Consider the following 57,175-nt stretch of genomic DNA (forward strand, 5'->3'; position numbering starts at 1 on the left):
GTGATGCGATATGGATGTCGCTAAGGATGTCGCTGTTCAAGGCGCACTTGTGAGCTACGACGCGGCCGACGCCGCCGGCTCCAACTACGAGAACATTTTTTCTCATTTTGTGTTGCACACTCCTGTCTTAGACCCTCAGGACAAGGATCTTTCATAATCATTATAGTCGAAGGCGCGGACGACCCGGTCGGAACCATCAAGTTCGCGCACGACGATCGCCGGCATGTGGACGCCGTTGAACCAGTTCTTCTTGACCATCGTGTAGCCGCCCGCGTCTTGGATCGAGACGCGATCGCCGACCGACAGCTCCTTCTCGAACTTGAACTCGCCGAAGATGTCGCCGGCCAGGCAGGACTTGCCGCAGATCACGTAGGTTTCGCCCTGCTCGGGCTCGGCAACCTTTGCAGTCTCGCGGTAGATCAACAGGTCGAGCATGTGCGCCTCGATAGAGCTGTCAACGATTGCCAGCCGTTTTCCGTTCTCCAGGACGTCGAGCACGGAGGTTTCCAGGGACGTGCTGCGCGTCACGCATGCTTCGCCCGGCTCGAGATAAACCTGGACGCCATGTTTGTCAGAAAACACCTTGAGACGGTCGGACAGGCGCTCGAGCGGATACCCCTCTCCCGTAAAGTGAATGCCTCCGCCAAGGCTTACCCAGTTCACCTTCGCAAACAGCGAACCGTACTTCTCTTCGATCGACGTCAGAAGAGCATCGAACCTGTCGAAGTCGCTGTTTTCGCAGTTGTTGTGGATCATGAAGCCATCGAGCAGATGCAGGTGGCTTTCGATCTTCTCCAGTTCGTTTTCGCCGAGCCGGCTGAACGGTCGCGCAGGATCTGCGAGGTCGAACGAGGACGAGCTAACGCCGGGATTGAGACGCAGGCCGCGCGGCTTAGCGGTACGCTCGGCGAAACGGTTGAGCTGCGACGCCGAGTTGAAGATGACCTTGTCAGCGCGTTCGGCGACTTCATCGAACTCACGCTCTGAATACGCGACGCTATAGGCATGCGTCTCGCCACCAAAGCGCGTCTGCCCCAACCGCACTTCATTCAAGGATGAAGAGGTCGTTCCATCGAGATACTCCCGCATCAGGTCGAAGACAGACCATGTTGCGAAACACTTGAGCGCCAGCAGCGCCTTTGCACCCGACTTCTCGCGCAGTTTGGCAACGATCTCGAGATTGCGGCGGAGCTTTGTTTTGTCGATCAGGTAATATGGCGTCTGCACGGGAAACCCCTGTCTACGGAATACGACTTGAAAATCAGTTGTTCTTGGAGTGGTAAGCTCTGGCTCATGGCCAGAAAGGCGCTCGATGGCGGACCGGCAACAGGAATCCTGCGGCCGGTTACGAATGCGGTTTCAGACGCGTAAGCCCTGAACGGTTCGTTGTTTTACCCATGGCCGGGGGAGATAGCCGATGGGTCCGGCATCGGTCAAGGATTAGCCGCAACAAAAGCGCCGCGGCTATGGGGTAGAATCAGGCAGAGCGTTCCGATCGCTGTCAATGTACACTGACTTTCTCGAGCTACTGACTGAACCCATATGCCCGGCAAATGACGCGTTGATGTCCTAAGCCCGTCGAATGGCTTGGAAAGGCAGTGCTGCTGGGTGTAGGTGCGAGGCTTTGGAAGAAAGGTTCAACTGATGAAGCATCAGATCATCGAAGTTCCCATCGTTTCGGAAGCGATCCGCCGGCTTGGCGCTCCCACATCTGCCCTCACCCGTATCGGCAATACGCTTTACACCTGCGGCATGCCGCCAATCGATCTGAAGACCGCAGAGATCGTGAAGGGTGACATCACGGCTCAAACGCGTGCCTGCCTTGAGGCACTGTCCTTCACGCTGAACCACGCTGGCTCGTCGCTTGACCACGTCTTCAAGTCGCTGGTGTTTCTGACCGACAACGCATTGGCGGCGGATATGAACAAGGTCTACCGCGATTTCTTCACTACCGGTTTTCCGGCTCGCAGTTGCGTCGCAGTGAAGCCCTGGGCGCTCTTCGACATCGAAATCGAATGCATCGCGACGGTCGCAGAGGGATAAAGTTGAGGGTCTATAGGCCGTCCCTATAGCAGCTATTCGCAGCAGCTATTTGATGCGGAGCCACCGGCAGTGATTTATGGCTGCCAATAATTCATGCAACAAAAGAGGGTGACACCAAAATGAGCGTACCAGCATTTTCCCGCCGTATTGCCGCCGGCCTCCTGGCCGGCATGATCGGCCTTTCCTCTGCAACAAGCGTTCTTGCGGATACAACCATCCGCCTCGGTCACGTGCTTGCAGATTCCCATAGCTGGCACAAGGCAGCAACGTCCTTTGCCAAGGAAGTGGCCGAGAAGACAGACGGACGCGTCAAGATCGAAATTTATCCGTCCGGTCAGTTAGGCACGGAAAAGGAAGTCATCGAAGGCATGCAGATCGGCACGATGGATGCCGGCGTGATCGGCAGCGGGTCCTTCCAGTTCGTCGAGCCGAAGCTCGGCATCATCGAAATGCCGTATGCCTGGACAAGCCGCGAGCAGGCCTTTGCCGCGCTTGACGGCAAGCTCGGTGAACAGCTCGCCGGCCTCTTGAAGCCAAAGGGCATTGAGGTTCTGGCCTGGTGGGAAAACGGCTTCCGCAACATCACCAACAACGTGCGTCCGGTCGAAAAGCCGGAAGATCTGAAGGGTCTGAAAATCCGGGTCACGCCAGACAAGGTACGGCTCGCGACCTTCGAGGCGCTCGGCGCCCAGCCGGCACCACTCGCCTTCGGTGAACTCTATTCTGCCCTTCAGCAGGGTGTGTTCGACGCTCAGGAAAACCCGCTGTCGATCATCGAATCCTCGTCCTTCTATGAAGTGCAGAAGTACCTCTCGATGACGGGCCACATCTGGGGCGCAGCCTGCCTGACTGTATCGACCATCGCATGGTCTCAGGTTTCGCCGGAAGACCAGGCAATCGTCAGGGAAGCTGCCGTCCGTTGGGGCAACGAGCAACGGAAGATGGTGGCTGAAAGCGAACTCGAACTCCTCGAGAAGCTGAAGGCCAAGGGCATGCAGGTCAACGAAGTTGACAAGGCCGCCTTCGTCAAGGCGCTCGAGCCGATCTGGGAAAGCCAGAAGGAAACTTTCGGCGCGGATCTGCTCGCCACCATGGATACATATCGCAAGTAAAGAAAAGCGGCCCGCCCGGCGAACCCGGGCGGGCAACTACACGCGCCGCCAACCCCGATTGCAGCCATTCCCGGTTCCGGAGCCTCCAATGCAAGATGCCTCGACGCGTTCTTCACGCATCGCCCGAACAATTGATGTCGCTGTAACATCGGCCGGCGCCCTCGGCGTTGCCTGTTTCACCGCGTTGATCGTCTACGTCGTCGTGTGCCGTTATGCGTTTTCCTTCACACCGCGCTGGTCGGAGGAAGTTCCTCGTCTGCTTCTGGTTTGGGTTACCTTCATCGGTGGAATTTCCGCCTTCATCCGCCGCACGCATCTGTCGGCCGGGCTGACGGACCTGCTTGTGAAACCCGGCAGGTTCCGCACCGCGCTCGCGATGCTCGCCGCCGTGTGCTCCGCCCTCTTCCTTATCGTCCTTCTCTGGACCGGCTGGAAACTCACAGTTCTCACGTGGAGCCATGAGACGACCGCGTTGAGTTGGCCGGTCGGGCTTACCTACCTGGCACTGCCGGTCAGCGCCGCCTTGTCCCTTATTGCAATCCTCCTTGTGGAATGGCGCAAATGAGCATCGCCCTCATCGTACTCCTGAGCGTCTTTGTCCTGCTGATCCTGATCGACGCACCGATCATGATCGCGCTTGCGCTCTCCTCGATCGCCTATCTGCTTGTCGCCGATGCCATCCCGGTCATCGTTGTGGCCCAAAGGATGGTTGCCGGCATTGACAGCTTCACGCTGTTGGCGATCCCACTCTTCCTGCTCGCGGGCGTATTGATGGTGCATGGCGGGCTCGCACCACGCATTGTCAATCTCTGCGCCGCTGTCGTCGGGCGGCGTACCGGCGGGCTTGCGATCGTCATGATCGCGGCCTGCATGATGTTCGGTTCGCTCTCCGGGTCTGGTGTCGCCGACGTCATCGCCATCGGCACGATGATGCTGCCGGCCATGCGCGAGCGCGGATATCATCCCGGGTTCTCCGCGGCCGCACTCGGTTGTGCCGGTTCGCTCGGCACCGTTATCCCGCCCTCTATCGTCCTCATCGTCTACGGAACGGCCACCGGCACCTCGATCGGCAAGCTCTTCGTCAACTCGATCGGCCCGGGCGTTCTTTTGGGTCTCGGCCTGATGGTCGTGGCCTGGTGGATCTCCCGCAAGAACGGCTGGAAGGGCGGCGAAGCCTTCTCCTGGGCACGGCTTGGTACGGCGCTGCGGGAATCAATTCTCGCGCTTCTTGCGCCCGTCATCATCGTCGGTGGCATTCGCTTCGGCATCTTCACCCCAACAGAAGCAGCCGGCGTCGGTGTCGCCTATGCGCTCCTCATCGGCGCCTTCGTGTATCGCCAGTTGAGCCTTTTCAAGGTCTTCAGCCTGCTCCGTGACACCACCGAAATGACCGGCGGTATTTTGATGGTCATCGCTGCGGCATCCGTCTTCGGCTGGATCCTGACGGTCGAGCAGGTTCCGCAGATGGTGGTCAATGCGATCACCGGAACGACGGAAAGCGCCACCCTGGCACTGATCATGATGATGGTCGCTGTGCTCATCCTCGGCACGTTCATGGAGTCGATCGCGATCATCCTGATCCTTGCCCCGGTCTTCCTGCCAGTGCTGCGCGCCTTTGAGATAGACCCCGTCTACTTCGGGGTCCTGCTGACCATCAATCTCGCGATCGGTGCAAATACGCCACCGCTTGGCATCGACCTCATGGCCGCGTGCCGCACCGGTGGCATCCCGATGTCCGCCTCGTTCCGCTACCTCCTGCCCTTCCTTGGCGTGATGACGCTTGTCTTGCTCGCTCTGGTGCTCTTCCCGGGCCTGATGACGCTGATGTCTTTCGGCTCCTGATGCGGGCTCACCTTCCAATGAGAGAATGACCATGACTTTTTCTGCCGACCAACGCGCCAACATCGATCGCTATTGGTCAACCATCGAAAGCTCGGCCGAGATCGGCAAGGGCCGCACCGGAGGCTTGTCGCGGCTGACTCTGACTGATGACGACCGGCGGATGCGGGACCTCTTTGTCAACTGGTGCCGGGAAGCTGGACTTTCCGTCGAGATCGACGAGCTTGGCAACATCTTCGGGCGCCGCGAGGGCACCGATCCGACGCTTGCACCGGTCATGATCGGCAGCCATCTCGACACGCAGATCAACGGCGGCCGCTTTGACGGCATTGCCGGCGTCCTGGCCGGCCTGGAAGTGGTCCGCAGCCTCAATGATTGTGGCCACGTCACCAAGCGGCCGATCGTCATCGTCGACTGGACCAACGAGGAAGGCGCACGCTTCTCGCCCCCAATGGTCGCCTCTGGCTGTTTCGTCGGCGCCTACGAGGTGGATTGGGTCAAGCAGTTGGTGTCTGATGACGGTGCCCGCTTCGGCGACGAACTGCATCGGATCGGCTACGACGGCCACAAGCCGTGCAAGGCAGGCGACATTGACGCCTATTTCGAGCTTCACATCGAGCAGGGCCCGATCCTCGACCTTGAAAAGCGTGACGTTGGTGTCGTGACCGGCGGCTATCCCAGCTATGGCATGCGCGTGCGGTTCAATGGCAGGACTGCGCATACTGGCCCAACTCCGATGGATCTTCGCCATAATGCCCTAATTGCCGGGGCACGGTGGCTGACGGCCGTCGACGATATCGGCTGGGATTTCGCGGTTGGCGACGGGAAAGCGACCGGCGCACGGCTAGCGGCATGGCCGAACAAGCCAGGCATTCTCTCCGACACAGCGCAGGCGATCTGCGACGTGCGTCATCCCGACCCTGCAACCGCCCGCGTCATGGCGGAAAAGATGCGCCGCGCCGTTTTCGAAAGCGCTGCCCGTGCCGGATGCGAGGCGGAGATTGAGGACGAGTGGTTCTGGGGTGGCGATATTTTCGACGGCGAGATGGTCGGCCAGATCCGCGCGGAAGCAAAGCGGATGAACTACAACTGGCGGGACATTCAGTCCCAGGCCGGGCACGATGCTTATTTCCTCGCTCGTCATTGCCCTACGGCGATGATCTTCACGCCCTGCAAGGGCGGCATCACCCACAACAACGAAGAGTCGTGCGATCCCGGTGATCTGGCCCCTGGCCTGAACGTGCTGCTGCACTCGGTTGTCGCTCGGGCGGATCGATAAGCGCGTTGATGTATTTTCTCAAGGAGGCCATCCAGCGGCCTCCTTCGAGAAGCCCAGCGGCAGCACAAACCTGACGCGTCGTGTCAGGTCATGTCGGGGTAGAGCGACTTCAACTCGTCGAGGAGTTCCAGGAACCGGTGCTCCGCACTTGTGAACGCACAACCTGGATACGAGACCAGGAAGACATCAGCCCCGAGTGGGAAGTCCAGGATCTCCAGCGGCCATAGCTGACCGTTGTCGACATAGGTTCGCACGGCCGTCGGCGGTAGTATCCCGATGCCGAGGCCGGCGATGATCATGCGCCGCACCTCTTCCAGGTTGGCGCTTCGGCCGCTGATCCGTTCTCCAAGACCAATGCTTTCGCTGAGAACGGCCATGGGTTCCAGCCCCAAGCCCTCGCCCGCACAGGTGAAGGAGATGAAGGATTCCTGGCGCAGCTCGCGTTTCTCAACCTGTGCCCGTCCATAAAATGGGTGCTCGGCACCGCAGAAGACGCTGAACTCCTCCCGGAAGAGCAGCTTGCAGTCCAGATTGAAGACCGGACGGGGCAAGAGGCAAATGCCGATACCGCTCTTTTCTGCCAATATGCGCCGCACCGTTTCCTGGCTGTTCTGGACTTCGATCATCCACCGCACAGACGGATGACGCTGGTGATAAACCCTCAGCGCCTCGTTGATCAGCGGAGACTCCAGATTGCTGATGATCTGGAGCTTGATCTCGCCAGATTCCTCCGTAGATGCATCCTTCGTCAGCACCCCGATCCGCTCGACCGACCGGAAGATCTCGGCGCACTCCTCGTAGATCTTCTGGCCAGGCACCGTGAGTTCGAACCTCCGGCTGTCGCGAAAGACGAGTTGGCAACCGAGTTGCTCCTCCAGCCTCTGCAGCGCCTGGCTTACGGAGGGCTGCGTCATGTTAAGCCGTGATGCCGCGCGCGTAAGACTTCGCTCTTCGGCGATGATGTAGAATGAGCGCAGGAGGTTCAGATTGAGATCGCTCAGCATGACGGCGGCACTGCGTTTGGAACGGGTCTCCCCATAACTTGCTTGTCGACATCAAGGCAATCTTGTTTCGAGGCCACCTGCCTTGCGCGTTCGTCGCGGATGACGTCTCTGCCATGCGATGTAAGCATCAACATCTTGATCCCCCGTTTCCGCTTTCCTAGATCAAGGCCGCTTCCGCATCCGGCAAGCTTCATGGCAACTTGGTCCTGCTGAACAGGTGAAGGCGAAAATGTCTTTGTCTCCTTGGCGCGACTTCTTTGTGCGTCTTCCTCTTCACCGCCCTGTCAACCGGTGGGCGTTCAACAGCGACCTGTGCTCGAAACAGAGCCGGTGCGGAGGATAGCTGCAGGTCTACCTTTTTCGTTGAAGGAGGTTGTTCATCATGAAGATCGCCCAGATCGCTCCACTCGCTGAACGCGTTCCGCCCAAGCTCTACGGGGGAACGGAGCGGATCGTGTCTTACCTGACGGAGGAACTCGTTCGGCAGGGCCATGAAGTAACGCTTTTTGCCAGTGGTGACTCGATCACCGACGCAAAGCTTGTTTCCGCCTGTCCCACGGCACTCAGACTCGATCCGGCCGTGAAGGATCCACTACCCCATCACATGATCCTTCTGGAGGAGGTCCGCAGACGGGCGTCCGATTTTGATGTCTTGCACTTCCACATCGACCTCCTGCATTACCCGATGCTGGCTCATCTCAATGTGCCTGCGCTAACGACGCTGCACGGGCGGCTTGATCTCCCTGATCTGCAGCCGTTCTACAGGTTCTTTCCCAACCAACCGCTGGTCTCGATTTCTGACGACCAGCGCAAGCCGATGCCACCGGTAAACTGGGCGGGCACCGTCTACCACGGGCTGCCACGCAACGTCCTGCCGTTCACGGCGAAGCCCGAGGAAGACTACGTTGCCTTCCTTGGCAGGATCTCTCCGGAGAAACGACCTGATCGGGCGATCGAGATTGCCGGGCGCGCTGGCGTGAAGCTGAAAATTGCAGCCAAGATCGATAACGCCGACCGCGAATACTGGGAGACCGTCATCGAACCGATGGTGCGCGAAAGCCCCAATGTGGAGTTCGTCGGCGAGATCAGCGAGCAGCAGAAGGCGAGCTTCCTGGGTAATGCGCGCGCCCTGCTCTTCCCGATCGATTGGCCCGAACCATTCGGCTTGGTCATGATCGAGGCCATGGCCTGCGGCACACCGGTCATCGCCTTCCGAAATGGCTCGGTCCCGGAAATCATCGACCACGGCATCTCCGGCATGATTGTTGAAGACATCTCATCCGCCGTGTCGGTTCTCAAACGCCTCGATGAGCTTCCGAGGCAGAATGTTCGGGAGACCTTCGAGCGACGCTTCACGGTCGAGCGCATGGCCGAAGATTATCTCTCGATCTACCAGCACCTGATTTCTGGCTCCGGCTCGACACACCAAGCCGCGAACAATGACAACCTCGACCTGCAGGGGGTCGCCTGAGCAAGGAGATGGTTTCATGGACGCTGCAGACATTCAGCCTCAAGCTCCCAATCTCCCCGGGCTCCAGCTGAGCTCGGTCGGGCAGTTCTTCATTCCTGCCTCGGCATCCTTGCAGGAACGACGACCCCGCACCCTCAAACACGGCGATACATTTGCCGTGTTTGACCACAATGGCGACGTGATATCGGGCCCGGGGAGCCCGGAGGGAATCTTCCACCGCGACACCCGCTATCTCTCGCATTTTTACATGACCATCGGTGGCGTGCGACCGATGCTTCTCAGTTCCACTCTGAGGGACGACAACGCAACGCTGACCTGCGACCTGACCAACCCCGACTTGTATGATGCCAGCGGCAAGTTGGTGCTCGAACACGATCTCCTTCATCTCCGGCGGACGCGTTTCCTCTGGCAAGGGCGATGCCTCGAGCGTCTGCTGGTGAAGAACTTCGACGATCAGCCGCACGAGATTTCGATCGATTTTGCCATCAGCGCCGATTTCGCGGATCTGTTCGAGGTGCGGGGAACGGAGCGCCGGAAGCGCGGAACTCAAGGCGCCGCGGTTTCCAAGCAAGACGGCTTGGAGCTTTCCTACACCGGCCTTGACGGCTGCCGGCGAAGCACGACGCTTCGGTTCGAGCCCGCACCAAAGCGGATTACCGCCGAGCAGATAACCTACCGCATCCAGCTGGAACCCGGGCAGTCCCGCTCGATCTTCATCGAGATCGCCTGCAACTCGGCGGCGGAAGCTTCGCCGACAGTGGCTTTTTTCAAGGGCTTCCGGGATGCGCGACGCGCTCTTCGCCAAGCCTCCTCAAGGGCGGCAGCCGTTCAGACATCGAACGACATCTTCAACGAAGCGCTGCGCAGAAGCGTATCTGACATCTACATGCTGATGACGGATACGCCGGAAGGGCCGTATCCATACGCCGGCATCCCCTGGTTCAGCACGGTCTTCGGCCGGGATGCCATCATCACTGCGCTCCAGACGTTGTGGCTCGATCCGACGATTGCAAAAGGCGTGCTCCGCCACCTCGCAGCTAACCAGGCAAAAGACGTTGACCCTGCGGCGGATGCCGAACCGGGCAAGATCCTCCACGAGGTGCGTTATGGCGAGATGGCAGAGATGGGTGAGGTTCCCTTCCGTCGCTACTACGGTAGCGTCGACTCGACGCCTCTCTTCGTGATGCTTGCAGGCGCCTACCTAGAACGCACAGGCGACCTGGAGACGCTTCGAGGACTTTTGCCGAATATCGAAGCCGCCCTCGCTTGGCTGGAGGACTATGGCGACCGCGACGGAGACGGCTTCGTGGAATACGGGCGGATGACAGAAGATGGTCTGGTCAACCAAGGCTGGAAGGACAGCTACGACTCCGTCTTCCACGCCGACGGTACCCTCGCCAAGGGTCCGATCGCGCTTGCTGAAGTACAGGCCTACACCTATGGTGCCTTCAGTGTCGCAGCGTTGATCTGCCGTCGACTGGGCCGTCGGGAGCAAGCATCGCAATACTCGGCCAGGGCGGCAGCCCTTCAAAGCGCGTTCGATGCGGCCTTCTTCGATGAATCTCTGGGGACATTCGTCCTCGCCCTTGATGGCGACAAGCGGGCGTGCCGTGTCAGGGCATCGAATGCCGGCCATGCGCTGCTCACAGGAATAGCTTATCCGGAACGGGCGGAAGCGGTCGTGAAGACGCTGATGGAACCATCGTCCTTCTGCGGCTGGGGTATTCGAACCGTCCCATCCACCGAAGCGCGGTACAACCCGATGAGCTACCACAACGGGTCAGTCTGGCCGCACGACAACTCGCTCATTGCTTCGGGTCTTGGCCGTTATGGCTTCCGGAAAGAAGCCTCAAAAGTGTTCGAAGGACTGTTTGCAGCCTCGACATACATTGATCTGCGACGCCTGCCGGAACTGTTCTGCGGCTTCAGGCGTCAGCGGGCACAGGGCCCAACCTTCTATCCTGTCGCCTGCACCCCTCAGGCGTGGGCGGCAGCTGCACCCCTCTCCCTGCTCCAATCAAGTCTCGGGTTGAGCTTCGACCCGCAGAACACGCAGGTCATTTTCGAACGACCAGTCCTGCCCGCTTTCTTGGACGAGGTCGTGATCCGCAACCTCACTGTCGGTAGCGGCGCAGCCGATGTGGCCCTGCATCGTGCAGGAAACCAGGTGACGGTTGAGGTGCTGGACCGGCGAGGTGCGGTGAAGGTCGTGTCGGTGACCTAAGCAAGTCACCTGCCGCGTGGCCGCTCACGTGGAGCAGGCGGCCACGATCTGCATAGACCTTTCAGTCAACAACGACTTCAGGCTTCAGGCCATCGCCGTCGTCTGGTCATCCGTGGTTGCGCCGGGTGCGTTCTTCTTGATCGATTCGATCGCGGCAACAGCGGAAGCCTTGGCCGAATATCCTTCGGATGCGAACAATGTCTGACCGTTGGATGCCCTGAACCGGAAACGGAATTCGCCAGCCTTGTCCTTGTAGATTTCGAACCTGTACATGTCTGTGCCCCTCCTTCTAACGGGACGATGATAGATCGAATGTTCCCAAACACAAGTGGCTCAGTTTCTCAGCCTGTGGCTCTCGCATCCATCTCCAAAGGAAGCCTCATGCAGAAACAGGCTCCCTCTGCGGCGCCGGGCACGAGTTCAAGCGTGCCTCGCATGCGGGCGAGAATTTCCCGACTGATCGGCAACCCGAGTCCCGCTCCGGCATAGGCGGCGGCCCGCCCCCGTTGTCCGCGATAGAACTTGTCGAAGATGCGCGGCTGCTCCGCTTCCGGAATACCAGCGCCATTGTCCGAGATCTCCACACAGTAGTGTGGGCCGTCGATAAAGGACCTGATCCATACCGTCGGCGACGGAGCATTGTTGTATTTGATGGCGTTCGAGATCAAGTTAATCAACACTTGGCTGAGACGGTCCGCATCGCCGGACACATGAGCCGAGTCCACGCGTTGGGTGACTTGCAGCGTGGTGCCATTGTGCAAGGCAAGCGCGTCGCAAACCCGCAGCGCCTGATCCAGTGATCGCTCCGGATCAAAGAGGTTTGCCTCCCAAACCCGATCGCCTTTTTCGAGCGCGGAAACATCAAGGATCTCGTCCAGGAGGGAGGTCAATCGCAAGCTTTCCTTGTGGATCGTGTCCACGAAGCTGCGGACTGAGGACTCATCAAGATCGCGCTCCGACAGCAGGATCTCGGAGAAGGCGCGGATTGCCGTCATCGGGGTGCGGACCTCGTGGCTTACCTGGCTGAGGAACTCGTCCTTCTGCCGGTCCACTTCCCGTAACTGAAGGTTTGCGGCCTCCAATTTTTCAGCTGTAGCGCGCAACTGAGCCGAGGTGCGTTCCAAAGCTTGCGAGTGTTCGATGACTTGCTGGGTCTCGTCCGCCATGCGCATGACTTCCTCAAGCGAGACCTCGCCACCTGAGACGACTTTCGACAGCATGATATGCGCAGAGGCCGCACCGATCGAGCCGGCAAGTTCTCGCTCCAAGCGGTTGATGAAGGCCGGTGTCGGTTCAAGGCTTGTCCAGGCTGTGCCAGTCTGCCGTGCCTCCTCCGAAAAGAGATCAAAGGCCCGCTGTTGGCCGAGCACGCGGCGTGCGACCAGAAGCAGGTCGTCGGTCGTGGCGGAGCCGTGGAGCGAACCAGGTTCGGATGGGCTGCGTCCCGACATATCGATGAACAACGCGGCCTGCACGTGCTCCAGTGCGGACTGGCGCGTGACAAGCGAGCCCAGGATCAAGACCGTGGTGTTGGCAAAGAGGCTCCAGAAAACACCGTGGGCAAGCGGGTCCAGCATATCCAGCCCGAACAAGGCCTGCGGCCGAAGCCAGGAAATGCCATGGGGGCCTTCCGCCATGATTGCAGCCACGCTCGGCGACGAAGTGGCGAAGGATGGCAGGAAGCTCGCCCAGAGCCAGACAAGGAAGCCAGTTGATATGGCCGCAATCGCGGCCTTGGCAGATGCGTCGCGCCAAAAAAGCGCGGCGAGGATCGCTGGCAGGAACTGCGCCACACCTGTGAACGAGATGAGCCCAATCGGCGCCAGCGCATCTGACGAGCGCGTCAGGTAAAAGTAACCGAAGCCGAGGAACAGGATCAGCACGATGGAAACGCGCCGCGCCCGCAGGAGCAGGCGTCGTACGCCATGGTCGCTGCCGACATGTCCCTCCGCACCAAAACGCAACATCAGCGGCACTACGATATGGTTCGACACCATGATCGACAGCGCGATCGACTCCAGGATGATCATCGATGTGGCGGAAGAGAAACCGCCAATGAAGGCGAAGAGTGCGAGCCCGCCCTGCCCCGCGGCTAGAGGCAGGGTCAGGGTGAACATGTCGGGGTTGGAGCCGGCGGGCATGATCGTCAGCCCGTAAAGTGCGATCGGCAGGATGAAGAGGCTCATCGCCAGCATGTAGGCGGGGAACGCCCAGCTTGCTGTGCGGAGGTGGCTTTCGTCCGAGTTTTCCACCACCGTCACCTGGAACTGACGCGGCAGGCAGATGATGGCCGCCGCGGCGAGCAGCATAGAGGCGATCCAGCGGTCGCCGAAGGTATCAGTGTCGTAGATGTCGATGCCGGCCGCCGCCGCGCCGGTAAAAACGCCTTCTAGCGCGCCGCCCGCATAGATGACGAAGACGCCGACGGCGATCAGAGCGGTCAGCTTCACCACCGCTTCGAGCGCAATGGCGGCGACCACGCCATGATGCTGTTCGTTCGCGTCAACGTTACGCGTGCCGAAAAGAATTGTGAAAGCTGCCATGCCCGCCGCGACGCCAAAAGCGAGGCCACCTTCGTCCCACCCCTCCAGGCTGCCGCGCCCGAACTCGGAAGCGCCGGCAATCGCCTCGATCGATGAGGTCACCGCCTTCAGTTGCAGCGCGATGTAGGGGGCAATCGCGATAACGGCGAGCAGCGTTACGAGCACGCCAAGGACGCCAGACTTGCCGAAGCGAGAGGAGAGCAGGTCTGCGATGGAGGTAATGCGCTGGCTATGGCTGATATGCACCAGACGTCGGAGAATGAACCACCAACCAATGAAAACAAGCGTAGGGCCGAGGTAGATGGTGACGAATTCAAGCCCGGTGCGCGCCGCCGAGCCTACGGCACCATAAAAGGTCCAGCTCGTGCAATAGACCGAGATGGAGAGTGTGTAGACGAACGGTGAGCGCAGGAAGCCACCAGCGCGCCGGCGCGTGTGCCGATCGGCGAGAAACGCGACGAGAAAAAGCAAGCCGACATAGGCAACCGAGGTGGCGATGACCAGATCGGCGGTCAGCGTCATGACGAACGATCCTGCTGCGCATCTGCAGGGGCCGCGTTATCGTCAGGCAGCACGCGGCTGAACCACCGTGCACCCAGGATCAGCAGGATCCACACAACAAATATATACGCGGCCTCAAGCGGGACACCCAGAACGCGGGTATTGGTGCGAAACAGCAGCGCGAAGGGTGGCATGAACGCAATCGCGCCGAACAGCGTGAAGAACAGTGCCGCCGCAACAAGCTTGCGACGAATCATGGCACAGTACGACTGTTCATGGGCTGCTCTCCGCCGTGTTTGCTTCAAGCAATTCGCGCACCGTGTCGATCACGTCCACGTTGGAATACGGCTTGGTGATAAACCTGTCCGCCCCCAGTTCCTCCGCCACACGTTTATCCTGCTGCTGCCCCTTCGCCGTCAACACAAGCACCGGCAACGCGCGCAGCGAGGCGTCAGCACGGATCTGCTTGAGCACTTCAAAGCCGGATTTCTTCGGCATCATGACATCGAGCACGAGAACACGCGGACGCATTCGACGCACAGCCTGCATGACCGCCTCTCCATCGGTCACCGATTGCACTGTCCACCCCGCCCGCTGCAACACGAAACTCAACGCTTCGAGGATGCTCGGTTCGTCCTCGGCGATGAGAATGTCGGTTGGCAACTTTGATCCTCCCTCTTCCTCCGGTGCCACCTTACCATTGAACCGCGCAGCCACAAACGGATGATGCAGTGACTCGTCAGACCGCTACTAAAGTAGGAGGAATGTTCTCCCCGCCGGGTGACCACGGCTCTTCCTGGCGACTGGCGCAATCGGTTCGCGTACACAGACGGCAGGTCGGACCAACGGGGACGTCGAGCCGTGAGTCCGACAGGTTCAGCCCGTCGCCGTAGACTGTTGCGTCGGCGTGCAGGATATCCGTGATCAGCAACACGGAATGCGGTAGCGCAACGTCGGTGAAGCCTGAAGTCGCGCGCGATACGGCCTTCGCCACAAACAGAAATCGTGAACCGTCGAAAAATCGTGCGACCTGACGCACGATCTGTCCCGGAGTGCGGAAAGCCGTGTAGATTGCCCAGAGCGGACAGGCATGCCCGCTCGTCGGAAGCAGAAGACCTGGCAGAGGGAAGTGCTTCGACAGGCGGCCCGCCGGATCGGCGCGCAGGAAACCAAACGGCAGTCCGGCCTCGCCGCTGCGGCGGAGCGTGACGAGACGGTGGGCGATCTGCTCGAAGCTCGCGTTGTAACGTTCACTTAGCGCATCGACGTCATAGCGCAGTGCCACTGCGTCAGCGAGAAAGCTCTCATAGGGAAAAAGGATCGCCCCGGCGATGTAGGTCGCGAGATAACGCCGAGCGCCTTGCCGCGCCATCGGGGATGCAAGCCGGCGCACTCCTGGCACGTCGTCCAGCACGTCCGCACAATTCAACTCCGCGATCAGGCGTGCCATCTGGAACTGGCGCGTTGACTGAGGAACTGTGTTGCGGAACCAGAGCGTTCGAGTCGAAGGCTCATAACCGAAAGCTTTGCCGCCACGCGGCTCCGCGGAGCGCTGGATCGTAACCGCATGATGGCGAGAAAGCAGGTGGACCATCGTTGCCTCGTCAAATGCTCCATCCGCGTCGATTCGCCGGCGCTGCGTGGCAGCGGCATCCTCGAGTTCCGGGAAATGGTTCTGGGCGGCGAAGATCATGTCGTCCACCTCTTGGCGGGCGGAGGCGAAACGGCTGCGGCTTGAGGTCTGGTCGAACTGACCGATCAGGTTGCGGGCAACCGCAGTCAATCCGAACGCCTCGCGGCTGATCGAACCTAAAAAGCGTGTCTGCTCTTCGCTGCTGAGGTCCGGCACCGAATCAAGAATTTCTGCACCAGAGCGAATTGCGGTGATACCGGAAAGCACCTGGTGGAGAAGTTGCGAAAGCAGCGGATCAGCGCGAAGTCGATCGGCATAGGCGTCACTGCTCGACATGGCGGTGGTATAGGCGCGGTAGAGCTGGGCAATGACTGCAGCGATACCGGGGCTGGTGGCGACGAGATGGCGAGCGTCTTCTGGCCGCATGCCTCTGTCCGCGAGCACGGGATCAGCGAAGGCCTCAATCAGTTCGTGCATGAGGCGGTGCTCCGCCTCGCCGGTCAGTTCGTCCCGCTCGATGCCGAGTTCGGCGGCGATGCGTTGGAGCAAGGTGCCGCCCACCTGCCTTTTGTTGCCCTCGATCAGGTTAAGGTAGCTCGGTGATACGCCCACGGCCCGCGCGAGGGCCGCCTGCGAGATGGAGAGGGCTTTGCGCCTCGTGCTGATCCTCAAGCCTATCGGTGCGCGCACTGCCAACCTCCCCTGTCAACACGTTGACAGTTTTCACTCTCTCCATGTGCAAAGATTTACAGATTTTTCGTTGTCTTACAATGACCTATTGCGAGTCTATTACTTGAGACCGATAGTAAAACGCTAAGCTCGTTGCGGGACGGGCTTCCGTGAACAAGGGAGGAATTCAATGAGCACAATCAAGGGCGGCTTCACACGCCGCAATGTCATCAAGACGGGCCTCACTGGTATTCTCGCCACTGGTGTCGCACCGCTCGTATTTTCGCGCGGCGCCTGGGCGCAGGACTTCTGCAACAATCCGACCGGAAGTACCGTGACCTTCGGCCTGAACCTGCCGCTCACCGGCGCTTACGCCGAAGAAGGCGCAGACGAGCAGAAAGCCTATGAGCTTGCCATCAAGCACTTGAACGGCGAAGGCGACGGCGGGCTGCTGAACGTGCTGAAGCCTTCGGCACTCAAGGGCAACGGCATTCTCGGCAAGAAGGTCCAGTATGTCAGCTCGGACAGCCAGACCAAGTCCGACGTGGCCCGCGCAGGCGCGACCCGCATGATCGAGCGCGACGGCGCGATCATGATCACCGGCGGCTCCTCCTCCGGCGAGGCAATTGCGGTGCAGAGCCTTTGCCAGGAACTGGGCGTGATCTTCATGGCCGGCCTGACACACTCCAACGACACGACCGGCAAGGACAAGCGTCGCTACGGCTTCCGCCACTTCTTCAACGCGTACCAGTCGGGCATCGCGATTGCGCCGGTTCTCGGCGAGGAATACGGCAAGGAGCGTCGGGCATACCACCTGACGGCCGACTATACCTGGGGCTGGACGCAGGAAGAATCGATCAAGGCGGCAACTGAAGCGCTCGGTTGGCAGACGGTCCAGACCGTGCGCACGCCGCTCGGGGCCGCGGACTTCTCGCAGTACCTCACGCCGGTCCTCAACTCCGGCGCCGACGTGCTGATCCTCAACCACTACGGCAACGACATGGTCAACTCGCTGACCCAGGCCGTGCAGTTCGGCATGCGCGACCGTCAGGCGAACGGGAAGCAGTTCGAGGTCGTGGTGCCGCTGTTCTCCGAGCTAATGGCGAAAGGCGCCGGCGAAAACATCAAGGGCATCTTCGGCACGTCCAACTGGCACTGGAATCTCCCCGACGAAGGCTCGAAGGCTTTCACCAAGTCGTTCGGCGCGGCTTACGGCTCACCGCCGTCGCAGGCCGCTCACACGGCCTACGTCCAGGCACTTCTTTATGCGGATGCCTGCGAGCGCGCCGGAACCTTCTACCCGCCGGAAGTCATCAAGGCGCTGGAAGGATTCGAGTTCGACGGCATGGGCAATGGCAAGACGCTTTATCGCGCCGAAGACCACCAGTGCATGAAGTCCGTGCTGGTCGTTCGCGGCAACGAGAAGCCGACAAGCCAGTTCGACGTATTGAACATCGTCAAGGAAATCGACCGCGAGACGGCAAACTACGACCCGGCGATCTTCGGCGGCGAGCTTGGCGCGGCCGAGCCGGTTCCTCAGTGCCGCTAAGCTGAACGTGCCCCCGCCCCGCCAAACACACGGCGGGGCGGGTTCCGCATGAATGACTGCAGGTCGGGGAGGCCGCATTGTTTGAAGTCTTGTTTCTTCAGTTCCTGAACGGGCTTGATAAAGGCAGCGCCTACGCGCTTATCGCCCTTGGACTGACGCTCGTTTTCGGCACGCTTGGCGTGGTGAACTTTGCACACGGGGCGCTGTTCATGATCGGCGCCTTCTGCGCCGTCACCTTTCGCCAGTTGCTGACGCTTGAAACCGTCACGGTTGACCCGAACAACCTGTCTCCATGGGGAACACCCGTTGAGATCCGTGCGCCGCTGGTGCAGGCCTGGTTCGGCGACTTCGGAGCCATCCTCGTCAACTATTCCGTCCCCCTCTCGCTGCTTCTGGCGATCCCGGTGATGCTGTTGATCGGCATCGGCATGGAACGCGGGCTCATCAAGTATTTCTACAAGCGCCCGCACGCAGAACAGATCCTCGTCACCTTCGGTCTTGCGATCGTGCTCGGTGAAATCATCAAGGCGATCTTTGGGCCGAACCCGATCCCGCAGCCGATGCCGACGGACCTGCGCGGCGCCGCCGACATCGGAGCTTGGCTCGGCATGGCGCCCGGAGTCATCACCTATCCGCTGTGGCGACTGGTCTACTTCCTGTTCTCCGCCGGCATCATCGCCGCGGTGTTTGCCTTCCTGCAGTTCACCACCTTTGGCATGGTCGTGCGTGCCGGCATGGCAGACCGCGAGACAGTCGGGATTCTCGGCATCAATATCGATCGGCGCTTCACGATCATGTTCGGCATCGCCGCGGTCGTGGCGGGCATGGCAGGCGTGATGTACACGCCGCTACTTCCGCCCAACTACACGATCGGCATGGACTTCCTGGTCATCTCCTTCGTGGTTGTCGTGGTTGGCGGCATGGGTTCGCTTCCCGGAGCGATCGCGTCCGGCTTCCTTCTCGGCATCCTCCAATCCTTCGCGTCGATGACCCAGGTGAAGGCGATCTTCCCTGGCATCGACCAGATCATCATCTACCTCGTAGCCGTCATCATCCTGCTCGTCCGTCCTCGCGGACTGCTGGGCCGTCGCGGCGTGATGGAGACCTAGAATGTCGAACTTCATGTCACGCAAGGACCTCACGCTGTTCCTCGGTTTTGCCGCAGTGGTTTTGCTGCTGCCGATCCTCGCCACGCCATTCGGCGCGGCCTATCCGGACCTGCTGCAGCGGTTCATGATCTTCGGGATCTTCGCCGTCGGCTTCAACATCCTGTTCGGACTGACCGGTTACCTGTCGTTTGGCCACGCCGCTTTCTTCGGCGTCGGCTCCTACGCGGCAATGTGGTCATTCAAGCTTCTCAGCCTGAACGCCATTCCCGCCATTCTCTTTGCAGTTGTGATGTCGGGCCTTTTTGCCGTCGCGGTCGGCTACGTATCGCTGCGCCGGTCGGGCATCTACTTCTCGATCCTGACGCTTGCCTTTGCGCAGATGAGCTACAACCTCGCCTATTCGGTGCTGACGCCGATCACCAACGGCGAGACTGGTCTGCGCATGACGCTCAGCGACCCGCGGGTCATCGATGGGCTCTTCACGAGTGCGTCCGGTGCGCCGGTGCCGAGCCTCTTCGGCATGTCGCTTTCGGGCTGGAACGGCTTTTATTTCACCGCCATCTTCCTGCTGGCGACCTTCTTCCTCTCGATGCGCATCAGCAATTCGCCGTTCGGCATGATGCTGAAGGGCATCAAGTCGAACCAGAACCGGATGAACTATACCGGCTTCAACACACGGCCCTACACACTGACGGCCTTCATCATCTCCGGCATGCTCGCCGGTCTTGCAGGTTCGCTACTCGTCGTCACCGACCCGCTGGCCGGCGCTGAGCGCATGCAGTGGACGGCATCGGGCGAAGTGGTGTTGATGACCATCCTCGGTGGCGTCGGCACTTTGGTTGGCCCCGTGATTGGCGCTTGGCTGATCAAGTACTTCGAGAACATCTTCTCGTCGTTCAATGATAACGTGCTCAACAACTTCTACAGCTTCCTGCCCGATGGGCTGCGCGAGGTGGTGGTCGCCGTGAGCGGCAAGTTTGTCGGCGAAGGCTGGCACCTGTCGCTCGGCCTGCTTTTCGTGCTCATCGTCGTCTTCCTGCCCGGCGGCATCATGGAAGGTGTGCGGCGCATCGGCGCCCGCTTCGGGCACATGCGCAAGGGATCCAAGAGCAGTGCTCGCGTCGGCGCGACGGCAGCGGTGGGATAAGGGGACAAACCTATGCAGACCAACAAGAACGTCGTTCTTCACGTTGCCGACGTCCACAAGCATTTCGGCGGGCTCCATGCCCTGTCGGACATCGATCTCCAGGTGAAGGAGGGCGAGACACATGCCATCATCGGCCCCAATGGTGCCGGCAAGTCGACGCTGCTCAACGTCATCATCGGACGCCTGGCACCCTCCAGCGGTGCCGTCGTCTTCGACGGAAATGTGCTGACGGGCAGGAAACCGCACGAGATCAACCAGCTTGGTGTCGCCCGCGTGTTCCAGACGCCGGAGATTTTTGCCGACCTCTCGGTTATCCAGAATGTCATGACGCCTGCCTTTGCCAAAAGGGACGGAGCGTTCAAGATCAACATGTTCAGCGCAGTCGAGAACGAGCGGGCGATACGGGAAGAGGCCGAGCACATGCTCGAGGACGTCGGCCTCATTGATCGTCGGGAAACGCATGCCGGCGCCCTCTCTCGTGGCGACAAACGCCGGCTGGAGCTCGCCATGTGCCTGATTCAGAAGCCACGGCTTCTGCTGCTCGACGAGCCGACGGCGGGCATGAGCCGCCACGACACCAACACCACCATCGAGCTTCTGAAGAAGATCAAGAGCCGAGGCATGACGAAGGTCATCATCGAGCATGACATGCATGTCGTGTTCTCGCTTGCTGACAAGATCACGGTGCTGGCGGGGGGCCGCATCATTGCGGAAGGCGCACCGGACGAAGTACGCGGCGACCAGCGCGTCCAGGAAGCTTATCTCGGGGGAGCACACTGATGAACGCCGTTGCACTCGACACAAAGCCGGTCGCTCGCGTCTCGGACCAGCCATTCTTTTCAGTGAGGGATATCCACGCCTATTACGGCGAAAGCTATATCGTCCAAGGCGTAACCTTCGACATCAGGCACGGCGAGATCCTAGCCCTGCTCGGCCGCAACGGCGCTGGCAAGACATCAACGCTTCGCGCGATTGCAAGGCTCGACGATCCGGAACTGCATCGCGGCGAAATCTGGCTCGACGGCCAGCCGATCCACAGCATGAAGTCTTTCCAGGCAGCACGCGCGGGGATCCAACTCGTGCCGGAAGACCGGCGCATCATCCAGGGCCTGACGGTCGAGGAGAACCTGACGCTTGCCCAGGTGGCACCTGGCCGAGGCTGGGAGATCGACCGCATCTACCAGCATTTCCCGCGGCTTGCGGAGCGACGGCGGCAGGAAGGAACGACGCTTTCGGGTGGCGAGCAGCAGATGCTGGCAATTGCCCGCGCGCTTGCCCGTGACCTGAAGCTTTTGCTGCTCGATGAGCCGTTCGAAGGCCTGGCGCCAGTCATCGTACACGAGATCGAGAGGATCCTGCAGGAGATCAAGGCGCTCGGGATCACCTCGATCATCGTCGAGCAGAACGCAGTTGCCGCCCTGAAGCTCGCGGATCGCGCTGTGATCCTTGATACGGGCGAAGTCGCCTTCACCGGCACGGCGCAGGAGGTGCTCGATAACGCCCAACTGCGCAACGAGTATCTGGCGATCTAGAGGCGGCGGCCCTGGGGGAGGGGCGGAGGGGACGGCAACGCCGTCTCCTCCGTACGCCGCAGAAAGCAAGCGCAGTCCCTATCTCTTGCCGGCAGCGAGTTCCGTCCTGACGGCCGGATCTTCGTCCAGAAATTCCGGCTCCACGGTAGCACCCACGGCGTCGAAATACCGGCTCATGAAATTTCGATATGAAGCAGCCAGCGCAACGTCTGCAATGTTCACATCGCTCAGCCCCACATCCCGAAGCCGCTGTATGTGATCGCGCGTGATCTGCGACGCGTCACGACTGATCTGCTTTGCGTAAGCAAGCATCTCGACCTGTTGCTCGCTTAATCCCGCTGTCTTGTAGTCCTTCATCACTGCCAGAGCCTGTTCCCTGCCGAGCAATTGAGCAAGGCTGCGGAAATAAACATGCGAGCAGTATGCCGACGGGACAGAACGTGCGGCAACGAAAGTGATCAGGCGGAAGTTCACCAATCCGAGTGAGAAACCGTCTCTCAGTTGGTTCAGCAACTTCTCCACTGGGACGATAATATCGGGACGCGCTGACCAGCACTGCGTCGCCTGCATCACACGGCCGAGTGACCTCTTCTCCGCCTCATAAAGCGCTGCTATTTCACCTGTGGCCTCCTCGGGGCTGATCGTCTTGATGAACATGACCTCCTCCATGGCAGAAGGTCATATTAGCACTTCTTCAAGCATGATAGTTACCGTTAAAGCGGCCAAGCGCGGACAATCAAACCATGACGACAATCTTGCGTGGAGTGGGCCGCACTAAATGATCCGGCACTTTGGGATTGGCTTCTCCAACAGCGTCTTCAGTCCGCACAGTAGTCAGCCTCAGAGCTATGGGATCCTGTTCCATCAAAAGGATCTTAGGCATGCACGAGTGCGATCTTTCCAAAGTGCGACCCGCTTTCGAGGTAGCGCATGGCTTGGGCAGCCGCGGTCCAAGGGAAGGTGCGATCAATGACCGGCTTCAGGTCGTTGACCTCGATCGCCCGGTTCATGGCTTCGAAGGACTCCCGTGACCCGACCGGGATGCCACGGACCTGGACCTGCCTCTTGAAGATATCGAGAGGATTGATCGCCCCTTCCTTGCCGCCGAGATAGCCAATGATATTGATCTGGCCCCGGCGGGCGGCGGCTTTCAGCGATTGCTCGAAACTCTGCGGACCGCCGACCTCGATAATATGGTCGACGCCTTGGCCGTCCGTGAGATCAAGCACGGCATCCGACCATTCCGGAACTTGCCGGTAGTTGATGCCTGCATGTGCGCCGAGCGCCTTGGCACGTTCCAGCTTCCTATCGCTGCTGGAGGTGACGATAACCCTTGCGCCGCTGGTGCGGGCGAACTGCAGGGCAAAGAGCGATACCCCTCCCGTTCCCTGCACCAGCACCGTTTCGCCGGCCTTGATCGCCCCTTCGGTGACGAGCGCGTGCCAGGCGGTGACGGCGGCACAAGGCAAGGTGGCGGCTTCAACATCAGCAAGGTTTCTCGGAGCCAGTACCGCCGCCTGTTCATCGAGCAGGGCATATTCCGCAAGCATGCCGTCGATCGGCCCGCCGCGCTGGTATGCGGCCTGCGCCATGTGGAAGGAACCCCCAACCCAGCGCTGCCAGAAGGTGCTGCAGACACGGTCGCCAATCTTGAAACGCGTCACCTCCTCACCTATGGCGACCACCTCTCCGACGCCGTCGGACAGCGGCACGAGCGGCAGATCGAATGCGGTGTGATAGGTCCCGTTGACGATCTCGACGTCGCGATAGTTCAAGGCCGTTGCCTTAACCTGAACCAGGATCTCCTGGCGGCGCGGCTTGGGCATTGGCCGTTCGACGATCCGCAGATTGTCGAGGCCGGGAGTGTCCTGCAGAATCATGGCTTTCATCACAAGCATCTCCTTTTCGATGGCAATCGGGAGGATGCCCTTGCCCGATACGATAATCAAATTCATAGTCAGGAAGAAGATTATGCAGGTGAAGCATGATAGAGGAACTGCGCACATTTGTCCTTTTCGCCGAGGAAGGCTCAGTCCAGAAAGTGGCGCAGCGGCTGCCGCTAACGCAACCGGCGGTCAGCCGCCAGATCCAGAGGCTTGAGCAGGCGCTTGGGGTGCAACTTCTCGACCGACGGCAGAAGCCACCCAAGCTCACGCCGATGGGACATGAGGTACTTACCCGCAGCCGTGACATTCTGGACGCCGTAAAGGACCTGAAAGCCATTGCCACGGTTGCCGAACCGGAAGGCGTGTTTCGGCTCGGGCTCGTTAACGGCCTTGCACATGACCGGTTGGCCGGGAATATCGCGGCCGTCATCGCTCGGTTTCCCCGCCTGTCACTTCGCCTCGCCTCAGGTTGGAGCAGCGAACTGGCAGAACAGCACAGGCTGGGGAGGCTAGAGGCCGCGATCATCCTGTCCGACGGCTCCCGTTTCTATGGTGCTGCAGAGCGTATCGGTCGGGAAGAACTCGTAGTGGTCGGCTCACACGATTCTGCGGCGTCATCGGCAAGGCAGGCACTGACCGGCTGGGTGCTGAGCCCAGAACCCTGCGATGCCCGCCGATCCCTCGCGGCAAGGCTGGCGCAGCAGAACCGGCCATTGGTTGTCGCTGCCGAGATTGAACATGCCGGCCTGCAGATGGCGCTTGTACGCGAAGGTCTCGGTCTGGGATTGATGCCGAAGCGGTTCATCGACCGACACCGCCGGGACGGTATCGTCGAGATCGATGCCATTGGTGGCAGCCTGAACCTCGACGTCCTGATGCTGCGATCACCTCATCTCGGCCCGATGACGAAGGTCGCTGACACCATCGCAGCCGAGATCCGGAACTTTGTCGCTGGCCAGGACGCTACCGAACAGCGAGGCGGTTGAAGAACTTGCGGATATCTTCGACCAGAAGATCGGGCGCGTCTTGGGCGGCGAAGTGCCCGCCGCGCGGCATTTCCGTCCAATGGACGATGTTGTTGGAACGCTCGGCAAAACTGCGGACGGATCGAAAGTCGTCAGGGAAAACGGCAACACCGGTGGGGGTGGGATTAGGTATCTCGCCGTATCCCGCCCCGGTCTGCGCATCCTCGAAATAGACATTGGCGGCCGTTCCGCTGGTGGCGGTGAACCAGAATATCGAGTTGATGGTGAGGTAAAGCTCCCGATCCACATGCTCTACGCCGTTCCCTTCGAACCCGAACCACAGTTCTGCGTTCCAAGCCAGTTGGCCTGCAGGCGAGTCGTTCAGAGAGAACGCCAGCGTTCCAGGCCGTTTCGACTGGATAGCTTGGTATCCGCCGTATTTCTCGAACTTGGCCAGGTTTCCCATTCCCTCCATTTCGAATGAAGACAGCTTGTCCATCTCACCTGGTTGCCCTGTTGGAAACGCAAAGATCTGCAGGAGATGCGTCCCGACGAGTCCTTCCGGCGCCAGAATACCAAGCTCGCGTCCCACAAGAGCACCTGCGTCTCCGCCATGGGCGCCATAACGCTCATAGCCGAGAGCCTTCATCAGCGTGTCCCAAGCTTTGGCCGTCCTCGCGCTGTCCCATCCAGGCACCGACATTGGACTTGAGAAACCGAAACCCGGCAGCGACGGAATGACCAGGTCGAAAGCGATTGACTCATCCAGTCCATGTGCCTTCGGGTCGGTGAGCGGTCCGATGAGGCCGAGGAACTCCACGAAACTGCCCGGCCAGCCGTGGCTGAGGATCAGTGGCAGCGCGTTGGGAACCGATGACTTGACGTGGACAAAATGGATTGGTTGGCCATCAATTTCCGTCATGAAGTGCGGCAGGCGATTGAGTGCCCGTTCGTGTTCGCGCCAGTCGTATTCGTCCCGCCACTGGTCGACCAGTTCCTTGATGAGCTTGATGGGCTGGCCTCTTGACCAGTCGTCGGTAACTGCCCGGGGAAAGCGTGTCCTGGCGAGGCGGTCTTTCAGATCGGCGATCGCTTCGTCACTGATCTCGATCCGATAAGGCGTGATCTTGAGCATTCATTTGTCCTCCAAAGTGTGGATGTAAGCGATTTCGCGTTCTTGCCGGCTCGCTGTTGTTCGATGGCGGATTACCTCCCGTTCAGATGGAAAGGCTGCCCCGCATCACGACGACACCGGCACCGGAAATTTCGGGCTCCGGGGTCAGGTTGACGTGGAGAATGCTGCGCCGCCCCATCTTTGTGCCCTGCTCCACCTCGATGGAGCCGGCGATCAGCCGTTCATGCGCAAGGTAGGCGGCAAGCGGACCGGCCGCCGTGCCAGTTGCCGCATCTTCCCACAAACCGACCGTCGGATTGAAGAACCGCGCATAGGCTCGATGTGGCGCATTCCCCTCCAGGGCATAGACGTAGCAGCCCTCTGCCGACACTGTGCCAAGGAGCTTGAGGAGACCCTTGCTGGCCGGTTCGGCTCGGTCGACCGCCGCGACATCCGCCAGCCGAACAAGCAAATGCGCCACGCCCGTATCGGCGACCCGCGGGGCCGGCTCAGTGAGAATGTCTTCAGGTGCCAGCCCCAGCGCTGCCGCCAAAGGCGCCACCTCGGCAATCTTTGTCCCGAGCGTTAGCGCCGACTGCTTCATATGGCCAAAGATCCGTCCGTCGACGGGACGGAGTTCGACAGGCAGGATCTCGGTGCCAATTTCCTGGCGGAAGACGCGCGAAACGTCGATAGCTCCCAGTTTTCCCTCTTGAGCCAGCCAAAGCCATGCCCCGAGGGAATTATGGCCGGCACCGCCAACTTCCGCGCCCGCCGCCGTAAACGAGCGGAGCTTCAGGTCAGCCTGGTGGCTGCGCATGATGAAAGTTGTTTCCGCTTGGTTGAACTCACCGGCGATCCGACGCATTTGCGCCTCGGACAGTTCGTCGGCGTCTTCGACGACAGCAAGGGGATTGCCGCTAAGGGAGGTATCGGCGAAAACGTCGATCAGCCCCGCTCTCAGGGTTGCGGTGCTCGATTGCAGCGACATAGCAGACCTCCTATTCTCGTGACAAGAGGGACTTTGCACCATGGGGCCGCGGCGGCAAAACGCGCATTTCTTGGCGATGTAACAAGGAAAACTAATCATTCGACCATCTGTTGAGTCGCTTCGGATTTTGGAGATGTGCGTGGCCGTCGGCAGCTTTGCCGGCGCTGCCGATCGCCTTGCGCTCACACCCGCCGCCGTCAGCCTGCGCATTCGCAGCCTTGAAGCAGAACTCGGCCAGCCGCTGTTTACTCGCGTCGGCCGCAGGGTTGTTCCGACACCAGCCGCCGTGGCGCTGGCCGGGTCAGTCCGCAAGGCATTAAGCGACATCAACAACGCCCTCGACAGGTTCCAGGCTCGGACAACGCCGCTGCGGGTCACCGTGCCGCCAACCTTCGCGTCCCGCTGGCTTGCTCCCCGCCTCCCCGGCTATCGCGACGCGGGTGGCGCTGCAATCGAACTCGACATTTCCTCCGACGAGCGTGACCCGACCGCCTTCGACATAGCCATCCGGACGGGTCGCGGCGGATGGGATAGGCTTGACGAATGCCCTCTGATGCCTGTCGACGTGACGCCAATGATCGCGCCCAGCCTGCTCGGGTCTCGAATCATTGCTACGCCCGAAGATCTGGCCGACTTCGACCTCCTGCCGCATCCTGACTGGGCGAAATGGTTTACGCGCGCCGAGCGCCCGATGCCGAGCGGCCTACGCTTCACGCCTGTTGACTATTCGATCTTCGAGTTGACCGCCAATGCGGCGGTGCGAGGCCTCGGCGTCGCCTTGCTGTCGCCCACACTCTTTCAACCACTCCTCGATGAGGGTCTGCTCGTTGCGCCGCTCGCCACGGTGTTGAAAGGGCCGGACTGGTACTTCGCGCTAATCCACGAAGGCGACCAGCGTCGGGTGGTACATGGCTTTTGTGAATGGCTGCGCGAAGAGGTTCAGCGCTCGCCATGCTGATGGCATCGACTTTCAACAACGGTGTGATAACCGACGGTGCGACGCTAATCTTAGCAAAAGATTTTATCTTGCGATGAAGAACGGCACCTATGCCAAGATCCTTGCCCGCTGGCAGCTTTCGGAAGAGGCTCTTCCGGAATCACGAACCAATCCACCGGGCCTACCGAGAAGCTGACCGCGCGTTCCGGTGCCAGCGGCACCGGGTCAACGCCCGACCGCGACAGAAATTCCTCAGGCTGCCGAAACTTCGGTTCGGCATGCCTTTGGTTCAACGCCGCGGTAGATCATATTGCTCTTCATTGTTGTGCTTCGGGAGATCGTTGATGGCATTTAAACTGGTTGGACTTGCTGGGAGCTTTAACCGGCCGTCCAAGACATATGCGCTTGTGGATGAGGTTCTGTCTGAGGCGTCACGCGCCTATGGAGTCGCGTCCACCATCTTCGACTTGCATGATGTCGGACCATCGCTTGGGCGCGCGCAGTGGCGAAAGGACCTGGACGAAGAGGCCCACGAGGTGCTCGAGCAGATCGTGTCTGCCGATGCACTCGTTGTCGGCTCGCCGACCTTCAAAGGCTCTTATCCCGGGATTTTCAAACACCTGATCGACCTGATCGAGCCGCACGAACTGCGCGGCAAGCCGGTGATCATCGTTGGCACGGGCGGTGGGGATCGGCATGCCCTTATGGTCGAGCATCAGCTACGCCCGCTGTTCGGGTTCTTCATGTCGCACGTCATGCCGACCGCCATCTATGCGTCGGACCGTGACTTCTCAGACTACAAGGTTTCCTCTGAAGCACTGTCGCAGCGCATAGATTTCGCCGTGCAGGAGTTGAGGCCATTCATCCCTGTGAACGAGAGACCGCTGGCAGCGGCGGAGTAGCGTTCTGGCTCTCCCCAAATTGTGTTATTCACCGCGAGGAGGCACCTGGTCTTGCCCAGGTTGTGTGACGACGGCCGCGGGTGTTTCGGCGACACTCTTGCAAGCCAGCAAGCAGCGGGGACAGGTCACCGAGAAGAGCTCGAAGGCGGCACGAAACAGCTTGTTCTCACCGCGCGAATGATAACGCTGCGACGTTACGTCATTGCTCCATCCGTCAAGGCCACAGACTGTCAGAACGTCGCACCCGTCGCGCGATACCTCACGCACGAAATGCGTTTCCTCAGGATCGCTCCTGACCCCTTGAACCGCGAGGGCGAAGCCCTTTTTATTTCCAATTTTGATGCGCGACATTCAGGCCTCCGCAAGGTATCCTGTTACCTTGCACTTCGGCCGGCTGTTTTCTTCCCCCGTTTGGGTAACGTCCCGCTTTGTTCTTCTTCCCAGATAGAACGTCAGGCTAAAGCTGACGATCTATTTCGCTTCTAAGATCTGCTGGTTGAGAACAGCCCGAACACACGCATCCTGGGGGTCACTCCAGTCGCTCAGGGTTGGAAGCACGTGATGGTCGGGCTCAACTTGGTGCTCTCCAGGCAGGAATTGGTAATGCTGCGTTGATACGCTGACTTTCAACCCGGAATGTCGGAGATAGGTTCGGCGCACTTCCTGCCAATTGTTTGGCGCCGCGCCGGCGGGCTCGCACATCAAAATCGCGTTGGTTGTCGTCTTGAAGTCGACAGCGTTGGTCATGGCCGCCGAGAAGGTCTTGCGGCCGATAAGCACATAAAGCGCGCCTTTACGGTTGAGCCAGGATCGATCTCTGATCTGCTCCAGGAATTTCCGCCCCAACTGGAAGTCGCCACCGCTGTTGTCCCTCAGGTCAATCATCAGCTTGCGTGGCCGCTTTTCATCCAGTTCCTGCATCAACTGGGTGACGCTTGCCGACAATCCGTCATAGGAGCGCCAGTTCACATAGATTGCATCATCCCCGATCCATTCACTCCAGAAGCCCTGCTGCTTCTCCCTCAACCAAAGCGGCAAGTTGCCCGAGAAGGGGAGCAGTTCGGCGTCCTTGGCTTCCGGAGTGAGGTGAGCTTCAACCTGAGCGCCATCCACTGTTTCGAAGGTGAAAGGGAGAGGCTCACTGAAATCGATTCCTTCCGAGCTCAGGACATCAGGATCGCGCAGCAGACCCGGTAGCTTCTCGCGATAAAACCAGGGCGTCTCCCCTTGGGAAACTAGAGGGCGCAGCCGCTCAACCAGGTCGCTGGTCTGGAGCCCGGATATGGTCAGCAGCCTCGCCCCCAACAGGTTTTGCTGTGAGCTCACCGCGCCAACCACGCGGATCCCGTCATCGAACCAGAAGAGCTCGATGGGCAAGGCAGGACGCTCATGCAGGGCCTCCACGAACGTGTGGCCATCGCCAATCAAGGCGGCGAGCTTGCGGAACTCAATCGCGATGCTTGCCCCGTCGAGCCGCGAAATTGCGAGACGTAATTCCGCGACCTGGCGGTTAAATACCTCTTCTGGAACGCGATGAAACGGCGAGGCATGTTGCCGGGTCACGAACTCGGCCAATGCATCAAGATCTTCCAGCCATTGCTGTTTGGATAAGTCGAGGTTCTGCTGTGGTGGGCGGAACAAATCGTCTGCACTCTGGGACGTCGGTTGGAGCTCCATTGTCCCGGGCTGGTTTTGGAAAGAGAATGTGCCGCTTAAGCCGCCATCAGTCTTGCGCAGCGTCAGCGTGCCGTCACCGCTTTCACCTCGGAACGTGGCATCGATGCTGTCGCCCGCCGCAGGTGCATCGAATACAAAGCTGTTGCCGGGGATCGTGACCGTTCCCGTTATCGTTCCGTCCGTCTCGCGCAGTTCAAGATGTATCGGAAATCCGGGTTGCGTGCCGAGTGCCGCATTGCCGGCGTATCGTCCCTCAAGACTCGAAGGAGCGTCTTGGGCGGCTGCGGAACCCGCTCCAGCGGTTAAACCGAAGAGGAGCCACATGGTCAGCCCGCGAAGTAATAATGTCCTACATCCCGTCACCATTCCGAAACTCCTTGGTTCATTCCCTCGGCTACAGCCGCCCTCCATCGAGCGGCTGCGTTGTCAGGCTAGAAGGTGCGCCCGTGTTCGGGAGGATCGGTTTTTGCTCACATTCTAAAAGACTGGCTTGAGCAATCCGCCGATCTTTGATCTGGTGGTGAGATGTCTTCGCTGCACCGCGGCCCCATCGAGTTTACGCTGCATGCCGTCCTTTTTGGAGGTGCCTGATGTCAGAGAACAATCGAGCGGGTTTGCACCAGCTCTACCAAGGTGAGCAGCGGCATCGGCTGATGCTTCCGCATGTCGAAGTCGTTTACGCCTGGATGCCACCTTTCGAAGGCGCGTCGCGGACGCGCAAGCGCCGGCTTGAGGTCGTCTTCTCAGAACATGATCACGTTGCGCTTGAGCAGGGCGGACGAACATATGACGTCTCTGTCGCACCCGGCGGTTTCTACGTCATTGGGGAAGAGCCGACGACACTTCTGCGCGTGCCGGAATTCAGCGACACCCTCGAAATCTATTTCGACGAGGGGCTGCTGGCCGAGGAAGCAGAGTGCAGCGGCGATCTGCGCAGCAAATTTATTGCCACCCTCGACAAGAACCCGCGTCCCCGGTTCACTGTAGAAGGAAATATTATTGGAATCGCCCACGTTCTCCGCAGGGCGACGCTTGGCCTGCATCATCTCTCGACGATGGAGATCAGCACGATCGAGCACATCCTGGCACGGCAGGTGGTGGGCGCTGAGCAACCGGCGGGAAGCGCGAAGCTTTTAAGTCCAAGGCGCCTTAAGCGGGTGATGGAGCGAATAGAAGATCAGTTGACGGCGCCCCTCACTCTCCGTGATCTTGCCGGAGAAGCCTGTCTCAGCCCTTACCACTTTGCACGATCGTTCAAGCGGACGGTCGGTCTGCCGCCGCATCGTTATGTGTTGGCGCGTCGCCTGGACCGCGCCAAGCGGGAGCTTGTCACGACCAATCGCACTGTTGGGGAAATAGCCTATTCGCTTGGCTTCGAGAACCTGCACCATTTCCGTTCGCAATTCCGTGGCCAGTTCGGGGTGCGGCCACACGAGATGCGGCAGGCAATACGAGGCGGTCGCTAGATGCGACCAGTTCGACGTTAGCCGAAAAGAGCAACTTTCGATCCACCACCGGCCACGGCCACGCGATATCCTCACCACCGTCAACTTCACCGGTCCCGGGAAGACAGCTTACGAGGTGAGACAATGATCGATCCAAACAACGTGACCCACAGTATCCTCGAACGGTTCAATGCTGCGTTCGAGCAGCACCGTCCGGACGATCTTGATGATCTGATTGGCGAAAGCTGCGTCCTCGAGAACACAAGCCCGGCGCCGGACGGCGCACGTTACGAGGGTCGCGACGCCTGCCTCTCGTTCTGGAAGGGCATCGCCTCAAATGGCGGCCTTGCTTTTTCTCTCGAAGAGATATGGGCAGGTGACGACAGGGGCACCATTCGCTGGAGCTTGCAGTGGGGAAAAGGAGAAGCCGACCGCGTCAGAGGCGTCAACATCATGCGGGTCCGCGACGGGAAGATCGTCGAAGGCCTGGGATATGTGAAGGCCTAATACGCTAGGGTGAATATTGGCGGAGCACGGGTACCGTAGCCGCCAAGCACATGAGGAAACGCCTGCCGGATGTGAAATCCGGCAGGCGTATGTTTCTACTATCAGGACCGCTTAGCGATACGGGTAGCCGGCCTTCTGCTGGTCGGCAGCGTATTTCTTGAAGATTGCGACAACCTTCGCCGCGCGTTCGGATTCCGACGCCATTTCATCCCAGAAGCTTTCCGCATCCTTGGTGACCTGTGCCCATTCTTCGGCCGGCAGCGAAGTCTGCTCGAGCTTTTCGCCGTGGACGCGCAGCTGTGCTTCGCCGCCCCAGTACCAGACGTTGCGGTAATAATGCGACTGGTCGATCGTCGTGCGATAGAGCTGCTGCAGGTGCGGCGGCACCTTTTTCCAGCTTTCGGTGTTGGCGAAGTAGGAGCCGAACCATGCGCCGGTGACCGAGTTGGACAGGGCGTATTTGCAGACGTCCGCCCAACCAACTTCGTAGGTTTCGGTGAAGCCGCACCATGCAACACCATCGAGATCGCCGGTACGCATTGCCACTTCAACGTCATCCCACGGCACGGTGACGGGGATCATGCCGTAGCGAGACAGGAAGCGGCCCGCAGTCGGCACGCCGAAGACGCGCAGGCCGTTGAAGTCGGCAAGGCTGCGGATCGGCTTGTTGACGGTGAAGATGTGGAGGGGATCCCAGGCGCCGGTGGACAGGTACGTGACGTTCTCGACGTCGGCGTAAGCTTCCTCCCAGATCTTGTCGAGGCCGTAGTACATGAACATCGCCGCAACATCGAGGCTGAAGCGGGTTGCGAACGGGAAATAGCCGCCGAAAACGGCGATATCGACCGGCGAAGCCATGGTTGCTTCGTCGGACTGGATCGCGTCCAGCGTACCGTTCTGCAGGGCGCGGAACAGTTCGGCCGTCGGAACCAGTTGGTCGGCATAATAAAGTTCGATTTCCATTTCGCCGTTGGCCGCCGCGTTGAACGCGTCAATCTGCGGCTTGATGACGTGCGCACCGAGCGGTGCGCCCGAATAGGTCTGGAGACGCCACTTGATCGGCGCCTGCGCGCGCACGATCGCCGGTGTTGCAAGCGCAGCCGGGGCGGTGAGACCAGCGGCAGCAAGGAATTTGCGACGGCTCGCCAGAATACGGTCGGACGGCGTCTGCGGCTTGATGATATCAGTCATTCCACTCTCCTTCGGTTCTTATTGATTGTTAGCCATTGCGTACGTAGTTCGGCAGCCATGTCGCGATCTGCGGGAAGATCATGAGAAGTGCGATCGTGAGCATGATCATGATAACGAAAGGCCAGATCGACTTGTAGATGTCGACCAGGGTGATCTCCTTCGGGGCCAGACCGCGCATCAGGAACAAATTGTAGCCGAAAGGCGGGCTGATATAGGCGATCTGGCAGGTCATCGTGTAGAGAATGCCGAACCAGATCATCTGGTGGTCGATATCGAGATCAAGGCGCGCGACGAGCGGAATGTAGAGCGGCGCGACGATCACGAGCATCGCGGTGTCGTCGAGGAACATGCCCATCAGGATGAAGCTGAGCTGCATCAGGATGATGACCGCCCAGGGCGAAAGTTCCCAATTGTGAATGAAGACATTCTCGATGGCCCGCACAGCGCCAATCCCGTCGAAGACCGACGAGAAGGCGAGCGCGCCGAGGATCACCCACATAAACAGCGCGGTGATCGACATGGTCTCGCGCGCGGTCTCATTGAGCAGGGCAAGCGACAGCCGACCCTTGATGGCGGCTGCGACTGTTGCGGAGGCTGCGCCGACAGCGGCGGATTCCAAGAGGCTGGTGTAGCCGGTGATGAAGAGCCCGATCATCAGCATGAAGATGACAATTGGAATAATACCGGCACGCAGGAGTACGAGCTTTTCGCGCAGCGGCATTGCAAGTTCTTCTTCGCTAAGCTTTGGAGCCAGCGACGGGTTCAGCTTGACCCGGACATAGACATAGATCGCGAAGATCACTGCCATGATCAGGCCCGGGAAAACGCCGGCCAGCCATAGGTCGGACACCGGCTGACGCGCGATGACGGCAAAAAGGACCATGACAACGGAGGGCGGTAACAAGATTCCAAGCGTCGAGCCGCCCTGCACGACACCGGTGATGAGCACCTTGTCGTAGCCGCGACGCAGCATTTCCGGCAGCGCGATTGCGGAGCCGATGGCGAGGCCCGCGACAGACAAGCCGTTGATCGCGCTGATAATAACCATCAGCAGGATCGTGCCCAATGCCAGGCCGCCGGACAGCTTTCCGAACCAGACATGCATCATCTGGTAGAGCTCTTCGGCGATACCGCTCTTGGAGAGCATGTGACCCATATAGACGAAGAGCGGCAGGGTCAGTAGCGCGTGCCAAGAAAACAGCTTGAAGGCTGCGTTGAAGGGCAGTTCGGCAGACGCGTTACCATAAAGCGAGAGCGCGCTTGCGGCGGCCACCGCGCCGATCATTGCGAAAACCCTCTGTCCGGTCAGCATGAGGAATACCATGCCAGCGAACATCATGAGGGCGATCATTTCATAGCTCATGCAAGCACCTTGCCCTGCGCCTTGGCGACGTCTTTGAAGAAAATCGAAATGCACTGGAGGATCATGAGCACGATGCAAATAACCATCAGCACCTTGATCGGCACCAGCGAGGGGGCCCAGAGCGAGGGGAGCTTCTGTTTGGTCATCCAGGAATACTTGAGCGAGGACGTCGCGCCCCACAGCATCACCGCGAGGTAGAACATCACGATCCAGACCGTGATCATGTCGATGATGGCTCTGCCACGTTCGGACAGGTGCGCGTAGATCAGGTCGAGACGCACATGCGTATCATCCTTCAGCGTCTTGGGTCCGGCGAGGAAGTAGAAGGCAGCGAGCGTGAACTGCGCCGTTTCGACGGTCCAGTTCTGGACCTGGTTGAATGCCTTGTCCGAGATGACGTCGAACAAAAGCACGAGGATCATCAGATAGATGAGATACTTGGCGAACTCGCCTATGAAATCCGCAAGGCGATCCATGAACCGCACGTAGGATCTAACGACCGACGACATTTACTACCTTTCGCGAAGAAATCTTTCTCTCGTGCAGTGTCGTGGCAGCGACGTTCCCAGAATTGCCGGCCACCCGCCATCCCGCAAGATGGCACGACTGGCCGTTCGCGGTGAAGCGCCACAGTCAGCGATAGAACTTCAGGAGCGTACTGTTGCCAAGCAGCGTGCGTTGAAACCTGGTGTTGACGTGAGGATTTCCAGATTCGGCGGCGAGGCCCGATCTCGGCCTCCTCCCCATCGCGCACCACAAGGCCAACTGGCCACTCTAACCGTGTCCGGCATCACTTCAGCAGTCCCCTTCCAATTCTTATGATTGGCTGATGGCAATTGTGGACAGGTCAATGACCGTGTCAACAAAATAGTTTGCCGCCAACGAGGCATCTGGGCATTTCCTGTGGCGACGATTGACTATCCGGGCATTTCTCAGCAGATTGAGTCAGTCCGGTCAAAAAGCTCCATGTCTCACGATGTTTCTGCGCTCCCTGGTCGTTTCGACGTTGCCGTCATCGGCGCGGGCGTGGTCGGCTGCGCACTAGCACGGCGGTTTGCGCTGGCGGGTGCACGTGTCGCGGTGATTGAAAAGGCCGTGGACATCCTTGACGGGGCCTCCAAGGGAAATTCTGCGATCCTGCACACCGGTTTCGACGCACCCGTTGGCTCGCTCGAACAGAGCTGTGTCGCCGCCGGTTATGCCGAGTATCTCGAGATTCATGGGAAGCTCGGCCTGCCGCTTATCAAGTCCGGCGCACTCGTCGTCGCCTGGAGCGAGGAAGAAGAAGCGCTCCTGCCAACCCTGATGGAACAGGCGCACCAAAATGGTGTCGCCGATGTCGAGGCGCTGGATGAGACGGCAATGCGAAGCGCGGAACCAGGCCTCGGCAAAGGCGCGCGTGTGGCTTTCCGGGTGCCTCGCGAGTATCTCATCGACCCATGGTCCGCCCCCTATGCCTACCTCCTGCAGGCAATCGAGAACGGAGCCGAAATCCTGCGCGGTGCAGAGGTCACCGCCGGCCGGCGCAGCGATAATGGCTGGGTGCTGGAGACATCGCGCGGAACAGTCGATGCCGGCTTAGTCATCAATGCCGCGGGCCTCTGGGGCGATCTGCTGGATGAAAAGCTGATCGGCCGCCGCGACTTCCACATCAAGCCGCGCAAGGGCCAGTTTGTCGTCTACGACAAACCCGCCGCCAAGCTTGCATCGCATATCCTCCTGCCGGTGCCGAACAAGATCACCAAGGGCGTCGTTGTGTGCCGCACTGCGTTCGGCAACCTCCTTGTCGGCCCGACGGCGGAAGATCAGGACGACCGCGAGCATGCGGTGTTGGTCACGGAAACACTCGAAGCGCTCAAGAAGCGTGGCGAGGAGATTCTCCCCGCGCTGAAGGACCAGCAGGTAACGGCCATATATGCCGGGCTGAGACCTGCCACGGAATTCAAGGACTACCGCATCACTGCCCATGACAGGACATACATCACCGTCGGCGGCATCCGATCGACCGGCTTGTCGGCAGCTCTCGGTATTGCGCAACACGTGCTCAAACTCGCAGAGCTAAATCTTGCGGCACCCGCTGATCCTGTGTGGCCTACAGTTCCCAACATCAGCGAATTTTCCCCACGTGACTGGCAAACCGAAGGCCATGGCGGCATCGTCTGTCACTGCGAGCTCGCGACGAAGCGCGAAATCCAGAAAGCTCTGGATGGTCCCTTGCCGACGAAGTCGCTTGCGGGACTGAAGCGACGCACACGCGTCACCATGGGCCGCTGCCAGGGCTTCTTCTGCTCGGCCGAAATTGCCCGCCTCACCGAAGGCCACTTCGACCGGCCGATGGCGGAGAAGGCGCAATGACGACGCTGCCGCAGGAAACCGACGTCCTCGTCATCGGTGCAGGGCCCGCAGGGCTTGGTGCCGCGACAGTCCTTGCGAAGTCCGCACGCGTTCTTGTCGTGGAACGCGAACCAACTGCGGGCGGCATTCCCCGCCATTGCGGACATTACCCCTTCGGACTGCGCGAGTTTCACCGGCTGATGAAGGGTCCCGACTACGCGCGTGCACTTGTCGGGCAAGCAGTTGAGGCTGGCGTTCAGATCACAACGCGCGTCAACGTCGTCAGGCTCGAACCTGGCCCACGCGTTACGGTGACATCCGACGCTGGCGTGACAACGATTGACGCAAAGATCGTGCTGATCGCCACGGGGGTGCGTGAAAGTTCGCGCGCGCAACGCCTTATCGGTGGCGAGAAGCCGGGCGGCATCATTCCGACCGGCGCACTGCAGAGCATGGTTTACCTTGAAGGCCGTCGTCCGTTTCGCCGCCCGGTCATCCTTGGAACGGAACTGGTATCCTTCTCCGCAATCATGACTTGCCGCCATGCCAGGATCAAACCGGTGGCCATGATCGAACAGAATGCGCAGCCGACAGCACGCTGGCCGGCCGCACTCTACCCGCAAGTCAAGGGAGTCCCGCTGCAGCTGTCGACCACGATCCGCGCCATTGAAGGCCGCGAACGGGTGGAGCGCGTTGTTGTTGACGGTCCCGCGGGAACGCGCGTTATCGAGACCGACGGTGTGATTGTAACCGGCATGTTCCGGCCCGAGGCAACGCTGCTAGACGGCAGCCATCTCGAGAAGGACAGGGCGACCGGTGGTCCCGTGATCGACGCATTCGGTCGCTGCTCCGACCCTGCCTATTTCGCCGCCGGCAACCTGCTTCGTCCGGTCGAGACCGCCGGATGGAGTTGGGCCGAAGGAGTCGCAGTCGCGCGCTCGATCACGGCTGCACTGGCGGGCTCACTGCCGCAAGATCCGCAACACTCGGTCACGCTGAAAGGCGACGCGCTTTCCTGGGTCGTCCCGCAACGTTTTGGCAGGGTAGGTGAAACCGCACACCGCCGGTTCCAGCTGCGCGTCAATCGCCCGGTTAAGGGGCGCCTATCGGTGAGAGCCGCAGGGGTCGAATACTCATCGATCAGGATCGACAGCCGCCCCGAGCGTCGCATTACCGTGCCGCTACCGCCGCATGCCGCTCCGGTCGAGATCGTGCTGGAGGAAACGTGAGAGTTCTTGCGATTGATCAGGGAACGACGTCGACCCGGGCGCTCATCTTGGACGAAGCCGGGATGCGGCTTGTGCATTCCGTCGAACACCAGCAGATTTATCCCGCGCCGGGCCTCGTGGAGCACGACCCCGAAGAACTGATCACCAATCTCGTCGCGTGCCTTGGCGCCGCCCCAGAGGTGGATTGCGTCGGTCTCGCCAACCAAGGAGAAAGCTGTCTCGCCTGGGATGCGGACACCAAGACAGCGATTTCGCCGGTGATTGTCTGGCAAGATGCTCGGACCGCCAGTGTTTGCGACAGGCTCAAGGCGGAGGGGGCGGAAACGCTGACGCTCGAGCGGGCGGGCCTGCCGCTCGATCCGTATTTTTCCGCGACGAAGCTGGGCTGGATCGTCGAAAACATTCCGCAGGCAAAGACCCTCCTCGCGCAAAACCAGCTGCGCCTGGGCACCACCGATGCCTTCTTCCGCGATCGGCTGACGGGTGAGTTCGCGACGGATCCGACAACGGCCTCCCGAACGAGCCTCCTCAACCTTTCTACCCTTGAATGGGACCCGGAGCTCTGCGCCATGTTCGGCGTGCCCATCGAGGCCCTGCCGCCCATTCGCTCCACAACCGGCGCGCTTGGCAACTTCTCTAACGGACTTCCGTTAACGGCGTCGATCGTTGATCAGCAGGCAGCACTCTTTGGCCATGGCGCCCGCAACGCCGGCGATGCCAAGATTACCTTCGGTACTGGCGCTTTCGCCCTGACATTGACCGATCGGCTTTTACGTACACCCGGGGTGCTCCCGACCATCGCTTGGGTCGAAGCGGGCAAGCCGCCGGTCTATGCGCTTGATGGCGGAGTCTACGCTGCGTCATCCGCCGTCAACTTCGCGCGCCAGATCGGCCTCTTCTCCAGCTTCGACGAGATCAACCACTTCGATACCAAGCCTGCGATTGCACGTGGCTTGGCTTTCGTTCCTGCTCTCGCCGGCCTCGCTTGCCCGCATTGGGACCGCAACGCCCGGGGGGCGTGGATGGGGCTGTCACTGGACACATCAAAAACCGACATGATGCAGGCCGTGCTGGAAGGCGTTGCCTTCCGTGTTGCCGAGGTCAAAGCCTCCATGGCGAACATTGCCGGCAAGGCCGGGCCAATCAGCATCGACGGTGGCATGAGCCAAAATCCGTGGTTCTGCCAATTCCTGGCCGATGTGCTTGGTTCTCCGGTTCTGATTTCGCAGGAGCCAGAGCTCACCGCGCTTGGCTGCGCGCAGCTTGCAGCACGGGGCGCCGGCGACGAAATCGAACGCAAGCCAACGGGCCGGCTTCTTCAGCCGCGCGATATTCCCGCTTACTGGGCCGAGACTTTCCGTAGCGCCCGCGAAAGCGTCCAGCAGTTTGGTGCAGCAGTCGCCTCGTCTTGACCCGAAACTTGGGCCGGCGAACGATCTCGCTCACCGCCGAAAAATACACGCAAAGACATGTATGGGCTGGCTCGTCAGGTGTGAGCTTATGCTGATCGGAAGCTGAGGATCTAGATGGAACGCAAGGAAGCGAGGGAGCGCAATGCCGTGAAGGCACGTCAGTCTGCGATCCTCAAGCGTGTCTACCGCGATGGGCGAGCCATGGTTGTCGATCTGGCCGAGTGGCTGGATGCGTCGCGGGAGACGGTGCGGCGTGACCTTACCTCGCTTGCGGAACAAGGCCTGCTGCGCAAGATTCACGGCGGGGCGGTGAGACTGCAATCGGCCCAGGAAGACACGTTCGGATCTCGGCTGGAGCTTAATCGGGACGCAAAATACCGGATCGGAAAGAGGGCTGCCGAACTCTTTGGAGAGGGTGACAGCCTCCTGATCGACTCCGGCTCAACGACCATTCTTTTCGCAGAGGCGCTCGCTGAGAAAAGGGGCATCACCATCTTCACCAACTCGCAGCACGTTGCGCATGCTGCATCCAAACCTCCAGGCGGCAACAGCGTATTTCTTTTAGGGGGGCAATATCACCACGAGGGTGGCGAAACACTAGGCTCAATCACGAACGATCAGATCCAGATGCTTAGCACAGATCATGCTGTCCTGACGGTGGGGGCTGTCGACAGCGGCGGGCGTTTCATGGATTTCGTCGCCGATGCAGCCTATACCGCGCGCGCAATGATGAGCCGGGCAAGGCAAGTCACGGTGCTTGTCGACTCCTCCAAGCTGGATAAAACCGCCCTCGTCCTCGTCTGTGAGTCTCACCAAGTTTCGCGTTTGGTCACGGACGCCTTGCCTCCACCCGCGGTTCTGACCAGCCTGCGGGCCGCAGGGGTTGAGGTCATCGTTGCCGATGCCCCTCCCCCTGGTAAAGCGGACCCTCAAGACTGATCAACATCTGGTCGATCTATGAAAATCCGACGATTTCCTTATGGTACGTTCTGGCTGGGGAGGTCGTACGCGCCCATATGTCCTCCCGCGCTTGGGCCAACACAGGTCAGAGAATACGCCCGCCGACCGGCAGGACCATCAACGTTCCGTGGCCACCACCGTTCCCGAGCGGTTTCGCAGACCTCATCCAGGTATGTGATGTATCTCCGGGCTTGCCCATTGATCGGGTCGATCCCTCTCCCATCTTCCGTCTCTACGACTAACAATTCCGTGCCGACGGTCGGACAATGTAGAGGTAGATCTAATGCACGCGACTTTGCCCTCGGCAAAAGCCCTCGTTCCCTTCGTGAGCGTCGAGAACATGATGCGGCTCGTGCATCACGTCGGGATCGAGCCGTTCCTGAAGCAGTTGAGCGATTATATCGAGCAGGACTTCCGCCGATGGGAATCGTTCGACAAGACCCCTCGCCTGGCCTCCCACTCCCGCGACGGCGTGATCGAGTTGATGCCGACCTCCGACGGCACGAACTACAGCTTCAAATACGTCAATGGCCATCCGAAGAACACCAGGAACGGGTTCCAGACGGTTGCAGCGTTCGGGCTATTGGCGGACGTCCTGAACGGATATCCGATCCTCCTCACCGAAATGACTTTGCTTACGGCATTGCGGACAGCGGCAACATCAGCCATGGCCGCGCGGCATCTTGCACCAAGGAACGCCACCACCATGGCTTTGATCGGAAACGGCGCACAGGCCGAATTCCAAGCGCTTGCCATGAAAGCGGTTGTCGGGATCAACCACGTGCGCCTGTATGACATTGATCCGGCGGCAACGGCGAAGGCAGCGCGGAACCTGGAAGGGAAAGGACTTCAAGTCACAAGCTGCCGCACGGCCGACGCGGCCATCGAAGGTTCGCAGATCATCACGACCTGCACCGCCGACAAGCAGAACGCACAGATCCTCACCGATAACCTGGTCGGCTCCGGCGTCCATATCAACGCAATCGGCGGCGACTGCCCCGGAAAAACCGAGCTGCATCCGGATATCCTGCTTCGCGCCGACACCTATGTGGAATATCCACCACAGACACGGATTGAGGGCGAAATCCAGCAGATGAGCGAGGACTTCCCGGTGACCGAACTCTGGAAGGTCATCGCCGGGCTCGATAGCGGCAGGCGCGATGATCGTCAGATTACCCTGTTCGACAGCGTCGGCTTTGCGATCGAGGACTTCTCGGCGCTACGCTATGTGCGCGATAAACTTTCAGGAACGCCATTCTCGCAGGAACTAGATATCGTTGCCGATCCAGACGACCCGCGCGATCTCTTTGGAATGCTGGAACGGGCGCGCTAAGGATTGGGCGCATCCAAGCAGAAGCTTGATTTCGTGCTGCCTGTCGCGCATCATGCGGTCATGAAGTCCGCAGACTGTACCATCTGAAGCTGCTTCCGCGCAGCGCCGCGAGAAGCTTTCGCCTGACACCGATCTCATCGGCGTCAGAACTGTTCGCGCGCGTCATCGCTTGTGAACGACCGCCGCAACACGACATCATTCAGTGGTACAGATCATGAAGAACTTCTTTGAGAGCCCGTTCAGGGGCATCACGCTTGACCGGCAGGTCACCAACCCCAACATCATCGTTGGCCGTTACAGCTATTATTCCGGCTATTACCATGGCCACAGTTTCGATGACTGTGCCCGTTTTCTCATTCCCGACGAAGGTGCGGACAAGCTCGTTATCGGCAGCTTCTGCTCCATCGGCTCCGGTGCAGCTTTCATCATGGCCGGCAACCAAGGGCATCGCAACGACTGGATCAGCACCTTCCCCTTCTTCTGGATGCCGGAAGTGGAAGCCTTCGCAGGTGCAGAGAACGGATATCGGGCTGCCGGTGACACCGTCATTGGCAACGACGTCTGGATCGGTTCGGAAGCAATCGTCATGCCCGGCGTGCGGATCGGCGACGGGGCCGTGATCGGCACCCGCGCACTGGTGACGCGCAATGTCGAGCCATACACCATCGTCGGCGGCAACCCAGCCAAGCCAATCCGCACCCGGTTCGGAGAAACAGAGGTGGCAATGCTGCTCGAAATGAAATGGTGGGATTGGACGGACGACCAGTTGCACGGCGCGATGCCCATCCTGACCAGTGGCGACGTATCGGCCCTTCATCAATACTGGAGCGACACCATCAACGGGCGGAGCTAACAAGCGGTATGGCTGGTGTGCTCCTTTATCCATACCAAGCGCGGGCAGACCAGCAGATCGATGAAATACATATCGTCCGCCGCTCTTGCCTGTTGTTTCTCCTGGGAGCATCTTGATGCGGTTCGCGCGCGGCTAGCTGTGCTGCGCGCGAATGATCTTATCGCGTGGCAGCTCTGGCAAGCCACGGATCTATCATGAGGACCGCGATGACCTTTCTCGGACTAAGCGCGGAAATGCTGGCTCGCATCCAGTTTGCCTTCACCGTTTCGTTTCACTTCCTCTTCCCCGCCTTCTCGATCGGGACCGCCAGCTACCTCGCCGTCCTGAACGCGCTTTGGCTCTGGAAGCGCGACGAGGCATACCTGAAGCTCTTCGAGTACTGGAAGACGATCTTCGCGGTGACCTTCGCCATGGGCGTCGTCTCCGGGATCGTGATGAGCTACCAGTTCGGCACCAACTGGTCAGCCTTCTCGGACAAGGCAGGTCCAGTCATCGGTCCGCTCATGGGTTACGAGGTACTGACCGCCTTCTTCCTGGAAGCGGGGTTTCTCGGCATTGCGCTGTTCGGTCGCAAGCGCGTCGGGGACGCCGCGCACATGGTGGCGGTGGCGATGGTGGCAATCGGCACGCTGATTTCGGCTACATGGATCACCTCCGCCAATAGCTGGATGCATACGCCGGCAGGCTTCAGCACCGATGCGAATGGCGTGTTCATCCCGGAAGACTGGTGGCAGATCATCTTCAACCCCTCCTTCCCCTACCGCATGGTCCACACGGTGCTGGCTGCCTTTCTGACAACGGCTTTCGCCGTCGGCGCGGTCGGTGCATGGCACCTGCTCAGGGACCGGGAGAACCGGCAGGCGCGGATCATGTTCTCCATGGCGATGTGGATGGCTGCAATTGTCACCCCGATCCAGATCTTTGTCGGCGACCTTCACGGACTGAACACGCTGGAGCATCAACCCGCCAAGGTCGCTGCCATGGAAGGGCACTACGAGACACACACCAATGGTGCCCCGCTGATCCTGTTTGGGATTCCCGACGACGAAGCCGAGACCACGCGTTATGCGGTGGAGGTTCCCAAGCTCGGCTCGCTGATCCTGAAGCACCAGCTGGATGGAGAGATAAAAGGGCTGAAGGAGTGGCCGCGCGACCAGCGTCCACGGGCGTTGATGCCATTCATCACCTTCCGCGTGATGGTGGGCATCGGCTTCCTCATGCTGGGACTTGGGTTATGGTCGCTCTGGGCGCGCTGGAAAGGCACGCTCTACGACAGCCCATGGCTTCAACGCTCTGCAGTCGTCATGGGAGGCTCGGGCTTTGTGGCCGTACTTGCTGGCTGGTACACGACCGAAGTCGGACGCCAGCCCTGGACGGTGTACGGGCACCTTCGGACAGCCGAAAGTCTTTCACCCGTTTCCGCGCCAGCGGTCGGAACGTCGCTCCTCATCTTTATCGCAGTCTACTTCATCGTGTTCGGCATTGGCGTCTATTACCTTCTCAAGCTGATGCGCCGACCGCCGACGCCACTTGATACGCATCGGGAACTCGAAGCCGGACCGATCAGGACCGCCGGGATCACTCCTGGTGCAGCACAGGAGCAGCCGCTCGGAGGCCGTCATGGACATTGATCTTTCCTTCATCTGGGCCGGCATCATTGCCTTCGCTGTCCTCGCCTATGTCGTGCTCGACGGCTTCGATCTCGGGATCGGCATTGTCTTTCCGTTCTTCCGCAAGCGCCGCGACCGCGATGTGATGACGAATTCCATCGCGCCAGTATGGGACGGCAACGAAACCTGGCTGGTGCTTGGCGGCGGCGGGTTGATGGCGGTCTTTCCGCTTGCCTACGCCATCATACTGCCTGCGCTCTACATGCCGATCATACTGATGCTGGTCAGCCTGATCTTCCGGGGTGTCGCCTTCGAATTCCGCTGGCGCACGCACCACGAGTCCCACCTGTGGGATTTTGGCTTCTGGATCGGATCCTCTGTCGCGGCCCTGATGCAGGGCATCGCGCTTGGCGCGCTCGTGCAGGGCATTGCGGTGGAAGGACGGCAGTATGCGGGCGGCTGGTGGGACTGGCTCACGCCGTTCTCGATCCTGACCGGTGTTGCGGTCCTCGTCGGCTACGCTCTTCTCGGCGTCACCTGGCTCAATCTGAAGACCACCGGAGACATCCAGGCGCGCTCGGCAAAGCTTGCGCGGCCGCTAAGCCTGGCGCTTCTGGCGTTGATCGGGATCGTGTCGCTCTGGACGCCGTTCATCAACGAGATGTACTTCGAGCGCTGGTTTGGCTGGCCCACCGCCTTCTTCTCATCCTTCGTGCCGCTGCTGCTCGCCCTCTGCGCGTTGGCGCTCTGGCACGGGCTCACACATGACAAGCACCTGCAGCCATTCCTCGCAGCACTCGGCCTCTTCGTTCTCAGCTTCGCGGGGCTGGGGATCAGCTTCTACCCCTACATGATCCCCGGCGTGCTCACGATCCAGGATGCCGCGGCTCCGGAAAGCTCCCTGAAATTCCTCCTCGTCGGCGCGGTCGTTCTCGTGCCGATAATCCTCGTCTACACCGCCTATGCTTACTGGGTATTCCGCGGGAAGATCGACCCAGAGGAGGGTTATCATTGATGAATGACAACCTCAGGAAGACGTTCTGGTTCATCGGCCTCTGGTTGGCGGGCGTCGGTGCGGCAACCGGCGCCAGCCTCTTTATCCGCATGTTCTTGAGCTAAAGCCCGCCCGAGCAGGCTCTACCGAAGATCACGGACAGCACGCCCGGCCTCTCTTCCGACGCGAGTGGCTTCCTTCTTGAGCCAGCGATCGGCGGACGGGCGGCCATCTCGCCTGATCCGCTGCTCGTATTCGATCCGAAGCCGCTGCTTGCGCTGGAGGAGCCTGCCGCGAAGGCTCTTTTCCTGACTGCTATATCTTCTGGCTCGCGGCTGTTCCTTGGAATTGTTCGGAGCGCTCTGCTGCCGCATCAGTTGATGTTGATGCTGCTGCATGGCAAAGCCCCCGGCGTCGAACGCGGGAGCAGGGCTGGACAGCAAGGCGGAGGCCGCAACCGCAGCGACGATGCGAAGATACATGTTCTTCTCCTTCCCCGTCGGCTCTCGTATGCACGAGCGCGGTCCAGCCTACCATCTCAGTCAGACGCTTGACAGTCTCCCAATATTTGAACGGCTGGCTAGCAAGCCGCGGAGGCCTGTCACGCGGCCTGCCGCTCAATGGTCCATTCGGAGCTGCCGAGCTGGAACTGCGCGAGAAGTTGGTTGAGCGTCGTGCCTTCATGCGCAAGGGTAGCGCTTGCGGCATTCATTTCCTCAACCATTGCGGCATTCTGCTGTGTCGCCTGATCCATGTGGTTGACCGCCGAGTTGATCTGCAGCAGGCCGGCCGACTGTTCCTGAGCGGCCGTTGCGATCGCCTCCATATGCCGCGTGACCAGCTGGACAAGTTCGGTGATTTCGCCGAGGCCCGTGCCCGTGTCGCTGACCAGACGCACACCCTCGCCGACCGCCGCTTCCGAATTACCCACGAGCTCCTTGATTTCCCTGGCCGCCTTTGCCGAACGCTGGGCCAGCTCGCGGACTTCCTGCGCCACCACGGCAAAGCCCTTGCCGGCGTCACCAGCGCGGGCGGCTTCCACTCCTGCGTTGAGCGCAAGAAGGTTAGTCTGGAATGCGATCTCGTCGATCACGCTGATGATCTGGCCGATCTGGCGGGCGGCGTGCTCGATCCGCTCCATGGCGAGCACTGCATTTTCGACGACGGCGCCAGCCTGCCCGGCCTTCGCCTCGGCATCGCGCACGACCTGGCGGGCTTCGGCGGCGCGCTTGGAGGTCGCCGAAACATTGGCGGTAATCTCTTCCAGCGCGGCTGCGGTTTCCTCCAGTGATGCCGCCTGCTGCTCGGTACGGCGGGAAAGATCGTCGGATGCCGACGAGACTTCGCGAGAGCCACCAGCAACGGTCGAGATGGAGATGCCGACACTCTGCAGTGTTTCGCGCAACTGCCGCACTGAAGCGTTGAAGTCTTGGCGCAGGCCCTCGAAATGGCTGTCGAGCGGCTGCTGCAGCTCGCACATCATGTCACCGGCAGCCAGCCGCTTCATGCTTGCCGCGAAGATCTCGGTCGCGCGGACAAGGCGTGCCTCCGCTTCGGCATCTGCCTTTTGTTGCATCGCGATGCGTTCGCGCTCGGCCGCAGCGCGGCGCTCCGCCTCAGCTTCTTCCAGCTCTTTGTTGCGCACGGCCGCCTCCTGGAAGATCTGCACCGCCTGTTCCATCTCGCCAATTTCGTCCTTGCGGCCAGTCGTTACCGGGCCAAAATCGAGATCGCCCGAGGCGAGCCGCCGCATGGCGCCGACCATGCGCCCGATTGGACGCACGACGGTCATCGCCATCAGCCCCGAGAGAGCGAGCGTCATCAGGCCACCCGCGAGGCAGACCACCACAAGGGTCAGGAAATCTCGGTAGGCCGCAGCCGCGGCCGCAAGCGCTTGCTCGCCAATGTCCTTGAGGTTCTGGGACTCGATCTCCTTCAGCGTGTCGATGCGCTTGGTGGTGGCGGCAAACCATGTCTTGCTTTCAAGGCCCTCAAGCGGCGCACCTAGGCCTTTGCCGACGATCTTGTCGCGGAAATCCTCAACCACCGGCGAGACATCGGCGAGCATGCGCTCGTACTGGGCACGCTGGCTTTCGTCCTGGGTGGAGAACGCTGATGCGATCAGTGCCTCCTGCTCACCGGCGAACGATGCGAAAGCACCAAATCGCGCCGGATCAGCCTGACCGGCGATGATGAACGCGTTGCCGAAGGCACGCTCCTGGCCTGCGGCCTCCTTGGCCTGCATCAGGTCGACGTAACCGGACATCAGCAACGCAATCTCGGCATTGGATGTCAGGTTGGACAGCCGGTCCGCCAGGACGATGATCTCCGAGATGGCGGAAGTATAGGTCGTGAAGACGTCCTGGCCGTTCGCGCTAAGCTGGTCGACGGACGCACGCAGAGCGGTGATCCTGGCGAGCTTGTCTTCCAGGCTGCGCCGCGCCGATGAAAGATCCGTATCGACCGCCGCCATGATCGTGTTCATCGCATCGGCAAAGCCGGCCATCGCGCTATCCGACGCCGTTCGCGCCTGGCGAAGCTCCGGTCCGTTCGTTGTTCCCCTTGAAGTCAGGAATCCGGTGGTCAACCCGCGCTCGATCTGCAGGCTGTGAACCACGCCGCCGATCTTCACCATCTCCTGGCTGACCGTAACGATGCTGCTCATGCCGCGGTAGGTCTCAAGGCGCTCGGAACTCTGGGCATAAGCAATATAGCCAGCTGCCAGCATAGGCACGGCGACAGCTGCCCAGAGGCGCTTGCTAACGGAAATATCGACGAGACGCATGAAAGAAACTCCTGGATTCAGGCATCATGCCTTCTGTCGAAGCGGGAACATTCGCATCGCGTCATAAGGGCCCTGCGGCTCTAAATTTTTATAAACGAATATTCCAAAATACGATCTGCAAGATCTAACATCACCATGCGGTTTGTCATGCCCGATCGTGCTGCAGATTGAGCTCCAGACGTGTCGGATCCGCTAGCATCACAGCTGAGGATTTGGACCCGGCGAACGCTCTCCCTTGGTTGACAAGAGCTCCCTTGGTTCTCCATGTTGAGTGGACTCAAGGGAGGGAACAACATGAGTATCACCAGACGGATCTTTGCAGTTGCGGCAGTCGTCGGCGCAGTCGCGATCGGCGCCGGTATTGCAGGCGCACAGGCGCCCAGCTTCTTCAGGATCGGCACGGGCGGAACAGCGGGCACCTATTACCCGATCGGCGGGCTCATCGCGAATGCGATCTCCGGTGCGGGCGACAAGGGTGTTCCCGGCCTGGTTTCGACCGCAGTTGCGTCGAACGGATCGGTCGCCAACATCAACGCGATCCAGAGCGGGTCCATGGAGTCGGGCTTCACCCAGTCCGACGTTGCATATTGGGCGCACAGCGGAACGGGCCTTTACGAAGGCAAGGGCAAAGTCGAGGATCTTCGCCTGATCGCAACGCTCTATCCGGAAACCATCCACCTCGTCGCCCGCAAGGACGCCGGCATCAATTCGGTTGCCGACCTGAAGGGCAAGCGCGTTTCGATCGACGAACCGGGCTCCGGGACTATTGTCGATGCCCGCATCGTTCTTGGCGCTTACGGCCTCACGGAAAACGACATCAAGGCGGAACACCTGAAGCCGGGTCCGGCTGGTGACCGTCTGCGGGATGGCGGACTTGACGCCTATTTCTTCGTTGGAGGCTACCCGACCGGTGCCATCTCCGAACTGGCGACCTCGAGCGGCATCTCGCTGGTGCCGATCAACGGTCCGGAAGTCGAGAAGCTGCTGGAGGAATATACCTTCTTCTCCAAGGACACGGTCCCGGCCGACACCTACAAGGACGTAGGCGAAACCAATACGATCTCGGTGGCCGCCCAGTGGGTCACCAGCGCCAAGCAGTCGGACGAGGTGATCTACAATATCACCAAGACGCTCTGGAACGATGCGACCCGGGCCGCGCTGGATGCCGGCCATGCGAAGGGCAAGTTGATCACCCTGCAGAATGCTACGACCAGCCTCGGCATTCCGCTGCATCCGGGGGCTGAGAAGTTCTACCGGGAAGCCGGCGTACTCAAATAAACGCTGCTGACACACCGATTAGGGATGGGGCGAGCAGATCAAGCTCGCCCCATTGCTCTTAGTACAAGCCGTCTCAGGGGCACCGCAATGACCGAAGATTTGACCAGGACGACGTCCCCTTTGGAGCTGGACGAAGCCAAAGCGCGCGCCCTTGAAGAGAAGTTCGATTCAGAAATTCGTTTCAGGCCGCTCGTACCGTTTGCTGCAAGACTTGTCGGTGCGCTGCTGATCGTGCTGTCGCTCTTCCACTACTATACCGCCGGCTTTGGCCTGTTGTCGGAAGTGCTGCACCGGGGGATCCACCTTTCGTTCGTGCTCGGATTGATCTTCCTTGTCTTTCCGTTCACGCGGCGGGGCTATGGCGAGGCTTCGGCATCGAGCCTGCTTCGCCCACTGGGCATCTCCTTGTTCGACTGGGCGCTGGCGATCGGTGCGGTCGTAGCCGTTATGCACGTACCCTTCATACCGCTGGACGAGCTTGCCTTCCGCGTTGGCAACCCGACCACGACGGATGTCGTGCTGGGAGGCGTGCTCGTGCTCGTGCTTCTGGAAGCGACCCGCCGCTCGGTCGGCTGGCCTTTGCCGATCATCGCCCTCCTGTTCATGATCTACTCGCTTTATGGACCAGCGATGCCTGGCATCCTCGTTCATCCGGGCGCGACCTTCTCGCAGTTGATCAATCACCTCTATCTGACGAGCCAGGGCATCTACGGCATCGCTCTGGGCGTTGTCGCCACCTACGTGTTCCACTTTGTCCTGTTCGGCGTGTTCGCGACCCGTATCGGGCTAGGCCAGCTGTTTCTTGATTGTGCCGCCTGGATCGCCGGCCGATACGCGGGCGGGCCGGCAAAGATATCGATTTTCGGATCAGCCTTGTTTGGCATGATCTCGGGCTCCTCTGTCGCCAATACCGTCACCGTCGGCTCGCTTACCATCCCTGCGATGATCCGGTTGGGCTACAAGCGCACCTTCGCAGCAGCGGTGGAATCGGCATCCTCCACGGGCGGACAGATCACACCTCCGATCATGGGCGCCGCTGCCTTCCTGATGATCGAGTTCCTCAACCTTCCGTACACGACGATCATTCTAGCGGCGATCGTGCCGGCCTTCATGCACTTCTTCGGCGTCCTGGTTCAGGTGCATTTCGAGGCAAAACGTGACGGCCTTCGCGGCATGACAGACGAGGAGATGCCCGACCTGAAGGAAGCCTTCCGGCGCGACTGGCCAACCGTAATCCCGCTCGTCGTGCTGATCGCCATTCTGCTGTCCGGTTATACACCCTATTTCGCAGCATTTTGGGGAATTACGCTGTGTATCGCCGTCGGGCTCCTCAATCCGCGCCGGCGGATGTCGATTACCGAGGTTCTGGAGGGCCTTCGGGATGGCGCGAAATACGCGCTTGCGGTCGGCGCGGCCGCGGCCACCGTCGGCATCATCGTTGGCGTGGTGACCCTCACGGGTGTCGGCTTCAAGATCTCCTATATCGTTACCACGACCGCCGCCGAAATGGCGACTTGGGTGGGCACGGTTGTTCCGGCGGCCTGGTTTGGACGGCAGACTCTGACTCTGCTGTTCACACTGATCATGACGGGTGTGGTCTGCATCCTGATGGGTTGCGGCATTCCCACGACTGCCAACTACATTATCATGGCGACGATTGCGGCACCCACGCTTGGCATGCTGGGCGTCGAGCCTATCGTGGCGCACTTCTTCGTCTTCTATTACGGCGTCCTTGCCGATATTACCCCACCGGTAGCGCTTGCCGCCTATGCTGCAGCAGGCATGGCCGGCGCTGACCCGTTCAAGACCGGTAATACTGCATTCCGGCTCGGCCTCGGAAAGGTGCTTGTACCGTTTGTCTTCGTCTTCTCGCCGTCGCTGCTGCTCGTTACGGCTGATTTCTCATGGAGCAATTTTACCGTAGCCTTCCTCGGCTGCGTTGCAGGAATAACGTGCCTGGGTGCGGCGCTTTCCGGGTTCCTCCTGGTCAGGACGCTGAAGTGGGAACGCTTGTTGCTGACGTTGGCAGCAATCCTTCTCGTCGTGCCCGAACTCATCTCGTCGCTGGTCGGAGCCGCATTCATACTTCCGGTGCTTTTGCGCCAGTACAGGTCCCTCAAGGCGACGCCGGCTGCCGCCTGAGGCTCGGGTTGCCGCCCCGGGTCAACTTCGTAGGCAAGCCGAATGGGTCAGAGGTTCACGCCTCTGGCTCAACTCAAGGGAAAACTACAGCGACAGTCTCGATACCTCAAGAGCTGCACCGATCTACCGCTGCATCGAGCGACGGTCCATCTAGATCCGGTGGACGTCGGAGAGCATGTTCTCCAGCGTCGTCTGATCGCGGATGCCGGAGTTGTAGAGTTTCATCAACACCGCGGCCAGGCCTTCTGCGCGAGACGTGCCCTTCTTGATGCCGGAGGCCTCGCAGGCGTCATCGAACACCCGCTGCAGCATCGCCAATTGCTCTGGCGCCAACGCACCCACTGGGTGATTGAGATGGGCATCAAACATTACCAGCTCCCCTCAAGTCAGGGAGCCAGTCTACGCTAGCGCCGCATCTCGTCAACGGAGACATGATCACGGCGCACTTCGCGACGCTGAAGCGGTTCTAGCCTGCTTGCTAGACAGCTTCGACGCATCGCCTGCACAAGGGTCGACACCAGAATGCACTGAGGATACGGCATCCCATTGCCAACGGACCCGCCGACTACGTTCAACCGTCGGATGATTCCCACCGACCAACGAGCTTTAGCGAATGGTCCGGCTGAACGATGTAGCGTTCGTTGTAGCGGTTCCCATCTGCGTAGAAGCTATGGGAAAGGGAGCTTCCAACCGGTGACTTCATCAGCCTTGCCTTGGACGGATTGGTATAGGTGATGCTTCCCGGGATCGGTTCAATTGCGAAGGCGGAAGTGCCGCCCAGGGCTGCAGCCAAAAGAGCAATTGCAAATGTCTTCTTCATGATAATGTTCCTTACTGCTTCCAGGCCACGGAATGATATTGGCCTGTCGCTTAAGGATCGGGAGGCCATCGCTCACATGCAATCGCAGCGTTGATGTCCGCAGTTTTCACGATCTCCGAACAATGGCGGCGCCGGGCAAGCCCGCCGACGCGATAAACGGTTTCAGAGGGTTATGCCTTGACTGCCGTTTCTGGGAGGAACTGAAGCCTCGCCTTGCAAGGCGTCTCACACCTTGTTGACCGCCCCCCTCCGGGCGCATCGTTCTCTGCGCAGTATGCGGCAAACCTATATCGTCCCGGTCGGATCGGGTTCTCCATCGAAGACGAGATAAATGGCGGCGATCTTGCCATCTTTCGCAACTATGAAATCCGTGACGGCGTAGACAGAAGGCTGACCCGGCTCTACCGCTATCCACCTCACCCACCCTGCCCGATCATGCAGCACCTCAGGCTCAGTGATCGGTGTTATATCTGAATGTTGGATTCATTGCTCGGATAACGCCTGCCACCCGGACGATCTCATCCCTCCCGCTGTGGACGCCGCGGGGTTCGACGAAGACAGCATCGCCGTGCAAGATCTCCTCGGCAACTTTTTGACAGCGGGCATCGTCGCCCTCGCCGAAGATCTCCTGAAGGTTCCGTTCAAGCAGGACCGCGATGTCTGTCATGGCCATTCTCCGGATCTAGGCCTCGGCGATCATCGCAATCGAAATCTTTAGCCCAGGAACTTTCACTGGGAGCTTTGCCCCTTGGCGCGCTGGAGGGTTAGACGGAAACCACCTGAGCCATTCGTCATTCATGCCCGCGAAATCTTCTTCGTCGGCGAGGATGACCGTTGCGCTCACTGCCTTGTCCAGGCTGGTGCCCGCGACCTCGAGGATTGCAGCAATGTTGCGGAGCGACTGGGCGGTCTGTTCCTGGACGGTCGATCCAACAAGCTTGCCCGTATCTGGCGAGTAAGGAGCCGTGCCAGACACAAATACGAGACCCCCCGCCTTCACCGCATGGCTGAAGTAGGAAGACGCCCTGGGCAGCGCCTTAGACGATACGATTGTCGGCGACATGTCTTCCTCCCGATGCGAAAGGAGCGCGGCAAGACCACCGTGGTCAATGCCATCTTGATTGTCTGCCTCGGACCGTACCTCGTCAAGTTCTCACGGCCATGCGTAAGGCGCCCCGGCCGGCGCCGACCCTGCCTTGGCCAGCCGCCGCTGTTCCTCGCGATAGCGACCGGGCGAGCGCCCCTGCAGTGCCTTGAAGACGCGGTTGAACTGCGAGGCGCCGGCAAAGCCCAGCACGTCGGCGATCTGGCCGAGCGCCAGTGGCGAGTTTTCAAGATAGATCCGCGCCTCGAGCATCAGCCTCTCCCGGATCAGCCGGGCTGGCGGGCGCCCATGGGCGCGGATGCAGATGTCGTTCAAACGATCCCGGGAAATACCGAGTTCGGCGGCGTAGCGCGCCACTGTCCAGCGATCCCTGAAGTGACCTTCCACCAATACCCTGAACCGTTCGGCCAACGCAGTGATGCTTCCGGCTTCGGAGCCGGCGCCGTTGCTTGTCGGCTGACCGCGATGGAGATGCACCAGCAGGACATGCAGCAGCGACTCCACCACCGCCGAGGACATGGGGCCCGGCGTGAGCGTTTCTCTCAATACGCCATTGAAACACGCCGCCACCGCATCGCCGGCAGCATTATCGCCTCCGAGACGAATGAAGGCGGGCCGTTCCACCAGGAATCGTAACTGCGTTGCTTCCGCATGCCGTTGCAGCACCCGATTCAACGTGGCGATACCCAACAGCAGATGCGTGCCCTGCGCGCCGGCAGCAAGCTCAAGCCGCATGCCTTCCCGCCATGGAAACCAGCCCATCACCGGGCCGCTCATCGGCAGCACGGCATCGTTTGACGAAAGCAGCACTGCCTCGCCTTTTTCCAGGATCATCGCGCGCACATTTCCGGCTTCACCGAGGCCAGCCCGCCCCAGCACGCGGGTCTGCAGCGCAGCGCGAAACCGCTCCGCCCGAACCGGAACCTCCGGTCGCGTCGTGGAAGTCGCAATAGCCCGGCGTGGTTCCGGCACTCCAATCCCCTCAGATCGAAAATACATTCCCACAAATCGTCATTTACTCTGTCACCATGTCAACCAGAATATCGCTCGTGGCCAGTGATGAACTTCACGATCTCGCGGGCCTTGGGGGGATACGAACAACCGTTTGGGAGGACGAATGTTCGTGGCAAGGGGTATTGTCGGGGGCGCTGCAGTCTCCGCACTGGAGGAGCGTGTTTATGAACGCCGCGACTTGGTCACGGGCGCTGTTCTAACGCTCGCCGCTGCCTTCGGCGTATCCGAGGCCGAAACCGCCGCCGACGCGGCCGCTGGAGCCTTTCCCCTTTGGTCGGCCCTTACACCATGCGAACGCGCCGCCTTGCTGCTTCGTGGCGCAGACTTGCTTCAGGAACGCGTCGAAACTCTCTGCGCTATCGGCGCCCGGGAGGTCGGCGCCGCTCCCGACTGGATCCGCTTCAATGTGGAGATCGCCCAGGCTACGCTCAGGCAGGCGGCAAGCCTTGCCGATGCCATAGGCGAGGAGAACGCGCATGGCGCGCCACCCGGCGTCCGGTATCGCCTGATCCGCCGCCCCGCTGGTGTCGTGCTTGGCCTCGCACCGTGGAATGCGGCCGTGGCTCTTGCGGTGCGGGCAGTCGCCGCTCCTCTGGCGCTGGGAAATACCGTTGTGCTCAAGGGGTCCGAGCTCTGCCCAAAGATGCACGAAACGGTGGCGCAAACGCTCATCGATGCTGGCCTGCCGGACGGCGTCCTGAATTTTGTCAGCAATGCCCCGGAGGACGCCCATGACGTGGTGGATGCGCTGATTGCCCATCCGGCGGTGCGGCGGGTCAATTTTACCGGCTCAACGCGTGTCGGCCGCCAGATCGCGGCATCGGCGGCACGCCATCTGAAGCGCTGCCTGCTGGAGCTGTCCGGCAAGGCGTCCTCAGTGGTGCTGGCGGACGCAGATCTCGATGCAACAGCGAAGTCCGTAGCCCACGGCGCTTTCTTCAACCAGGGACAGGTCTGCATGTCGACAGACCGTATCGTGGTCGAGGAAGCAGTCGCTGATACCTTTGCCGCGAAACTGAGAGCCGAAGCGGAGCGGCTGCGTGGCGACATCCTCTCGGGGCAGGCACCCTTCGGTCATATCATCGGCCCTGACTCCGTCGCCCGGCTGCGCGGCCTGGTCGACGACGCCTTGGCCAAGGGTGCGGTTCTTGTGACCGGGGGAGAGAACGCTGGCACGCTGATGCAGCCGACGATCATCGACCACGTCGCCTACGGGATGCGGATCTACGAGGAGGAAATCTTCGGCCCAGTCGTAGGTATCGTCCGTGTCGCGGATGCCGACGAGGCGGTCACCGTGGCCAACGATACGGAATATGGGCTGGCGGCAGCCGTATTCGGGCGCGATCTCGTTCGCGCCCGCGCCGTTGCCAGACGCATCGAGGCAGGTGCTGTGCACATCAACGGCACGACGGTCTGCGACGACCCGGCCATGCCCTATGGCGGCATGAAGGCCAGTGGATACGGCCGGTTCGGTGGCCGCGCCGTGATCGAAGAATTTACGGAAATACAATGGATGACGGAACGGGAGGAACCGGCCGTCGACTGCCAGCACGTCTGAAAATGTTCAATAATGGGAGGGAGTAAGGACATGAAACGCAGGACATTCACGCGACTTGCTGCACTGGTGCTCGCGGCGAGCGTTGCCGGGGCTCCGGCTCTGGCGCAGGAGGTGCTCAAGATCGGCGCCGTCGCGCCGAAAACCGGTCCTCTGGCCGGCGGCGCTGCCGTAAGCTACTGGCCGAACGTCAAGCTGTGGATCAACGACGTCAACGCCCGCGGCGGGCTGAAGGTTGGCGCGACCACCTACAAGCTCGAAGCAATCGAGTATGACGACCAGACCAATCCCGGCGAGACGATCAAGGCCGTCCAGCGCCTTGTCGACCAGGACAAGGTGAAGGTCGTTCTGCCCCCCTATTCCACCGGCCTTAACCTCGCGGCGGCACCGATATACGCACGCTACGGCCTGCCGATGATCACCTCGACTGCCACCACCGACAAGGCGAATGAGCTTTCCAAGCAGTTCCCCAACGTCTTCATCACGCTCGGCGGCGCCAAGCCAACCGTGGCAAGCGTGGTGGAAACCATGGTGAAGCTGAAGGAACGCGGCGACATCGGCAACAAGCTCGCCATGGTCAACGTCGCCGACGCGTTCGGCATCGAGCTTATGGGCGAAGCCAAGCCAGCCTTCAAGGAAGCTGGCTTCGAACTGGTCTACGAGACCTCATATCCGCTTGGCACGCAGGACCTTTCGCCGGTCATGAAGGCTGCCAAGGCGGCGACACCGGATGCGTTCATCGCCTGGTCCTATCCGCCGGACACATTTGCGCTCACCGAACAGGCGATCGTCGAAGATCTCAAGGTCGGCGCGTTCTTCACCGCAGTGGCCACGGCGTTTCCGGCCTATGCCGGCCGCTTTGGTGCCGGCGCCGAGGGTGTGCTTGGCATCGGCGGCGTTCATGCCGATGGCGATGCGTTCAAGGAATACGCCGCGCGTCATGAGCAGGTGACGGGAGCCAAGCCCGACTACTGGGCAAGCGCCATGGTCTATTCCTCATTCCAGATCCTTGAGAAGTCGATCGAAGCCGTCGGATCTTTCGACAATGCCGCGATCATCAAGCACGTCAAGGAGAACAGCTTCGATACCGTTATAGGGCCGATCAAGTTTGATGAGAA

At 60.3% G+C, this 57,175-nt stretch carries 53 protein-coding genes and 1 pseudogene (2 of these 54 cut by a window edge); 30 read left to right on the top strand and 24 right to left on the bottom strand.

Annotated elements, in window-relative coordinates:
• Together CYG48_RS17425 and nspC are read right to left on the bottom strand one after the other, a co-directional pair.
• Positions 1-106 carry the 5' portion of a saccharopine dehydrogenase family protein gene (locus CYG48_RS17425; protein ID WP_118851858.1) on the bottom strand. 1,136 nt of this gene lie to the left of the window's left edge, so only the first 106 of its 1,242 coding nucleotides appear in the window; its start codon is at positions 104-106; its stop codon lies off the left edge, out of view.
• Between the two features lie 29 nt (positions 107-135).
• Positions 136-1,227, bottom strand: coding sequence for a carboxynorspermidine decarboxylase (nspC, locus tag CYG48_RS17430; RefSeq protein WP_118851859.1), 1,092 nt, complete (start codon positions 1,225-1,227; stop codon positions 136-138).
• Between the two features lie 417 nt (positions 1,228-1,644).
• Here nspC and CYG48_RS17435 point away from each other — a divergent pair, with 417 nt between their 5' ends.
• From CYG48_RS17435 to CYG48_RS17455, 5 genes are all read left to right on the top strand, one after another.
• Positions 1,645-2,043, top strand: coding sequence for a RidA family protein (locus tag CYG48_RS17435; protein WP_118851860.1), 399 nt, complete (start codon positions 1,645-1,647; stop codon positions 2,041-2,043).
• Positions 2,044-2,162: 119 nt separating this feature from the next.
• Positions 2,163-3,155, top strand: coding sequence for a TRAP transporter substrate-binding protein (locus CYG48_RS17440; RefSeq protein WP_118851861.1), 993 nt, complete (start codon positions 2,163-2,165; stop codon positions 3,153-3,155).
• Between the two features lie 88 nt (positions 3,156-3,243).
• Entirely contained in the window at positions 3,244-3,720 is a 477-nt protein-coding gene (locus CYG48_RS17445; protein ID WP_118851862.1) for a TRAP transporter small permease, read from the top strand.
• Positions 3,717-4,997: a TRAP transporter large permease gene (locus CYG48_RS17450; RefSeq protein WP_118851863.1), complete on the top strand. Its 1,281-nt coding sequence runs from the start codon at positions 3,717-3,719 to the stop codon at positions 4,995-4,997. Before CYG48_RS17445 ends, CYG48_RS17450 begins: the two co-directional genes overlap by 4 nt.
• Positions 4,998-5,028: 31 nt before the next feature.
• On the top strand, positions 5,029-6,273 hold the full coding sequence (locus CYG48_RS17455) for a Zn-dependent hydrolase (protein ID WP_118852822.1): 1,245 nt from the start codon (positions 5,029-5,031) through the stop codon (positions 6,271-6,273).
• Between the two features lie 83 nt (positions 6,274-6,356).
• On the opposite strand, the gene CYG48_RS17460 is transcribed toward CYG48_RS17455, so the two are convergent.
• Positions 6,357-7,277, bottom strand: coding sequence for a LysR family transcriptional regulator (locus tag CYG48_RS17460; protein WP_118851864.1), 921 nt, complete (start codon positions 7,275-7,277; stop codon positions 6,357-6,359).
• Positions 7,278-7,659: 382 nt separating this feature from the next.
• On the opposite strand from CYG48_RS17460, the gene CYG48_RS17465 reads away from it, so the two are divergent.
• Positions 7,660-8,748 (top strand): glycosyltransferase family 4 protein, encoded by a 1,089-nt coding sequence (locus CYG48_RS17465; protein ID WP_118852823.1) that lies wholly within the window; start codon positions 7,660-7,662, stop codon positions 8,746-8,748.
• A 16-nt stretch (positions 8,749-8,764) separates the two neighbouring features.
• Positions 8,765-10,972, top strand: a complete 2,208-nt coding sequence (locus CYG48_RS17470; RefSeq protein WP_118851865.1) for an amylo-alpha-1,6-glucosidase — start codon at positions 8,765-8,767, stop codon at positions 10,970-10,972.
• An 84-nt stretch (positions 10,973-11,056) separates the two neighbouring features.
• Here CYG48_RS17470 and CYG48_RS17475 read toward each other — a convergent pair whose 3' ends face one another.
• The 5 genes from CYG48_RS17475 to CYG48_RS17495 all read right to left on the bottom strand — a co-directional run bounded on the left by CYG48_RS17475 (position 11,057) and on the right by CYG48_RS17495 (position 16,339).
• Positions 11,057-11,245, bottom strand: coding sequence for a YegP family protein (locus CYG48_RS17475; protein ID WP_118851866.1), 189 nt, complete (start codon positions 11,243-11,245; stop codon positions 11,057-11,059).
• A 68-nt stretch (positions 11,246-11,313) separates the two neighbouring features.
• Positions 11,314-14,037 (bottom strand): sensor histidine kinase, encoded by a 2,724-nt coding sequence (locus CYG48_RS17480; RefSeq protein ID WP_118851867.1) that lies wholly within the window; start codon positions 14,035-14,037, stop codon positions 11,314-11,316.
• On the bottom strand, positions 14,034-14,273 hold the full coding sequence (locus CYG48_RS17485) for a hypothetical protein (RefSeq protein ID WP_057353057.1): 240 nt from the start codon (positions 14,271-14,273) through the stop codon (positions 14,034-14,036). Before CYG48_RS17485 ends, CYG48_RS17480 begins: the two co-directional genes overlap by 4 nt.
• Positions 14,274-14,289: 16 nt before the next feature.
• On the bottom strand, positions 14,290-14,679 hold the full coding sequence (locus CYG48_RS17490) for a response regulator transcription factor (protein WP_118851868.1): 390 nt from the start codon (positions 14,677-14,679) through the stop codon (positions 14,290-14,292).
• Between the two features lie 76 nt (positions 14,680-14,755).
• Entirely contained in the window at positions 14,756-16,339 is a 1,584-nt protein-coding gene (locus CYG48_RS17495) for a helix-turn-helix domain-containing protein (protein ID WP_199925335.1), read from the bottom strand.
• A 169-nt stretch (positions 16,340-16,508) separates the two neighbouring features.
• Here CYG48_RS17495 and CYG48_RS17500 point away from each other — a divergent pair, with 169 nt between their 5' ends.
• From CYG48_RS17500 to CYG48_RS17520, 5 genes are all read left to right on the top strand, one after another.
• The gene (locus CYG48_RS17500) at positions 16,509-17,867 is read left to right on the top strand and encodes a substrate-binding protein (protein WP_118851870.1); all 1,359 of its coding nucleotides are present in this window, start codon (positions 16,509-16,511) and stop codon (positions 17,865-17,867) included.
• 77 nt (positions 17,868-17,944) lie between these two features.
• Positions 17,945-18,976 (top strand): branched-chain amino acid ABC transporter permease, encoded by a 1,032-nt coding sequence (locus CYG48_RS17505; protein WP_245450580.1) that lies wholly within the window; start codon positions 17,945-17,947, stop codon positions 18,974-18,976.
• 1 nt (position 18,977) lies between these two features.
• The gene (locus CYG48_RS17510) at positions 18,978-20,123 is read left to right on the top strand and encodes a branched-chain amino acid ABC transporter permease (protein WP_118851871.1); all 1,146 of its coding nucleotides are present in this window, start codon (positions 18,978-18,980) and stop codon (positions 20,121-20,123) included.
• Positions 20,124-20,135: 12 nt separating this feature from the next.
• The gene (locus CYG48_RS17515) at positions 20,136-20,903 is read left to right on the top strand and encodes an ABC transporter ATP-binding protein (RefSeq protein WP_118851872.1); all 768 of its coding nucleotides are present in this window, start codon (positions 20,136-20,138) and stop codon (positions 20,901-20,903) included.
• Complete coding sequence (locus CYG48_RS17520; RefSeq protein ID WP_118851873.1) at positions 20,903-21,655, top strand: ABC transporter ATP-binding protein; 753 nt, start codon at positions 20,903-20,905, stop codon at positions 21,653-21,655. Before CYG48_RS17515 ends, CYG48_RS17520 begins: the two co-directional genes overlap by 1 nt.
• Before the next feature lie 78 nt (positions 21,656-21,733).
• On the opposite strand, the gene CYG48_RS17525 is transcribed toward CYG48_RS17520, so the two are convergent.
• Entirely contained in the window at positions 21,734-22,312 is a 579-nt protein-coding gene (locus CYG48_RS17525) for a carboxymuconolactone decarboxylase family protein (RefSeq protein WP_118852825.1), read from the bottom strand.
• A gap of 218 nt (positions 22,313-22,530) precedes the next feature.
• Entirely contained in the window at positions 22,531-23,544 is a 1,014-nt protein-coding gene (locus CYG48_RS17530; RefSeq protein ID WP_118852826.1) for a zinc-dependent alcohol dehydrogenase family protein, read from the bottom strand.
• A 95-nt stretch (positions 23,545-23,639) separates the two neighbouring features.
• Between CYG48_RS17530 and CYG48_RS17535 the strand changes: the two genes are divergently transcribed.
• Positions 23,640-24,527: a LysR family transcriptional regulator gene (locus tag CYG48_RS17535; RefSeq protein WP_118851874.1), complete on the top strand. Its 888-nt coding sequence runs from the start codon at positions 23,640-23,642 to the stop codon at positions 24,525-24,527.
• Here the strand turns inward: CYG48_RS17535 and CYG48_RS17540 are convergent.
• Together CYG48_RS17540 and CYG48_RS17545 are read right to left on the bottom strand one after the other, a co-directional pair.
• Positions 24,505-25,641: an epoxide hydrolase family protein gene (locus CYG48_RS17540; protein WP_118851875.1), complete on the bottom strand. Its 1,137-nt coding sequence runs from the start codon at positions 25,639-25,641 to the stop codon at positions 24,505-24,507. The two genes, CYG48_RS17535 and CYG48_RS17540, sit on opposite strands and share 23 nt — an antisense overlap.
• 82 nt (positions 25,642-25,723) lie before the next feature.
• Positions 25,724-26,611 (bottom strand): PhzF family phenazine biosynthesis protein, encoded by an 888-nt coding sequence (locus CYG48_RS17545; protein WP_118851876.1) that lies wholly within the window; start codon positions 26,609-26,611, stop codon positions 25,724-25,726.
• A gap of 97 nt (positions 26,612-26,708) precedes the next feature.
• Here CYG48_RS17545 and CYG48_RS17550 point away from each other — a divergent pair, with 97 nt between their 5' ends.
• The 3 genes and pseudogenes from CYG48_RS17550 to msuE all read left to right on the top strand — a co-directional run bounded on the left by CYG48_RS17550 (position 26,709) and on the right by msuE (position 28,450).
• Positions 26,709-27,569 carry a LysR substrate-binding domain-containing protein gene (locus tag CYG48_RS17550; RefSeq protein WP_118851877.1) on the top strand — a complete coding sequence of 287 codons (861 nt, stop codon included), beginning with the start codon at positions 26,709-26,711 and terminating at the stop codon, positions 27,567-27,569.
• Positions 27,570-27,642: 73 nt separating this feature from the next.
• Positions 27,643-27,744, top strand: a pseudogene (locus CYG48_RS22680) (ABC transporter substrate-binding protein); the annotation flags it as partial.
• Between the two features lie 145 nt (positions 27,745-27,889).
• Positions 27,890-28,450, top strand: coding sequence for an FMN reductase (gene msuE, locus CYG48_RS17560; RefSeq protein ID WP_118851878.1), 561 nt, complete (start codon positions 27,890-27,892; stop codon positions 28,448-28,450).
• Positions 28,451-28,474: 24 nt separating this feature from the next.
• Here the strand turns inward: msuE and CYG48_RS17565 are convergent, their stop codons facing one another.
• Positions 28,475-28,801 (bottom strand): hypothetical protein, encoded by a 327-nt coding sequence (locus CYG48_RS17565; RefSeq protein ID WP_118851879.1) that lies wholly within the window; start codon positions 28,799-28,801, stop codon positions 28,475-28,477.
• 120 nt (positions 28,802-28,921) lie between these two features.
• Complete coding sequence (locus tag CYG48_RS17570) at positions 28,922-30,493, bottom strand: S41 family peptidase (protein ID WP_118851880.1); 1,572 nt, start codon at positions 30,491-30,493, stop codon at positions 28,922-28,924.
• 224 nt (positions 30,494-30,717) lie between these two features.
• On the opposite strand from CYG48_RS17570, the gene CYG48_RS17575 reads away from it, so the two are divergent.
• Together CYG48_RS17575 and CYG48_RS17580 are read left to right on the top strand one after the other, a co-directional pair.
• Positions 30,718-31,593 (top strand): AraC family transcriptional regulator, encoded by an 876-nt coding sequence (locus CYG48_RS17575; RefSeq protein ID WP_118851881.1) that lies wholly within the window; start codon positions 30,718-30,720, stop codon positions 31,591-31,593.
• 123 nt (positions 31,594-31,716) lie between these two features.
• Positions 31,717-32,079 (top strand): nuclear transport factor 2 family protein, encoded by a 363-nt coding sequence (locus CYG48_RS17580; RefSeq protein ID WP_118851882.1) that lies wholly within the window; start codon positions 31,717-31,719, stop codon positions 32,077-32,079.
• Between the two features lie 111 nt (positions 32,080-32,190).
• Here the strand turns inward: CYG48_RS17580 and CYG48_RS17585 are convergent, their stop codons facing one another.
• From CYG48_RS17585 to CYG48_RS17595, 3 genes are read right to left on the bottom strand one after another with little or no spacing between them, the layout of a single operon-like run.
• Positions 32,191-33,270 carry a C4-dicarboxylate ABC transporter gene (locus CYG48_RS17585; RefSeq protein ID WP_118851883.1) on the bottom strand — a complete coding sequence of 360 codons (1,080 nt, stop codon included), beginning with the start codon at positions 33,268-33,270 and terminating at the stop codon, positions 32,191-32,193.
• 28 nt (positions 33,271-33,298) lie between these two features.
• Complete coding sequence (locus tag CYG48_RS17590; RefSeq protein ID WP_118851884.1) at positions 33,299-34,633, bottom strand: TRAP transporter large permease; 1,335 nt, start codon at positions 34,631-34,633, stop codon at positions 33,299-33,301.
• On the bottom strand, positions 34,630-35,109 hold the full coding sequence (locus CYG48_RS17595; RefSeq protein WP_245450581.1) for a TRAP transporter small permease subunit: 480 nt from the start codon (positions 35,107-35,109) through the stop codon (positions 34,630-34,632). The genes CYG48_RS17590 and CYG48_RS17595 overlap by 4 nt, the downstream gene beginning before the upstream one ends.
• A gap of 490 nt (positions 35,110-35,599) precedes the next feature.
• Here CYG48_RS17595 and CYG48_RS17600 point away from each other — a divergent pair, with 490 nt between their 5' ends.
• The 8 genes from CYG48_RS17600 (at position 35,600) to cydB (ending at position 45,379) form a co-directional block, all read left to right on the top strand.
• Positions 35,600-36,988: an NAD(P)/FAD-dependent oxidoreductase gene (locus tag CYG48_RS17600; protein WP_118851886.1), complete on the top strand. Its 1,389-nt coding sequence runs from the start codon at positions 35,600-35,602 to the stop codon at positions 36,986-36,988.
• Positions 36,985-38,196: an NAD(P)/FAD-dependent oxidoreductase gene (locus CYG48_RS17605; protein ID WP_118851887.1), complete on the top strand. Its 1,212-nt coding sequence runs from the start codon at positions 36,985-36,987 to the stop codon at positions 38,194-38,196. Before CYG48_RS17600 ends, CYG48_RS17605 begins: the two co-directional genes overlap by 4 nt.
• Positions 38,193-39,608, top strand: a complete 1,416-nt coding sequence (locus CYG48_RS17610; protein WP_118851888.1) for an FGGY family carbohydrate kinase — start codon at positions 38,193-38,195, stop codon at positions 39,606-39,608. Before CYG48_RS17605 ends, CYG48_RS17610 begins: the two co-directional genes overlap by 4 nt.
• Positions 39,609-39,722: 114 nt before the next feature.
• Positions 39,723-40,547 carry a DeoR/GlpR family DNA-binding transcription regulator gene (locus CYG48_RS17615; RefSeq protein WP_118851889.1) on the top strand — a complete coding sequence of 275 codons (825 nt, stop codon included), beginning with the start codon at positions 39,723-39,725 and terminating at the stop codon, positions 40,545-40,547.
• Positions 40,548-40,851: 304 nt separating this feature from the next.
• Complete coding sequence (locus CYG48_RS17620; RefSeq protein WP_118851890.1) at positions 40,852-41,901, top strand: ornithine cyclodeaminase; 1,050 nt, start codon at positions 40,852-40,854, stop codon at positions 41,899-41,901.
• A 214-nt stretch (positions 41,902-42,115) separates the two neighbouring features.
• Positions 42,116-42,754 (top strand): type B chloramphenicol O-acetyltransferase, encoded by a 639-nt coding sequence (gene catB / locus CYG48_RS17625; RefSeq protein WP_118851891.1) that lies wholly within the window; start codon positions 42,116-42,118, stop codon positions 42,752-42,754.
• A 206-nt stretch (positions 42,755-42,960) separates the two neighbouring features.
• Entirely contained in the window at positions 42,961-44,385 is a 1,425-nt protein-coding gene (locus CYG48_RS17630; protein WP_118851892.1) for a cytochrome ubiquinol oxidase subunit I, read from the top strand.
• Positions 44,375-45,379: a cytochrome d ubiquinol oxidase subunit II gene (cydB, locus tag CYG48_RS17635; RefSeq protein ID WP_118851893.1), complete on the top strand. Its 1,005-nt coding sequence runs from the start codon at positions 44,375-44,377 to the stop codon at positions 45,377-45,379. The genes CYG48_RS17630 and cydB overlap by 11 nt, the downstream gene beginning before the upstream one ends.
• A gap of 122 nt (positions 45,380-45,501) precedes the next feature.
• Here the strand turns inward: cydB and CYG48_RS17645 are convergent, their stop codons facing one another.
• Positions 45,502-45,840, bottom strand: a complete 339-nt coding sequence (locus tag CYG48_RS17645) for a hypothetical protein (RefSeq protein ID WP_118851895.1) — start codon at positions 45,838-45,840, stop codon at positions 45,502-45,504.
• A gap of 119 nt (positions 45,841-45,959) precedes the next feature.
• Positions 45,960-48,143 carry a methyl-accepting chemotaxis protein gene (locus CYG48_RS17650; protein ID WP_118851896.1) on the bottom strand — a complete coding sequence of 728 codons (2,184 nt, stop codon included), beginning with the start codon at positions 48,141-48,143 and terminating at the stop codon, positions 45,960-45,962.
• A 294-nt stretch (positions 48,144-48,437) separates the two neighbouring features.
• Between CYG48_RS17650 and CYG48_RS17655 the strand changes: the two genes are divergently transcribed.
• Both CYG48_RS17655 and CYG48_RS17660 read left to right on the top strand, forming a co-directional pair.
• Positions 48,438-49,421 (top strand): TAXI family TRAP transporter solute-binding subunit, encoded by a 984-nt coding sequence (locus CYG48_RS17655; RefSeq protein ID WP_118851897.1) that lies wholly within the window; start codon positions 48,438-48,440, stop codon positions 49,419-49,421.
• An 87-nt stretch (positions 49,422-49,508) separates the two neighbouring features.
• Positions 49,509-51,563, top strand: coding sequence for a TRAP transporter permease (locus CYG48_RS17660; protein WP_118851898.1), 2,055 nt, complete (start codon positions 49,509-49,511; stop codon positions 51,561-51,563).
• A 150-nt stretch (positions 51,564-51,713) separates the two neighbouring features.
• Here the strand turns inward: CYG48_RS17660 and CYG48_RS22310 are convergent, their stop codons facing one another.
• The 5 genes from CYG48_RS22310 to CYG48_RS17680 form a co-directional block, all read right to left on the bottom strand.
• The gene (locus CYG48_RS22310) at positions 51,714-51,932 is read right to left on the bottom strand and encodes a hypothetical protein (RefSeq protein ID WP_150132733.1); all 219 of its coding nucleotides are present in this window, start codon (positions 51,930-51,932) and stop codon (positions 51,714-51,716) included.
• Between the two features lie 202 nt (positions 51,933-52,134).
• Positions 52,135-52,383 (bottom strand): hypothetical protein, encoded by a 249-nt coding sequence (locus CYG48_RS17665; RefSeq protein WP_118851899.1) that lies wholly within the window; start codon positions 52,381-52,383, stop codon positions 52,135-52,137.
• Between the two features lie 451 nt (positions 52,384-52,834).
• Positions 52,835-53,050 (bottom strand): hypothetical protein, encoded by a 216-nt coding sequence (locus CYG48_RS22830; protein WP_340162652.1) that lies wholly within the window; start codon positions 53,048-53,050, stop codon positions 52,835-52,837.
• 15 nt (positions 53,051-53,065) lie between these two features.
• Positions 53,066-53,446, bottom strand: coding sequence for a RidA family protein (locus CYG48_RS17675; protein ID WP_118851900.1), 381 nt, complete (start codon positions 53,444-53,446; stop codon positions 53,066-53,068).
• A 90-nt stretch (positions 53,447-53,536) separates the two neighbouring features.
• Complete coding sequence (locus CYG48_RS17680) at positions 53,537-54,322, bottom strand: helix-turn-helix domain-containing protein (protein ID WP_245450631.1); 786 nt, start codon at positions 54,320-54,322, stop codon at positions 53,537-53,539.
• Between the two features lie 283 nt (positions 54,323-54,605).
• Between CYG48_RS17680 and CYG48_RS17685 the strand changes: the two genes are divergently transcribed.
• Together CYG48_RS17685 and CYG48_RS17690 are read left to right on the top strand one after the other, a co-directional pair.
• Positions 54,606-56,060: an aldehyde dehydrogenase family protein gene (locus CYG48_RS17685; RefSeq protein WP_118851902.1), complete on the top strand. Its 1,455-nt coding sequence runs from the start codon at positions 54,606-54,608 to the stop codon at positions 56,058-56,060.
• A gap of 30 nt (positions 56,061-56,090) precedes the next feature.
• Positions 56,091-57,175 carry the 5' portion of an amino acid ABC transporter substrate-binding protein gene (locus tag CYG48_RS17690; protein WP_118851903.1) on the top strand. 118 nt of this gene lie beyond the right edge of the window, so the window shows 1,085 of its 1,203 coding nt (coding positions 1-1,085); it begins with the start codon at positions 56,091-56,093; the stop codon falls past the right edge of the window.

This window comes from Neorhizobium sp. SOG26 (genome assembly GCF_003491345.1).
Classification (GTDB): Bacteria; Pseudomonadota; Alphaproteobacteria; order Rhizobiales; family Rhizobiaceae; genus Neorhizobium; species Neorhizobium turbinariae.

Coding starts and splice junctions, on each gene's coding strand:
- CYG48_RS17605 (WP_118851887.1), top strand. CDS start 36,985: ATGACGACGCTGCCGCAGGAAACCGACGTCCTCGTCATCGGTGCAGGG.
- CYG48_RS17585 (WP_118851883.1), bottom strand. CDS start 33,270: ATGACTGATATCATCAAGCCGCAGACGCCGTCCGACCGTATTCTGGCG.
- CYG48_RS17685 (WP_118851902.1), top strand. CDS start 54,606: ATGTTCGTGGCAAGGGGTATTGTCGGGGGCGCTGCAGTCTCCGCACTG.
- catB (WP_118851891.1), top strand. CDS start 42,116: ATGAAGAACTTCTTTGAGAGCCCGTTCAGGGGCATCACGCTTGACCGG.
- CYG48_RS17580 (WP_118851882.1), top strand. CDS start 31,717: ATGATCGATCCAAACAACGTGACCCACAGTATCCTCGAACGGTTCAAT.
- CYG48_RS17510 (WP_118851871.1), top strand. CDS start 18,978: ATGTCGAACTTCATGTCACGCAAGGACCTCACGCTGTTCCTCGGTTTT.
- CYG48_RS17530 (WP_118852826.1), bottom strand. CDS start 23,544: ATGAAAGCCATGATTCTGCAGGACACTCCCGGCCTCGACAATCTGCGG.
- CYG48_RS17630 (WP_118851892.1), top strand. CDS start 42,961: ATGACCTTTCTCGGACTAAGCGCGGAAATGCTGGCTCGCATCCAGTTT.
- CYG48_RS17600 (WP_118851886.1), top strand. CDS start 35,600: ATGTCTCACGATGTTTCTGCGCTCCCTGGTCGTTTCGACGTTGCCGTC.
- CYG48_RS22830 (WP_340162652.1), bottom strand. CDS start 53,050: ATGACAGACATCGCGGTCCTGCTTGAACGGAACCTTCAGGAGATCTTC.
- CYG48_RS17570 (WP_118851880.1), bottom strand. CDS start 30,493: ATGGTGACGGGATGTAGGACATTATTACTTCGCGGGCTGACCATGTGG.
- CYG48_RS17660 (WP_118851898.1), top strand. CDS start 49,509: ATGACCGAAGATTTGACCAGGACGACGTCCCCTTTGGAGCTGGACGAA.
- CYG48_RS17675 (WP_118851900.1), bottom strand. CDS start 53,446: ATGTCGCCGACAATCGTATCGTCTAAGGCGCTGCCCAGGGCGTCTTCC.
- CYG48_RS17515 (WP_118851872.1), top strand. CDS start 20,136: ATGCAGACCAACAAGAACGTCGTTCTTCACGTTGCCGACGTCCACAAG.
- CYG48_RS17680 (WP_245450631.1), bottom strand. CDS start 54,322: ATGATCCTGGAAAAAGGCGAGGCAGTGCTGCTTTCGTCAAACGATGCC.
- CYG48_RS22310 (WP_150132733.1), bottom strand. CDS start 51,932: ATGTTTGATGCCCATCTCAATCACCCAGTGGGTGCGTTGGCGCCAGAG.
- CYG48_RS17480 (WP_118851867.1), bottom strand. CDS start 14,037: ATGACGCTGACCGCCGATCTGGTCATCGCCACCTCGGTTGCCTATGTC.
- CYG48_RS17565 (WP_118851879.1), bottom strand. CDS start 28,801: ATGTCGCGCATCAAAATTGGAAATAAAAAGGGCTTCGCCCTCGCGGTT.
- CYG48_RS17470 (WP_118851865.1), top strand. CDS start 8,765: ATGGACGCTGCAGACATTCAGCCTCAAGCTCCCAATCTCCCCGGGCTC.
- CYG48_RS17545 (WP_118851876.1), bottom strand. CDS start 26,611: ATGTCGCTGCAATCGAGCACCGCAACCCTGAGAGCGGGGCTGATCGAC.
- cydB (WP_118851893.1), top strand. CDS start 44,375: ATGGACATTGATCTTTCCTTCATCTGGGCCGGCATCATTGCCTTCGCT.
- CYG48_RS17650 (WP_118851896.1), bottom strand. CDS start 48,143: ATGCGTCTCGTCGATATTTCCGTTAGCAAGCGCCTCTGGGCAGCTGTC.
- CYG48_RS17540 (WP_118851875.1), bottom strand. CDS start 25,641: ATGCTCAAGATCACGCCTTATCGGATCGAGATCAGTGACGAAGCGATC.
- CYG48_RS17450 (WP_118851863.1), top strand. CDS start 3,717: ATGAGCATCGCCCTCATCGTACTCCTGAGCGTCTTTGTCCTGCTGATC.
- CYG48_RS17475 (WP_118851866.1), bottom strand. CDS start 11,245: ATGTACAGGTTCGAAATCTACAAGGACAAGGCTGGCGAATTCCGTTTC.
- CYG48_RS17440 (WP_118851861.1), top strand. CDS start 2,163: ATGAGCGTACCAGCATTTTCCCGCCGTATTGCCGCCGGCCTCCTGGCC.
- CYG48_RS17535 (WP_118851874.1), top strand. CDS start 23,640: ATGATAGAGGAACTGCGCACATTTGTCCTTTTCGCCGAGGAAGGCTCA.
- CYG48_RS17655 (WP_118851897.1), top strand. CDS start 48,438: ATGAGTATCACCAGACGGATCTTTGCAGTTGCGGCAGTCGTCGGCGCA.
- CYG48_RS17520 (WP_118851873.1), top strand. CDS start 20,903: ATGAACGCCGTTGCACTCGACACAAAGCCGGTCGCTCGCGTCTCGGAC.
- CYG48_RS17615 (WP_118851889.1), top strand. CDS start 39,723: ATGGAACGCAAGGAAGCGAGGGAGCGCAATGCCGTGAAGGCACGTCAG.
- CYG48_RS17485 (WP_057353057.1), bottom strand. CDS start 14,273: ATGATTCGTCGCAAGCTTGTTGCGGCGGCACTGTTCTTCACGCTGTTC.
- CYG48_RS17590 (WP_118851884.1), bottom strand. CDS start 34,633: ATGAGCTATGAAATGATCGCCCTCATGATGTTCGCTGGCATGGTATTC.
- CYG48_RS17525 (WP_118852825.1), bottom strand. CDS start 22,312: ATGTTCATCAAGACGATCAGCCCCGAGGAGGCCACAGGTGAAATAGCA.
- CYG48_RS17500 (WP_118851870.1), top strand. CDS start 16,509: ATGAGCACAATCAAGGGCGGCTTCACACGCCGCAATGTCATCAAGACG.
- CYG48_RS17595 (WP_245450581.1), bottom strand. CDS start 35,109: ATGGATCGCCTTGCGGATTTCATAGGCGAGTTCGCCAAGTATCTCATC.
- CYG48_RS17645 (WP_118851895.1), bottom strand. CDS start 45,840: ATGTATCTTCGCATCGTCGCTGCGGTTGCGGCCTCCGCCTTGCTGTCC.
- CYG48_RS17465 (WP_118852823.1), top strand. CDS start 7,660: ATGAAGATCGCCCAGATCGCTCCACTCGCTGAACGCGTTCCGCCCAAG.
- CYG48_RS17455 (WP_118852822.1), top strand. CDS start 5,029: ATGACTTTTTCTGCCGACCAACGCGCCAACATCGATCGCTATTGGTCA.
- CYG48_RS17460 (WP_118851864.1), bottom strand. CDS start 7,277: ATGCTGAGCGATCTCAATCTGAACCTCCTGCGCTCATTCTACATCATC.
- CYG48_RS17665 (WP_118851899.1), bottom strand. CDS start 52,383: ATGAAGAAGACATTTGCAATTGCTCTTTTGGCTGCAGCCCTGGGCGGC.
- CYG48_RS17575 (WP_118851881.1), top strand. CDS start 30,718: ATGTCAGAGAACAATCGAGCGGGTTTGCACCAGCTCTACCAAGGTGAG.
- CYG48_RS17620 (WP_118851890.1), top strand. CDS start 40,852: ATGCACGCGACTTTGCCCTCGGCAAAAGCCCTCGTTCCCTTCGTGAGC.
- CYG48_RS17435 (WP_118851860.1), top strand. CDS start 1,645: ATGAAGCATCAGATCATCGAAGTTCCCATCGTTTCGGAAGCGATCCGC.
- CYG48_RS17445 (WP_118851862.1), top strand. CDS start 3,244: ATGCAAGATGCCTCGACGCGTTCTTCACGCATCGCCCGAACAATTGAT.